Source organism: Micromonospora sp. NPDC050495 (assembly GCF_040655175.1).
GTDB lineage: Bacteria > Actinomycetota > Actinomycetes > Mycobacteriales > Micromonosporaceae > Micromonospora.
Map to the genome: position 1 here is coordinate 34,228 of NZ_JBFAJK010000009.1, position 56,687 is coordinate 90,914.

The 56,687-nt window shown below is 75.1% G+C and carries 49 protein-coding genes and 3 pseudogenes; 21 read left to right on the forward strand and 31 right to left on the reverse strand.

Translation table 11 applies throughout. The features are described from left to right. Window positions 1-166 precede the first annotated feature (166 nt). The gene (locus AB0I11_RS12390; RefSeq protein ID WP_357317888.1) at window positions 167-1,588 is read left to right on the forward strand and encodes an ATP-binding protein; all 1,422 of its coding nucleotides are present in this window, start codon (window positions 167-169) and stop codon (window positions 1,586-1,588) included. A 131-nt stretch (window positions 1,589-1,719) separates the two neighbouring features. Here the strand turns inward: AB0I11_RS12390 and AB0I11_RS12395 are convergent, their stop codons facing one another. The 3 genes from AB0I11_RS12395 to AB0I11_RS12405 all read right to left on the reverse strand — a co-directional run bounded on the left by AB0I11_RS12395 (window position 1,720) and on the right by AB0I11_RS12405 (window position 4,486). Further along, entirely contained in the window at window positions 1,720-2,547 is an 828-nt protein-coding gene (locus AB0I11_RS12395) for a DUF72 domain-containing protein (protein WP_357318240.1), read from the reverse strand. Between the two features lie 113 nt (window positions 2,548-2,660). After that, window positions 2,661-3,653, reverse strand: a complete 993-nt coding sequence (locus AB0I11_RS12400; RefSeq protein WP_357317891.1) for a GGDEF domain-containing protein — start codon at window positions 3,651-3,653, stop codon at window positions 2,661-2,663. A gap of 290 nt (window positions 3,654-3,943) precedes the next feature. Continuing rightward, complete coding sequence (locus AB0I11_RS12405; RefSeq protein ID WP_357317894.1) at window positions 3,944-4,486, reverse strand: hypothetical protein; 543 nt, start codon at window positions 4,484-4,486, stop codon at window positions 3,944-3,946. A gap of 427 nt (window positions 4,487-4,913) precedes the next feature. Here AB0I11_RS12405 and AB0I11_RS12410 point away from each other — a divergent pair, with 427 nt between their 5' ends. From AB0I11_RS12410 to AB0I11_RS12425, 4 genes are all read left to right on the forward strand, one after another. Then, the gene (locus AB0I11_RS12410; RefSeq protein ID WP_357317897.1) at window positions 4,914-6,143 is read left to right on the forward strand and encodes a glycosyltransferase family 39 protein; all 1,230 of its coding nucleotides are present in this window, start codon (window positions 4,914-4,916) and stop codon (window positions 6,141-6,143) included. 46 nt (window positions 6,144-6,189) lie between these two features. Further along, on the forward strand, window positions 6,190-8,175 hold the full coding sequence (locus AB0I11_RS12415; protein ID WP_357317901.1) for a glycosyltransferase family 2 protein: 1,986 nt from the start codon (window positions 6,190-6,192) through the stop codon (window positions 8,173-8,175). Beyond that, on the forward strand, window positions 8,163-9,323 hold the full coding sequence (locus tag AB0I11_RS12420; protein ID WP_357317904.1) for a glycosyl hydrolase: 1,161 nt from the start codon (window positions 8,163-8,165) through the stop codon (window positions 9,321-9,323). The genes AB0I11_RS12415 and AB0I11_RS12420 overlap by 13 nt, the downstream gene beginning before the upstream one ends. Before the next feature lie 165 nt (window positions 9,324-9,488). After that, complete coding sequence (locus tag AB0I11_RS12425) at window positions 9,489-10,244, forward strand: peptidylprolyl isomerase (protein WP_357317908.1); 756 nt, start codon at window positions 9,489-9,491, stop codon at window positions 10,242-10,244. 218 nt (window positions 10,245-10,462) lie between these two features. Here the strand turns inward: AB0I11_RS12425 and AB0I11_RS12430 are convergent, their stop codons facing one another. From AB0I11_RS12430 to AB0I11_RS12445, 4 genes are all read right to left on the reverse strand, one after another. Next, window positions 10,463-12,724: a catalase gene (locus AB0I11_RS12430; RefSeq protein ID WP_357317910.1), complete on the reverse strand. Its 2,262-nt coding sequence runs from the start codon at window positions 12,722-12,724 to the stop codon at window positions 10,463-10,465. A gap of 170 nt (window positions 12,725-12,894) precedes the next feature. Beyond that, window positions 12,895-13,863, reverse strand: coding sequence for a prolyl aminopeptidase (pip, locus tag AB0I11_RS12435; RefSeq protein WP_357317913.1), 969 nt, complete (start codon window positions 13,861-13,863; stop codon window positions 12,895-12,897). Window positions 13,864-13,906: 43 nt separating this feature from the next. Then, the gene (locus AB0I11_RS12440; RefSeq protein WP_357317916.1) at window positions 13,907-14,281 is read right to left on the reverse strand and encodes a hypothetical protein; all 375 of its coding nucleotides are present in this window, start codon (window positions 14,279-14,281) and stop codon (window positions 13,907-13,909) included. Between the two features lie 162 nt (window positions 14,282-14,443). Continuing rightward, the gene (locus tag AB0I11_RS12445; RefSeq protein ID WP_357317919.1) at window positions 14,444-15,898 is read right to left on the reverse strand and encodes a hypothetical protein; all 1,455 of its coding nucleotides are present in this window, start codon (window positions 15,896-15,898) and stop codon (window positions 14,444-14,446) included. Window positions 15,899-16,031: 133 nt separating this feature from the next. Between AB0I11_RS12445 and AB0I11_RS12450 the strand changes: the two genes are divergently transcribed. The 3 genes from AB0I11_RS12450 to AB0I11_RS12460 are packed head-to-tail and all read left to right on the forward strand — an operon-like array spanning window position 16,032 to window position 18,906. Continuing rightward, a complete protein-coding gene (locus tag AB0I11_RS12450; protein ID WP_357317923.1) occupies window positions 16,032-16,832 on the forward strand; it encodes a (Fe-S)-binding protein in 801 nt (266 codons plus the stop codon). Next, window positions 16,829-18,283 (forward strand): lactate utilization protein B, encoded by a 1,455-nt coding sequence (locus tag AB0I11_RS12455; protein ID WP_357317926.1) that lies wholly within the window; start codon window positions 16,829-16,831, stop codon window positions 18,281-18,283. The genes AB0I11_RS12450 and AB0I11_RS12455 overlap by 4 nt, the downstream gene beginning before the upstream one ends. Beyond that, window positions 18,280-18,906 (forward strand): LUD domain-containing protein, encoded by a 627-nt coding sequence (locus tag AB0I11_RS12460; protein WP_357317929.1) that lies wholly within the window; start codon window positions 18,280-18,282, stop codon window positions 18,904-18,906. The genes AB0I11_RS12455 and AB0I11_RS12460 overlap by 4 nt, the downstream gene beginning before the upstream one ends. A gap of 5 nt (window positions 18,907-18,911) precedes the next feature. Here AB0I11_RS12460 and AB0I11_RS12465 read toward each other — a convergent pair whose 3' ends face one another. Both AB0I11_RS12465 and AB0I11_RS12470 read right to left on the reverse strand, forming a co-directional pair. Beyond that, complete coding sequence (locus tag AB0I11_RS12465) at window positions 18,912-19,874, reverse strand: sensor histidine kinase (RefSeq protein WP_357317932.1); 963 nt, start codon at window positions 19,872-19,874, stop codon at window positions 18,912-18,914. Beyond that, on the reverse strand, window positions 19,871-20,149 hold the full coding sequence (locus AB0I11_RS12470) for an STAS domain-containing protein (RefSeq protein ID WP_357317934.1): 279 nt from the start codon (window positions 20,147-20,149) through the stop codon (window positions 19,871-19,873). Before AB0I11_RS12470 ends, AB0I11_RS12465 begins: the two co-directional genes overlap by 4 nt. A 123-nt stretch (window positions 20,150-20,272) precedes the next feature. On the opposite strand from AB0I11_RS12470, the gene AB0I11_RS12475 reads away from it, so the two are divergent. After that, entirely contained in the window at window positions 20,273-20,728 is a 456-nt protein-coding gene (locus AB0I11_RS12475; RefSeq protein WP_357317937.1) for a GNAT family N-acetyltransferase, read from the forward strand. A 2-nt stretch (window positions 20,729-20,730) separates the two neighbouring features. On the opposite strand, the gene AB0I11_RS12480 is transcribed toward AB0I11_RS12475, so the two are convergent. Further along, window positions 20,731-21,246 (reverse strand): 2'-5' RNA ligase family protein, encoded by a 516-nt coding sequence (locus AB0I11_RS12480; RefSeq protein ID WP_357317940.1) that lies wholly within the window; start codon window positions 21,244-21,246, stop codon window positions 20,731-20,733. Window positions 21,247-21,328: 82 nt separating this feature from the next. On the opposite strand from AB0I11_RS12480, the gene AB0I11_RS12485 reads away from it, so the two are divergent. Further along, window positions 21,329-21,838 (forward strand): DinB family protein, encoded by a 510-nt coding sequence (locus AB0I11_RS12485; protein WP_357317942.1) that lies wholly within the window; start codon window positions 21,329-21,331, stop codon window positions 21,836-21,838. On the opposite strand, the gene AB0I11_RS12490 is transcribed toward AB0I11_RS12485, so the two are convergent. Then, window positions 21,822-22,799, reverse strand: coding sequence for a glycoside hydrolase family 88 protein (locus AB0I11_RS12490; RefSeq protein WP_357317945.1), 978 nt, complete (start codon window positions 22,797-22,799; stop codon window positions 21,822-21,824). The two genes, AB0I11_RS12485 and AB0I11_RS12490, sit on opposite strands and share 17 nt — an antisense overlap. Before the next feature lie 109 nt (window positions 22,800-22,908). Between AB0I11_RS12490 and AB0I11_RS12495 the strand changes: the two genes are divergently transcribed. Together AB0I11_RS12495 and AB0I11_RS12500 are read left to right on the forward strand one after the other, a co-directional pair. Then, on the forward strand, window positions 22,909-23,280 hold the full coding sequence (locus AB0I11_RS12495; RefSeq protein WP_357317948.1) for an SCP2 sterol-binding domain-containing protein: 372 nt from the start codon (window positions 22,909-22,911) through the stop codon (window positions 23,278-23,280). Further along, complete coding sequence (locus tag AB0I11_RS12500) at window positions 23,277-25,379, forward strand: glycogen debranching N-terminal domain-containing protein (RefSeq protein WP_357317951.1); 2,103 nt, start codon at window positions 23,277-23,279, stop codon at window positions 25,377-25,379. The genes AB0I11_RS12495 and AB0I11_RS12500 overlap by 4 nt, the downstream gene beginning before the upstream one ends. Here the strand turns inward: AB0I11_RS12500 and AB0I11_RS12505 are convergent. The 3 genes from AB0I11_RS12505 to AB0I11_RS12515 form a co-directional block, all read right to left on the reverse strand. Then, window positions 25,369-26,127 carry a Pr6Pr family membrane protein gene (locus AB0I11_RS12505; RefSeq protein ID WP_357317954.1) on the reverse strand — a complete coding sequence of 253 codons (759 nt, stop codon included), beginning with the start codon at window positions 26,125-26,127 and terminating at the stop codon, window positions 25,369-25,371. The two genes, AB0I11_RS12500 and AB0I11_RS12505, sit on opposite strands and share 11 nt — an antisense overlap. A gap of 139 nt (window positions 26,128-26,266) precedes the next feature. Further along, window positions 26,267-27,022, reverse strand: a complete 756-nt coding sequence (locus tag AB0I11_RS12510; protein WP_357317957.1) for a hypothetical protein — start codon at window positions 27,020-27,022, stop codon at window positions 26,267-26,269. Between the two features lie 95 nt (window positions 27,023-27,117). Beyond that, window positions 27,118-27,624: a DinB family protein gene (locus tag AB0I11_RS12515; protein WP_357317960.1), complete on the reverse strand. Its 507-nt coding sequence runs from the start codon at window positions 27,622-27,624 to the stop codon at window positions 27,118-27,120. A gap of 119 nt (window positions 27,625-27,743) precedes the next feature. Between AB0I11_RS12515 and AB0I11_RS12520 the strand changes: the two genes are divergently transcribed. Both AB0I11_RS12520 and AB0I11_RS12525 read left to right on the forward strand, forming a co-directional pair. After that, on the forward strand, window positions 27,744-28,634 hold the full coding sequence (locus AB0I11_RS12520) for a DUF72 domain-containing protein (protein WP_357317963.1): 891 nt from the start codon (window positions 27,744-27,746) through the stop codon (window positions 28,632-28,634). A 60-nt stretch (window positions 28,635-28,694) separates the two neighbouring features. After that, window positions 28,695-28,904: a GTPase activator gene (locus AB0I11_RS12525; RefSeq protein ID WP_357317966.1), complete on the forward strand. Its 210-nt coding sequence runs from the start codon at window positions 28,695-28,697 to the stop codon at window positions 28,902-28,904. 91 nt (window positions 28,905-28,995) lie between these two features. Here AB0I11_RS12525 and AB0I11_RS12530 read toward each other — a convergent pair whose 3' ends face one another. From AB0I11_RS12530 to AB0I11_RS12585, 12 genes are all read right to left on the reverse strand, one after another. Beyond that, complete coding sequence (locus AB0I11_RS12530; protein ID WP_357317969.1) at window positions 28,996-29,388, reverse strand: hypothetical protein; 393 nt, start codon at window positions 29,386-29,388, stop codon at window positions 28,996-28,998. 183 nt (window positions 29,389-29,571) lie between these two features. Beyond that, a complete protein-coding gene (locus tag AB0I11_RS12535) occupies window positions 29,572-30,201 on the reverse strand; it encodes a hypothetical protein (protein WP_046563585.1) in 630 nt (209 codons plus the stop codon). 85 nt (window positions 30,202-30,286) lie between these two features. Continuing rightward, on the reverse strand, window positions 30,287-31,144 hold the full coding sequence (locus tag AB0I11_RS12540; RefSeq protein ID WP_357317973.1) for an alpha/beta fold hydrolase: 858 nt from the start codon (window positions 31,142-31,144) through the stop codon (window positions 30,287-30,289). Window positions 31,145-31,166: 22 nt separating this feature from the next. Then, window positions 31,167-32,195, reverse strand: a complete 1,029-nt coding sequence (locus tag AB0I11_RS12545; RefSeq protein ID WP_357317976.1) for a glycosyltransferase family 9 protein — start codon at window positions 32,193-32,195, stop codon at window positions 31,167-31,169. Further along, entirely contained in the window at window positions 32,192-32,875 is a 684-nt protein-coding gene (locus tag AB0I11_RS12550) for an SDR family oxidoreductase (RefSeq protein ID WP_357318243.1), read from the reverse strand. The genes AB0I11_RS12545 and AB0I11_RS12550 overlap by 4 nt, the downstream gene beginning before the upstream one ends. A gap of 88 nt (window positions 32,876-32,963) precedes the next feature. Then, on the reverse strand, window positions 32,964-34,370 hold the full coding sequence (locus AB0I11_RS12555) for a PfkB family carbohydrate kinase (protein WP_357317980.1): 1,407 nt from the start codon (window positions 34,368-34,370) through the stop codon (window positions 32,964-32,966). Further along, the gene (locus AB0I11_RS12560) at window positions 34,367-35,125 is read right to left on the reverse strand and encodes an SIS domain-containing protein (protein WP_357317983.1); all 759 of its coding nucleotides are present in this window, start codon (window positions 35,123-35,125) and stop codon (window positions 34,367-34,369) included. The genes AB0I11_RS12555 and AB0I11_RS12560 overlap by 4 nt, the downstream gene beginning before the upstream one ends. After that, window positions 35,125-36,342, reverse strand: coding sequence for a glycosyltransferase (locus AB0I11_RS12565; protein ID WP_357317986.1), 1,218 nt, complete (start codon window positions 36,340-36,342; stop codon window positions 35,125-35,127). Before AB0I11_RS12565 ends, AB0I11_RS12560 begins: the two co-directional genes overlap by 1 nt. Next, window positions 36,327-37,310 (reverse strand): glycosyltransferase, encoded by a 984-nt coding sequence (locus tag AB0I11_RS12570; protein WP_357317989.1) that lies wholly within the window; start codon window positions 37,308-37,310, stop codon window positions 36,327-36,329. The genes AB0I11_RS12565 and AB0I11_RS12570 overlap by 16 nt, the downstream gene beginning before the upstream one ends. Window positions 37,311-37,360: 50 nt before the next feature. Continuing rightward, complete coding sequence (locus AB0I11_RS12575; RefSeq protein WP_357317992.1) at window positions 37,361-38,986, reverse strand: HAD-IIIA family hydrolase; 1,626 nt, start codon at window positions 38,984-38,986, stop codon at window positions 37,361-37,363. Next, window positions 38,986-40,011 (reverse strand): glycosyltransferase, encoded by a 1,026-nt coding sequence (locus AB0I11_RS12580; protein WP_357317995.1) that lies wholly within the window; start codon window positions 40,009-40,011, stop codon window positions 38,986-38,988. The genes AB0I11_RS12575 and AB0I11_RS12580 overlap by 1 nt, the downstream gene beginning before the upstream one ends. Further along, window positions 40,008-41,660 (reverse strand): carbamoyltransferase C-terminal domain-containing protein, encoded by a 1,653-nt coding sequence (locus tag AB0I11_RS12585; protein ID WP_357317998.1) that lies wholly within the window; start codon window positions 41,658-41,660, stop codon window positions 40,008-40,010. The genes AB0I11_RS12580 and AB0I11_RS12585 overlap by 4 nt, the downstream gene beginning before the upstream one ends. Before the next feature lie 196 nt (window positions 41,661-41,856). Here AB0I11_RS12585 and AB0I11_RS12590 point away from each other — a divergent pair, with 196 nt between their 5' ends. Then, window positions 41,857-42,186 (forward strand): cupin domain-containing protein, encoded by a 330-nt coding sequence (locus tag AB0I11_RS12590; RefSeq protein ID WP_046563593.1) that lies wholly within the window; start codon window positions 41,857-41,859, stop codon window positions 42,184-42,186. Between the two features lie 128 nt (window positions 42,187-42,314). Further along, the gene (locus tag AB0I11_RS12595) at window positions 42,315-43,019 is read left to right on the forward strand and encodes a YwiC-like family protein (protein WP_357318246.1); all 705 of its coding nucleotides are present in this window, start codon (window positions 42,315-42,317) and stop codon (window positions 43,017-43,019) included. Window positions 43,020-43,859: 840 nt separating this feature from the next. Here the strand turns inward: AB0I11_RS12595 and AB0I11_RS12600 are convergent. Further along, a complete protein-coding gene (locus tag AB0I11_RS12600) occupies window positions 43,860-45,074 on the reverse strand; it encodes a globin domain-containing protein (protein WP_357318002.1) in 1,215 nt (404 codons plus the stop codon). Between the two features lie 156 nt (window positions 45,075-45,230). On the opposite strand from AB0I11_RS12600, the gene AB0I11_RS12605 reads away from it, so the two are divergent. Continuing rightward, a complete protein-coding gene (locus AB0I11_RS12605) occupies window positions 45,231-45,662 on the forward strand; it encodes an Rrf2 family transcriptional regulator (RefSeq protein ID WP_357318005.1) in 432 nt (143 codons plus the stop codon). 407 nt (window positions 45,663-46,069) lie between these two features. Here AB0I11_RS12605 and AB0I11_RS12610 read toward each other — a convergent pair whose 3' ends face one another. Both AB0I11_RS12610 and AB0I11_RS12615 read right to left on the reverse strand, forming a co-directional pair. Then, the gene (locus AB0I11_RS12610) at window positions 46,070-47,326 is read right to left on the reverse strand and encodes a hypothetical protein (RefSeq protein WP_357318008.1); all 1,257 of its coding nucleotides are present in this window, start codon (window positions 47,324-47,326) and stop codon (window positions 46,070-46,072) included. A gap of 129 nt (window positions 47,327-47,455) precedes the next feature. Then, window positions 47,456-48,115, reverse strand: a complete 660-nt coding sequence (locus tag AB0I11_RS12615; RefSeq protein ID WP_357318011.1) for a class I SAM-dependent methyltransferase — start codon at window positions 48,113-48,115, stop codon at window positions 47,456-47,458. 204 nt (window positions 48,116-48,319) lie between these two features. On the opposite strand from AB0I11_RS12615, the pseudogene AB0I11_RS12620 reads away from it, so the two are divergent. The 4 genes and pseudogenes from AB0I11_RS12620 to AB0I11_RS12635 form a co-directional block, all read left to right on the forward strand. After that, window positions 48,320-49,738, forward strand: a pseudogene (locus AB0I11_RS12620) (ATP-binding protein); the annotation flags it as partial. Next, window positions 49,715-51,184: pseudogene (locus tag AB0I11_RS12625) on the forward strand (DNA topoisomerase); the annotation flags it as partial. The pseudogenes AB0I11_RS12620 and AB0I11_RS12625, both read left to right, overlap by 24 nt. A gap of 6 nt (window positions 51,185-51,190) precedes the next feature. Continuing rightward, a pseudogene (locus tag AB0I11_RS12630) lies at window positions 51,191-51,829 on the forward strand (toprim domain-containing protein); the annotation flags it as partial. A gap of 29 nt (window positions 51,830-51,858) precedes the next feature. Beyond that, a complete protein-coding gene (locus AB0I11_RS12635; protein ID WP_357318014.1) occupies window positions 51,859-54,348 on the forward strand; it encodes a DNA topoisomerase IV subunit A in 2,490 nt (829 codons plus the stop codon). A 154-nt stretch (window positions 54,349-54,502) separates the two neighbouring features. Here the strand turns inward: AB0I11_RS12635 and AB0I11_RS12640 are convergent, their stop codons facing one another. Further along, window positions 54,503-55,840, reverse strand: coding sequence for a solute carrier family 23 protein (locus AB0I11_RS12640; protein ID WP_357318016.1), 1,338 nt, complete (start codon window positions 55,838-55,840; stop codon window positions 54,503-54,505). 94 nt (window positions 55,841-55,934) lie between these two features. Beyond that, entirely contained in the window at window positions 55,935-56,573 is a 639-nt protein-coding gene (locus tag AB0I11_RS12645) for an alpha-ketoglutarate-dependent dioxygenase AlkB (RefSeq protein WP_357318019.1), read from the reverse strand. Between the last annotated feature and the right edge of the window lie 114 nt (window positions 56,574-56,687).

Consider the following 56,687-nt stretch of genomic DNA (forward strand, 5'->3'; position numbering starts at 1 on the left):
GTGAGCCGGGTTTGCGAGCCCCGCAGTCGCGAACGAAGGGGGGCTCAGTGAGCGCGAGGAGTGAGCCGGGTTTGCGAGCCCCGCAGTCGCGAACGAAGGGGGGCTCAGTGAGCGCGAGGAGTGAGCCGGGTTTGCGAGCCCCGCAGTCGCGAACGGAGGAGGTCCAGTGAGCGAATCCGATCGGCTGACGCCCGATGAGCTGCGGCGCCTGTTCCTCTTCGAGTCGCTGACCCCGGAGCAGCTCGCGCACCTGACCGAGCACGGCCGGGTGGAGCGGCGCCGGGCCGGCGAGGCCGTCTACGTCGAGGGTGAGCCGGCGAGCTGCTTCTACGTGCTGCTGCACGGCACGGTCACCCTGCGCCGCCGGGTCCAGGGCGACGACATGGAGATCAGCCGGACCAGCCAGCCCGGCGTCTACGGCGGCGCCATGCAGGCGTACGTGGGCGACCTGGCCGAGCAGCGCTATCTCAACAGCATGTTCGCGGTGACCGACTGCGCGGTCTTCGCGCTCCCCGCCCAGATCATCGCCGAGGCGATGCGCGGCTGGTTCCCGATGGCCACCCATCTGCTGGAGGGGCTGTTCATCGGGATGCGTAACTCGCAGACCATCGTCGGCGAGCGGGAACGGCTGCTGGCCCTGGGCGCCCTCTCGGCCGGGCTCACCCACGAACTCAACAACCCGGCGGCGGCCGCGGTGCGGGCCACCTCGGCGCTGCGCGGCCGGGTCGCCAAGATGCGGCACAAGCTAGCCATGATCGCCGACGGCCGGCTCGACGGCCGGCGCCTGCACGACCTCGTGGCGCTTCAGGAGGAGGCGGTGAAGCGGGCCGCCGCCGCACCGGCGCTGCCGCCGCTGGCGGCCAGCGACGCCGAGGACGAGCTGGCCGACTGGCTCGACGACCATGGCGTACGGGGCGGCTGGGAGCTGGCCCCGACGCTGGTGGCCGGCGGCATCGACAGCGGCTGGTTGCGCCAGGTCGACGCCGCGGTGGGCGCCGACGACCTGGAGTCGGCGATCCACTGGATCACCTACACCATCGACACCGAGCTGCTGATGGGCGAGATCGATGACGCGGTCGGCCGGATCTCCGGGCTGGTCGGGGCCGCGAAGCAGTACTCCCACCTGGACCGGACGCCGTATCAGAGCGTCGACGTCCACGAGTTGCTGGACGCCACCCTGGTCATGCTCCAGGCCAAGATTCCCGCCGGGGTGCGGGTGGTGAAGGAGTACGACCGGGGCGTGCCGCCCGTGCCGGCGTACGCGGCCGAGCTGAACCAGGTCTGGACCAACCTCATCGACAACGCGCTCGGCGCGATGGCCGGGGACGGCACGCTGACCATCCGGACCGGTCGCAAGGAGGACCGGTTGATCGTGGAGATCCGGGACACCGGCGCCGGTATCCCGCCGGAGATCCGGTCGCGCATCTTCGAACCGTTCTTCACCACGAAGCCGGTGGGCGAGGGGACCGGCCTCGGGCTGGACATCTCCTATCGGATCGTGGTGAACAAGCACCACGGCGACATCCGGGTGCGGTCGGAGCCGGGCGACACGCGGTTCCTCGTGCTGCTGCCGCTCGACCCGGCGTAGCGCGGCCGGCGTCGACCAGCGGCGGCGACCGGCGGCGGCGACCCGGCGACGGCGACTGGCGACGGCGACCGGCGGCGGCGACTGGCGACGGCGACCCGGCGGTGGCGGCGACCGGCGGCGGGGCGGAGCGGTCAGAAGAGCGTCAACGGGCCCACCGGCGCCGGTTCGGGCAGCGGCGCGACCTCGGGCAGCCGCGCCCGGACCTCGGCGTGGAACCGGCGGGCCAGCTCCGGCGCGTCGGCGTTGTCCGGGGTGTGCACGAACACCGTCGGGGAGCGGCCCTCGCGCAGCCAGCCGGTCACCACGTCCAGCCACGGCTGCCAGCCCTCGACCGTCCGTGCGGGGTCGTCCCGGCCCAGGTAGCGGACGATCGGCCGGTCGGTCAGCGCGCGGGTACGCAGCGCCGTCCGCGGCTTCCTGGTCCACGCCTCCCGCTCCGCGTCGCTGGTCGGCGGGGTGCGGAAGAACGCGGTGGTGTCGAACGGGATCCACTCCGCGCCGACCGCGCCGAGCGCCTCCTCCACCGTCCGCGCGGCCCGGGGGTCGGTGAAGAAGGCGGGGTGGCGCAGCTCGACCGCGTACCGGTGGGCGGTGGGCAGCCCGCGCAGGAACCGGGTGAGCGCGGGCACGTCGCCGGGGCCGAACGAGCCGGGCAACTGGATCCAGAGGGCGTGCGCCCGGGGCCCGAGCGGCTCGATAACCGCCAGGAACTCCCGCAGGTCCTCGTCGGCACCGGTGAGCCGGCGCTCATGGGTGACGGTCCGGGGCAGCTTGAGCACGAACCGGAAGTCCGGGTCGGTCTGCCCGGCCCAGGAGGCCACCGTCTCCCGGGGCGGGGTGGCGTAGAAGGTGGTGTTCCCCTCGACCGCGGTGCACCAGCCGGCGTAGGCCCGCAGCCGCTCGTGGGCCGGCAGCGGGTGCGGCAGGAACCGGCCCGACCAGGACCGGTGTGTCCACATGGCGCAGCCGACGTGCAGGCGCATCCGACCCCTCCCACCGCTCGACGCACCCGGCGCGGTGCCCGCGCCGCGGCTACCGTATCCGCCCGGCCGGCCGGGCGGTCGCACGGTCGCTACCCGCGTGCGCCGCCGTCGGTGAGCAGCGGTCCGGCGGCCCGGCGGCGCTGCTGCTTGACCAGGTAGAGCCGCTGGTCGGCGGTGTGCAGGAGCTGGTCGAGGCTGTCCCCGTCGTAGGGTGCGGTGGCCGAGCCGACGCTGACCCCGGCGAAGCCGCGTACCGCCGCTTCGATCCGCGCCGACGCGGTGCGGGCGGACGCGGTGTCGGCGTCGGTCAGGACCACCACGAACTCGTCCCCGCCGATCCGGGCGATCGCGTCCTCGGCGCGCAGCACGTCCCGGGTCACCGCCACCACCCGGCGGAGCAGGTCGTCCCCGGCGGCGTGCCCGAGGCGGTCGTTCACCCGCTTGAAGTCGTCGAGGTCGAGGCAGAGCAGGGACGGCCCGGGCCGGCAGCCGTTGCGGAACGCCACGGTCGCGAACTCGGCCAGGCCGCGCCGGTTCAGCGCGCCGGTCAGCGGGTCCAGGGAGGCCAGGGCGCGCAGCTGGGACCGTTGCCGGGCCAGCGCCCGGGTCTGCGCGGCGCTGACGGAGATCAGGACCAGCATGCCGGCGAGGTAGACGAAGACGTGGCCGGGCGGGGCCGGCCGGCCGGTGGCGGCGACCGCCAGGTACGACCCGATGGTGAGCACCTCCAGCGCCAGCATCAGCCGCAGCTGGGGGGTGTGGCTGGCGACGAAGACGGCGGTGGTCACGAAGCCCAGGGCGGCGGGCGAGGCCACGCCGCCGTCCCAGTGCGCGCCGAGCGCGGCGATCACCAGGGTGAGCACGAGCAGCGTGAACGAGACCCGGTAGCCGGAGGCCTTGGTGGTGACCCGGGTCGCCGCCCAGCACCCGACCAGTCCCGCGACCAGACCGGACCCGTACCCGGTGAGCATCAGCGCGCGGTGCGGCTCGGTGAGCGTGAGCAGACAGTATCCGACGGCGACCGCGTACGAGACCACGTGCAGGGCCGCGCTGAGCACGGTGCGCCGGCGGCGCTCGATCACCCCGGCGTCCACCGGGCCCGGGGCCTTCTGTGACGCGCCCCGCCACGGGCACGAGGTCGACCGGCCGCGCCGGCCACCGGTGCGGCCACCGGTCGGATGAGGCACCTCACCACGACGGAATTCAATGGCGCGGGTCGGCCGGCCGTCAATAGCGGAACCGGTAACTCTCCGTTCCTTTCACGGACCGCGATTTTCGGCTCACCCTCCGCGCCGGGCCGCCGCCCGGCGCGGTCGGGCCCGGCACGGCCTCAGGCGCGGTGGTCCGGCGCGGCACGGCCTCGGGCGCGGGGTCACCAGCGGCGACGCCGGGCCGGCCGGGGTGCTCGGGAGCGGGCACGCTGCCGGTCGGGGACGCCTCGACCGCCCGGTTGCCCGGACCGGCCGTCCCGGACCCGACGCGGTGCCCGGCGGGAAAGCCACCGGCCCCGACGACCCAGGCCGGGGTCGCGTGGCCGGTCCAGGTCGGGGAAGCGGGCGGCGATCTGCGCCGGCAGGGCACGCGGGGGCGCGGTCGGGGAGCCGTCGCCGGCACGGACGGGGTACGGCGGGGCCGCCGCCGGGCCGGGCAGTGGGCTCGGCGCCGGGCCGATCAGTGGGGTCCTGGCGGGCCATGGTTCCGGCAGGGCGACGGTGTGCCACCGGCCGTCGAGTGCGGCCGGCAACGGGCGCGGCCCGAGCACGGCCTCGAGCCGGCTGCCGGCCGGGGTGAGACCGGCGAGGACGGCTTCGATCCGGTTGCCGGTCGGGGTGAGACCGGCGAGGACGGCTTCGAACCGGTTGCCAACGGGGGTGGACGTGGGCCGGGACTCCCGCCCGGTGCGGGGTACGGACATGGACGCTCGTTTCTCGGGACGGAGGCAGGGTCGCGCCGCGCCGGTCAGCGGCGCGGCGGCCGGCAGGCAACGGGGTGCGCGGCCGGCGGGCAACGGGGTGCGCGGCCGGCGGGCGACGAGGCGCGGCGGCCGCCCCAGCAACGGGGTGCGGCGGCCGGCGGGCAACGGGGTGCGTCCGTCAGAACGTCATGGCCCCACCTTCGCGGAGCCGGCGGGGCCCGGCAACCGGGTTTTGCGCGCGCCGGCCTCGCCGCGACCGGGGCCCGCGAAGTATGAGGCGGGCTAAGCGTTTTGTCGAATATAGGCGTTATGTCTAGTTCGGCTCACTAAGCTCCACGGTGTCAGCCAGCCGCCGACCGGGGCCTGTGGCGTTGCCCGGGGCGAGCTGGGCGCTGTCGGCCGAGCCCACGAAGATGCGTGAGTCACGATGAAGGACGCGGACACCATGGTCCTGCCCCGGCTCGGCCCGGGGGAGACCGGCGTCGAGGACCCCTGGGACGAGGACATCGCCCCCCGGGGCGGCCCCGCCCCCGGTCTGTCGGGCAGCGGCCGACGCCGCTGGCGGGTCGCCGCCTGGCTGGTGCCGGCGCTGCTGATGGGCGTGCTCGGCGCCCTCCGGCTCGGCGGGACCGGCCGGCGGGCCGACGAGCTGCCGGCCTGGCGGGCCGCCCGCGCGCCCTGGCCGGACGACTGGACGGTGCTGTACCGGGACGTCGACGCGGTCACGCCGTACCACCTGCTGATCCGCGCCTGGGCCGGCCTGGTCGGCACCTCGGAGCCGGCCCTGCGCGTACCGTCGCTGCTGGCCATGATCGCCGCCGCGGCGCTCGTCGGCGCGGTGGCGGCCCGGGTGTTCACGCCGGGCGCCGGCATCCTCGCCGGCACGCTCCTCGCCCTGCTGCCGACCGCCTCGCGCGCCGCGGGCGAGGCGCAGCCGTACCCGCTGGTCCTGCTCGCCGCGGTGCTCGCCACCGGGGCGCTGCTGGCCGCCCTCGACCGGCCGGGCCGGTGGCGTTTCGTCGGGTACGGCGGCGCGGTGCTCGTCCTCGGGCTGAGCCACCCGGTGGCGCTCCTGCTGCTCGCCGCGCACGGCTGGACGGTGCTCGCGTTGCGGCGCCGGGTGGCCGGCCGGTGGCTGGCGGCCGCGGCGCTGGGTGCGCTGCCCGGCGCCGGCCTGCTCTGGCTGGCGGTCCGGGCGGGCGGGCGGATCGGCCCGCTGGCCCGGCCCGGCCTGGACGCGCTCGCGGCCGCCCCGGGGGTGCTGTTCGGGGTCGCCGCGCTCGGCGCGGTGCTGCTCGGGCTCGCGCTGTTCAGCCTCCCGCTGCGCTACCCGGGCGCCGTCTTCACCGCCTGGGCGGTGGTGCCGCCGCTGCTCCTGCTGCTCGTCGCGCAGGCCACCCCGGCCTGGTCCGCGCCGGTCCTGCTCTTCACCCTGCCGGCGTGGGCGACGCTCGCCGCCGCCGCGCTGTCCCGGGTACGCGCCCGCTGGTCGGTGCCGGTGCTGGCGGTGATCGCCCTGATCGGCGCGCCGGCACCGCTCGACGGCCGGACGGGCGACGGGCCCGCGCGGGCCGTGGGCCACCCCGCCGAGGTCACCGCCGGGTGGCCGCCCGAGGCAGGCCGCCCCGCGCCGTATCCGCCGACCACCGCCCGCTGACCACCCGCCCGCTCCACGCCGGAGTTTCGCAACCCTTGGAGAGAACGTGGCCGTCGCCGCCGATCCACGCCTGCCCCGCACGGTCTCGCCGGGCACCAGGGACGCGCGAACCCCGGCGATCCCGGTGCCGCCGTCGCCCGACCCCGGCCTGGACCGCCGCCGCCGCAACATCCGGGCCCGGCTGGCGTACGCGGCGTGCGGGGCGACCGCCGGACCCCTGGTCGCGCCGCGGCGGCCGGACGCGGCCGTCGAGTTCCGTCCCGTCGCCTCGCCCGCGGCGCGCCTGGTCCTGACCCTGCTCGTCCTGGTCAACAGCGCCGCCGGGCTGCTCTTCGTCGGCTGGCTGCTGCTGCCGGCGCACGTGCCCGGGGCGGGCGTCACCGGGCCCGGCGGGTGGCAGATCCTCGCGGCCCGGCTCGGCTTCTGCGTCGTCGTCGGGGTGGAGCTGATCCGCCTCGCGCAGAACGTGGTGGTCTGGATGTTCGCCTTCCACGCCCGGGACCCGGTGCCGGTGGACCCGCCGGTCGGCCTGCGGGTCGCCCTGCTCACCACGATCGTGCCCAGCAAGGAGCCGCTGGACGTGGTCGAGCGGACCCTGCGCCGGCTGCGCCAGATCGTGTACTGCGGGCAGGTCGACGTCTGGATCCTCGACGAGGGGGACGATCCCGCCGTCCGCGAGCTGGCCGCCCGGCTCGGCGTACGCCACTTCAGCCGCAAGGGCCGGCCCGAGTACAACCGGCCCAGCGGGGAGTTCCGGGCCCGCACCAAGTCGGGCAACCACAACGCCTGGCGGGCCGAGCACGAGGAGCACTACGACGTGGTGGCCAACGTGGACCCCGACCACGTGCCGCTGCCCAACTTCCTCGAACGCACGCTCGGCTACTTCCGCGACCCGGACGTCGCCTTCGTGGTGACGCCGCAGGTGTACGGCAACATGCACCAGAACTTCGTCGCGCACGGCGCCTCGGTGCAGCAGTACCTCTACAACGGCCTGATCGCCCGGGGCGGCAACGGGCTGGACGCGCCGCTGCTGACCGGCACCGGTCACCTCTACCGGCCGGCCGCGTGGCGGACCATCGGCGGCTACCAGGACTCGATCATCGAGGACCACCTCACCAGCATCCGCGTCCACGCCGCGACCAACCCGCGCACCGGCAACCAGTGGAAGGGTGTCTACACCCCCGACGTGGTCGCCATCGGTGAGGGCCCGACGTCCTGGGCGGACTACTTCAACCAGCAGAAGCGCTGGGCGGCGGGCATCTGCGAGATCATCGTCCGCCCCGAGCTGCGCGCGCCGCGGGAGCTGCCGTCCCGGCGGCGCTGGCAGTACCGGCTGCTGCAGTTCTACTACCCGAGCGTGGCGGTGAGTTTGCTGCTGGGCAACCTGGCCACGGCGATGTACCTGCTCACCGGGGTCAGCGCCGCCCAGCTCGACGTGACCGTGTGGTCGGTGTTGTGGAGCGCGACGATCGGCACCTGGTTCCTGCTCTGGCTCTGGCTGCGCCGGTTCAACATCGCCCCGCACGAACGGGAGGAGATCGGCATGGTCGGGATGGCGCTGGCGCTGTTCGCGGGGCCGGTGTACGTGGCCGCCGGGTGCACCGCCCTGCTGCGCCGGAAGTTGGGCTTCGTGGTGACGGCCAAGGGGAAGCTGCGCACCAGCGAGTCGATCGGCACGTTCCGGCTGCACCTGGCCTGGGCGGCCGTTGCCGCCGCCCTGCTCGTGGCGAGCTTCCCGCTCGGCCACGCTGCACCGCTGCTGCGGGTGTGGCCGGCGCTGACCCTGCTCACCGGGCTCGGCCCGCCGCTGATCGCGCTCGCCGGCCGCCTCCGCGCCGGCCGCGAAGGCCCCGACGACCGCGCCGAGCCGGCACCGCCCGGCGATCACGCCGAGGCGGTACGGCCCGACGACCGGAGCGAGCCGGTGCCGCCCGGCGATCGCGGCGAGCCGGTGCCGCCCGGCGTGGCGGGGGAGCGGCCGGCGCCGGTGGCGCGGGTGGCGGGCGAGGGGGGTGTGCCGTGCTGCGGCTGACCGTTCCCCGGGTGGTGCTGGCGCTGGTCGGCCTGCTGCTGCTGACGTACGCCTTCGCGGTGGCGCCGGCCACGGTGGCCGGCGGTCGGTCGGACCAGGCCGGCGGCCGGCTCGCCCGGCCGACCCCCGGTGTGGTCGCGCCGGTCGAGTCGAGCCCGTCGCCCGCACCGCCGCCGCCGGTCTTCCCGCCGGCCGGCCGGACCTTCGTCGGGGTGATGACGGACAAGGGCCCGCACGACTTCCGGCCGCTGGACCGGTTCACCACGGCCGCGAAGCACCGGCCGCAGGTCATGCTCTTCAGCGAGGGGTGGGCGACCGCCACCTTCGACCGGGCGCTCTTCGACCGGATCAAGGCGCGCGGCATGATGCCGATGCTCGGCTGGGAGCCGTGGAACTACCGGATCGACCAGACGGCCCGGAAGCAGAAGCTCACCGCCCGGCAGATCGACCGGCTCCGGGCCAACCAGCCGGGCTACCGGCTGGCCCGCATCGCCGACGGGCACTTCGACAGCTACCTGCGCTCCTGGGCGGTCGGCATCCGGTCGCTCGGCTACCCGGTGGCGATCCGCTTCGCCCACGAGATGAACGGCGACTGGTACCCGTGGTGCGAGCTGACCAACGGCAACCGTTCCGGCGACTACGTGAAGGCCTGGCGCCACGTGCACGACGTGTTCCGCCGGGCCGGCGCCACCAACGTCACCTGGGTGTGGAGCGCGAACGTGCGGTGGAGCGACACCACCCCGCGGCTGGCCACGTACTACCCGGGCGACGCCTACGTGGACTGGGTCGGTATCACCGGCTACTACGGCACCGGCGCGTTCTCCCGGTACCTCTCCTTCGACGCGATCTTCAAGCGGACCCACGCCGAGATCCGCACCTTCACCCGCAAGCCCCTGGTCATCACCGAGACCGGCGCCTCGAACGGCGCGGGCCGCAAGGCCGAGTGGATCAAGCAGGCCTTCCGGACGCTGCCCGCGTACCCGGACATCATCGGGCTGATCTGGTTCGAGGTGAACAAGGAACTGGACTGGCGGATCGTCAGCTCGCCCGCGGCGGCGAAGGCCTTCGCCCAGGGCGTCGCCGCCGCCCGCTACGACGTGCGGTGGTCGCCGGAGATGGTGCCGCGCGCCACGACGACCGGGCGCTGACCGGGCCGGCGGCCAGTCCACCACCTTGTCCAGGAAGGCGGCCTGGACGCCCTGCTGCGGAACTGGCCCCGCTGAGCCGCCGGCGGGGTCGACGAGCGTCGACATCGGGCCGCCGGGTCCATAGACTCCGGTCTTTCTGGTACCACGAGTCCAGGGAGGACCCAGGTGTCGAGCACAACCCGGCCGCACGCCGTCCCGCCGCTGCTGTCCCGCCTCGCCGGTGTGGCGGTGGTCTCCGCCGCGCTGGTGGCCACCGGCGGCGCCGCGATCGCCGCGCCACCCGCCGAGCCCGCGCCCACCAAGGGCCCGTGCGCGTACACGCCGACCCCGGACGAGCCGGCCGCGCGGCCGGTGCCGCTGCCGCCGGACCCCCGGCACACCCCCGACCGGGGCACCGTCCGGGTCACCCTGCGCACCAACCAGGGCCCGATCGGGCTGACTCTCGACCGCGAGCAGGCGCCCTGCACCGTGCAGAGCTTCCTGCACCTGGCCCGGCACGCGTTCTACGACCGGACGCCCTGCCACCGGCTCACCGCGTACCCGACGCTGACGGTGTTGCAGTGCGGCGACCCGTCCGGCACCGGCGAGGGCGGGCCGGGCTACCGGTACGCCGACGAACTCCCCACCGACCTGCCGCCGGCCCCGACCGACCCGACCGGGGTGCGCCGGCTCTACGCCCGGGGCACCCTGGCCATGGCCAACGCCGGCCCGGACACCAACGGCAGCCAGTTCTTCCTGGTCCAGGCCGACTCGGCGCTGCGCCCCAACTACACCGTCTTCGGCACCATCGACGCGGCCGGACTGGCCACCCTCGACCGGGTCGCGGCCGGCGGCATCGCCGCCACCCCCGAGGACCCGGCGCCGGTCGACGGCGCGCCGGCCCACCCGGTCGAGATCTACCGCGCCAAGCGGGGCCGCTGACCCGGACGGACCACCGGCCGGGGCGGACCTCGCCCCGGCCGGCCGTGGATCCTGGTTCCCGGTGCCGAGTCCCCCGTCCCCGCTGACCTGACCGTCCGGCGCGCCCGACCGTCGGCGTGCCTGCCCGGCCGGCGCGCCCGAGCGTCCGTCCGGCCGTGGACAGCGGACGGGGCCGTCCCCGCCGTGGCGGGGACGGCCCCGGGCCGGGGACCGCGCGGTCAGCCGACCGAGGCGGGGAAGCGCTGCCAGACCCGGTGCGCCGCCATCAGCGACTGCACGTCGGCGAGGACGTCGCCGCCGGAGTCGCCGGACACCACGCCCGGCGTGCCGGCCACGCCCGCCTGGCGCAGCACCTCGGCCCCAGCGCCCCAGGCGCCGATCGCCTTGGCGTGCCGCCAGGCCTCCTCGACCAGCAGGAGCACCCGCGGATCCACCGTCTCCGAGCCCGCCGCGCCGGCCTTGGCGTCCCGGGCCGGCAGCGCGTCCGGGGCCGGTGCTGGGGCGCCGGCCAGCAGGATCGCGTCGAACTCGACCGACCGGGCGGTGGCGAAGCTGCGCTGCACCGGGGTGCCGCGTACGGCGCCGCCGTGCGGGCCGATCAGCAGCGGGACCATGCCGGCGCTGAAGACCGCCATCCGGACCTGGGCGACGTCGTCCAGGTCGCCGTCCGGGTCCACCACGATGCCGACCATCCGGCCGTCGGCCGGCCACTCCCGCCCCACCTGGGACAGCGCCGGGCTGGGCTGGACGTCGGCGAGCGGCACGGTCGGCTCCGGCGCGGGCAGCCCGAGACCGGCGGCGACCTGGGCGCAGAGCACCGGGTCGATGTTGGCCAGGCAGCGCAGCTGCCGCTCCCGGATCTCCTGGCGGTAGCACTTGCCCAGCTCGAAGGTGTAGGCGCGGATGATGTGCTCCCGCTCCACCGGGGACATGCTCAGCCAGAAGAGCCGGGCCTGGCTGAAGTGGTCGTCGAAGGAGGCCGGCGCGGCGCGTACCTTGGGCGCCTCGGCGACTGTCACCGGCACGTCGACGAACGCGTTCTCCCGGTCGCCGGCGGGGAACGGGTTGCCCCCGTCGAGCGAGTTCGGCCGGTACGGCGCCACCCCGGCGTGCACGGCGTGCTGGTGGAAGCCGTCGCGCAGCATGTCGTTGACCGGGGCGTGCGGGCGGTTGACCGGGATCTGCGAGAAGTTCGGCCCGCCGAGCCGGGTGAGCTGCGTGTCGACGTACGAGAAGAGCCGGCCCTGCAGCAGCGGGTCGTTGGTGACGTCGATGCCCGGCGGCAGGTGGCCGACGTGGAAGGCGACCTGCTCGGTCTCGGCGAAGAAGTTCGTCGGGGTCCGGTTGAGCACGAGCCGGCCGATCGGCTGCACCGGCGCCAGTTCCTCCGGCACGATCTTCGTGGGGTCGAGCAGGTCGATGCCGGCGAAGGTCTCCTCGGGGGTGTCCGGGAAGACCTGGATGCCCAACTCCCACTCCGGGTACGCGCCGGCCTCGATGGCGTCGTAGAGGTCGCGGCGGTGGAAGTCCGGGTCCACCCCGTTGATCAGCTGCGCCTCCTCCCAGACCAGGGAGTGCACCCCCAGCTTGGGCTTCCAGTGGAACTTGACCAGCACGGTCTCCCCGGCGTCGTTGACCAGCCGGAAAGTGTGCACGCCGAACCCCTCCATGGTCCGGTACGAGCGGGGGATGCCCCGGTCGGACATGTTCCACATGGTGTGGTGCTGCGCCTCGGTGTGCAGGGAGACGAAGTCCCAGAAGGTGTCGTGCGCGCTCTGCGCCTGCGGGATCTCCCGGTCCGGGTGCGGCTTGCCGGCGTGGATGATGTCCGGGAACTTGATCGCGTCCTGGATGAAGAAGACCGGCATGTTGTTGGCGACCAGGTCGAAGGTGCCCTCGTCGGTGTAGAACTTGGTCGCGAAGCCACGGGTGTCGCGCACGGTGTCGGCGGAGCCGCGCGAGCCGAGGACCGTGGAGAACCGGACGAAGACCTGGGTCTCCCGGCCCTTCTTGAGGAAACCGGCCCGGGTCAGGGGTTCGGCGGTGCCGTAGCCGGTGAACACCCCGTGCGCCCCGGTGCCGCGCGCGTGCACCACCCGCTCGGGGATGCGCTCGTGGTCGAAGTGGGTGATCTTCTCGCGGAAGTGGTGGTCCTGGAGCAGGATCGGCCCCCGCGGGCCGGCCTTCAGCGAGTGGTCGGTGTCGCGCAGCCGGGCTCCCTGGGAGGTGGTCAGGTAGGCGCCCTGCTGCCCCTTCGCGGTCGGCGGCACGCCCGTCTCCGCGCCGGTCGGGGTCCGGGTCTCCGGCGTGCCCTGCTCCTTCTTCAGCGGCAGCGGGTCGTGCGGCGTGGTCGGCTCGTCGACCGTCGGTGGGGCGCTGCCGGGCGCGCCCGGGACGTCCGGGGTGAGGACGTCGGTCACCTTCTCCGCGGCCGTCTCGACGGCGGCCTTGACGGCCTTGGCGGGGTTGTTGCGGTCCATCAGGGCGGGTCCCTCTCGTTGTGCGGATGGCCAGGCCCTTGGCCCCCTACCCCCAGCCGGATGGGGCAAACCAGGCGTACCACCCGGTCCGGACGCCGGCGGCTCGGCTCGGCTCGGCCCCGGGGCGACCGCCGGGCCGGTGCCCGCGCCGGCCGTCAGCCGCCGCGCCGTCAACCGGCGAGCCGGGTGGCGAACGCGTCGGTGGCCCGCAGCAGCTCCCGGGCGATGCCCGGTTCCGCCGCCGAGTGGCCGGCGTCCGGCACCATCCGCAGCTCCGCCTCCGGCCAGCGCCGTGCCAGGTCGTACGCGGACACCGGCGGGCAGCAGAGGTCGTAGCGGCCCTGGATCAGCACGGCCGGCAGGTGGCGGATCCGGTCCACCCCGTCGAGCAGGTGGTCGTCGCCGGTGAAGAAGCCGCCGTGCCACGCGTAGTGGGACAGGATCCGGGCCACCGGCAGGGCGTGCTCGTCGGCGGTGAAGTGGGCCAGCAGCCCGGGGTCCGGGCGCAGCGCGGAGTTCACCGCCTCCCACCGTCCCCAGGCCGCGGCGCAGGCCCGGGCCTCGGCCCGGTCCGTCCCGTGCAGCCGCCGGTGGTACGCGGCCAGCACGTCGTACCGCTCGTCGGGCGGGATGGGCGCGACGAACCGGGCCCACTCCTCGGGCTGGAGGTGGTGCAGGCCGTGCTGGTAGAACCAGTCCCGCTCGGCCCGGCGCAGCAGCAGCACGCCCCGCAGGATCAGGCCGGTCACCCGGGTGGGATGGGTCTGCGCGTACGCCAGGCCGAGGGTGACCCCCCACGATCCGCCGAACACCAGCCACGCGTCGATGCCGAGCCGCTCCCGGATCACCTCCAGGTCGGCCACCAGGTGCCAGGTGGTGTTGGCGTGCACCGACCCGCGCGGCGTGCTGCGGCCCGCGCCGCGCTGGTCGAGCAGCACCACCCGGTACCGGTGCGGGTCGAAGAACCGCCGGGCCGCCGGCACCAGGCCGCCGCCTGGTCCGCCGTGGAGGAAGACCGCCGGTACGCCGTCCGGCCGGCCCACCTCCTCCACGTACAGCTCGTGGCCGTCGCCGACGGCGATCCGGTGCGTGGCGTACGGCTCGATCGGCGGGTACAGGATGGGGTCGGTGGCGTCCATGCCCGGTCATCCTGCCCGCTGCCGGGCCGTCGTGTGGGGGCGGTCAGCAGGCGATGCCGCTGCCCAGGCCGTCCAGCAGGGCGTCGGCTACCCAGCCGGACACCCCGGTCGTGGTGTCCCGGAGGTAGGTCCAGGTGTAGGTGGTGTGGCCGTTCGCGGCGACCCGGTCGCCGCTGCGGTAGCAGTGGAAGTCCACGTTGTGGCTGAGCTGCCCGTAGCCCGCCGAGGCGCAGGTGGTGTGCGGGCCGGAGCGGATGTTGACGTTGCTGCCGTTGAAGAGCTGGCCGTACGCGGTGTCGATGTTGCTGTGGGCGTGACTGCAGCTCGCGCTCGCCGGCGCCGCCCCGGTGACCACCGCGACGCCGGTGCACCCGGCGGCCAGTGTGACCGCCGCGGCGATCGAGGAAACCTTCCGCATCTTGATCAACCCCCCGAAGTCGGAAGCACACGAAAAGTGATCAGAATATTTGCATACTTCAACGTGTGGGGGCAAGGGGCCGAGGGCCGGGTGGCTCCTGACCGGCCTCCGGACGGCACCCGACCGGCGTCCCTGCGGGAACGCCGGCCGGGAGCCGCCGGCTCAGGCGTTGGCCGGAACCCCGGCGTCGGGGTCGGCGGCCGCCGCCCCGGTGGCGTCCGCCTCGGGGGCGCTGCGCGGCGCCGGGGTACGCACCGCGAACGCGTTGAAGCTCGGACCGTCCAGCGTCGGCCGCTCGGCGCGTTCGTCGGCGCCCGACTGCTCGGTCGCCGGCTGGTCCACCGGGGCCGGACCGGCGGGCTCGGCCACCAGGCGGGCGCTCACCTGCGGGTACTCGGCCGTCTCCCCGCCACCCGCGGCCGCCGCCATGACCGCCGCCGCGGCCAGGTCGGCCACCCGCTTCGCCTCCCGCTGCACCCGGGCCCGGGTCTCCTTGGCGTGCTGCTCGGCCAGGTCCGCCGCCCGCCGGGCCTCGTCCAGCCGGCGGGTCTCGACGGCCAGGTCACGTCGCACCTCGACGAGGCGTTCCTCCAGGTCGGCGCCCTGCTGCTCGACCGCCGTGATCTCCTGCCGGGTCTGCTCCAGCTCCCCGGCGACCGTGTCCAGCTCGGCTCGCAGCTCCGCCAGGGCCTCCTGCCGCTGTTGCAGCTCCTGCTGCACGGCGGCGAGCTGCTCCTGGTGGGCGGCGTTCTCCTCGTCGGCCCGCTCGCGCACCTCGGTGGCGTACTGCTGGGCCTCGGCGACCAGCGCGGCGATGTCCCGCTCGGCGGCGCTGGCCCGGTCGGCCAGCTCCTGCTCCGCGGCGGCCCGCCGCTCGTCCAGCTCGCGGGCCATGGTGGCCTGCCACTGGGCCAGCTCCTGCTGGGCCTTGCTCCGGTTCGCCTGCACCTCCTGCTGGATCTGGGTGCGGGCCGCCTTCACCAGCGCCTCGGACGCCGAGCGAGCCTGCTCCACCTGCTGGGTGGTCTGCTCGGCGATCCGCTTCGCCTCCTGCTGCGCCCGGTCGTGGGTGGCCTGCCCTTCCGACCGCAGCTTCTCCGCCAGCTCCCGGACCGCGGTCAGCTCCGCCTGCGCGACCGCCCGCCGCTCCTCGTCCGCCTTCTCCTGCTCGGCGCGGCGGGTGGTCAGCTCCTCCTCCAGCGCCCGCAGCTCCCGGGCGGCCTCCTCCTCCGCCGCGGCCAGCACCTTCTCCGCCTGGGCCTGGAGGTCGGCGGCCCGCCTCGCGGCGGCCTCGCTGATCTGGCCGGCCTGCTTCTCGGCCAGGTCGAGAATCTGGTCCACCATCGGGCCGAGGTCCCGGAACGACGCCCGGTCCACCGCCGTCGGCCGCTGCCGCAGCTCGGCCGCCTCGGCGTGGGCCCGCTGCACCTGCGTGGCCAGCTCCCGCGCCTGCGCGTACGCCCGGTCCCGGTCGGCCGCCAGCCCGGCCAGCTCGCCGTCGAGCCGCTCGACGTACCGGTCGACCTGGCGCTTGTCGTAGCCGCGCAACGTCGTCTCGAACCTGGGCCGCCCGGACCCGTCGTCGTGGGGTGCGAACGGTTCCTCGCCGTTGGACATTCGCCATCCTCCGTGGGTTCGCCAGCGTCAGGCCGGCGGGGCATGATGAGGCGCAACGGTACCGTCGTCGGCGCGCGGGTCCCGCCCCGCCCCGCCCCCTCGACGCGGCCGGACCGAGCCGGGAGGGCTGGACATGCGAATCGCCCTGTTCGTCACCTGCCTCGCCGACACGCTGTTCCCCGAAGCGGCCAAGGCGACGGTACGGCTGCTGGAGCGCCTCGGCCACCAGGTGGTCTTCCCCACCGACCAGACCTGCTGCGGGCAGATGCACGTCAACACCGGCTACCCGGACGACGCGGTGCGGCTGGTCCGGCGGCACGTGCGGGTCTTCGCCCCGTACGACGTGGTGGTGGCGCCCTCCGGCTCGTGCGTCGGGTCGGTGCGCCACCAGCACGCGATGGTGGCCCGCCGCGCCGGCGACGACGCGCTGGCCAGCCGGGCGGCGGAGGTCGGGCGGCGCACCTACGAGCTGTCCGAACTGCTGGTCGACGTGCTCGGGGTGACCGACGTGGGCGCCTACTACCCGCACCGGGTGACGTACCACCCGACCTGCCACTCGCTGCGCCTGCTGCGGGTGGGGGACCGGCCGCTGCGCCTGCTGCGCGCGGTGCGCGGCCTGGACCTGGTGGAGCTGCCGCAGGCCGAGCAGTGCTGCGGCTTCGGCGGCACCTTCGCGGTGAAGAACGCGGACACCTCCACCGCCATGCTGGCCGACAAGATGCGCCACGTGCTGGCCACCCGGGCCGACGTGTGCACCGCCGGGGACGCCTCCTGCCTGATGCACATCGGCGGCGGACTGTCCCGGCTGCGGGCCGGCGTGCGGACCGTGCACCTGGCGGAGATCCTGGCCGCCACCGAAGCCGACGCCGACCCTCCCGGCGGCCGGGAACGGACCGGACCGGCCGGCCGGGACACCGCGGCGGTGGCCCGATGACCGCCGGCGGGAGAGCCGGCCGGACCACCTTCCTCGGCATGCCGGCCACCGCCCCGCCCGGCGTCGGCAACCTGCGCGGGACGGAGCCCTTCCCGGCCGCCGCCCGACGGGCGCTCGCCGACGCCCAGCTGCGGCGCAACCTGCGCCACGCCACCGGCACGATCCGCGCCAAGTCGGCGGCGGTCATCGACGAGGTGCCGGACTGGCCGCAGCTGCGGGCGGCCGGCCGGGCGATCAAGGCCGACACCATGGCCCGCCTGCCGGAGCTGCTGGAACAACTCGAGGCGGCGGTCACCGCGGCCGGCGGGACCGTGCACTGGGCCACCGACGCGGTCGAGGCGAACCGGATCGTCACCGAGCTGGTCCAGGCCACCGGCGCCGACCGGGTGATGAAGGTCAAGTCGATGGCCACCCAGGAGATCGGCCTCAACGAGGCCCTCGAAGCGGCCGGCATCGAGCCGGTCGAGACCGACCTGGCCGAGCTGATCGTCCAGCTCGGCGACGACCGGCCCAGTCACATCCTGGTGCCGGCGATCCACCGCAACCGGGCCGAGATCCGGGAGATCTTCCTGCGCGCGATGCCGGGGGTCGACCCGGCGCTCACCGACGAGCCGGCGGTCCTGGCCGCTGCCGCGCGCCGGCACCTGCGGCAGACCTTCCTCGCCACCCGGGTCGCCGTGTCCGGAGCGAACTTCGCCGTCGCCGAGACCGGCACCCTGGCGGTGGTCGAGTCCGAGGGGAACGGCCGGATGTGCCTGACCCTGCCGGAGACCCTGATCACCGTGATGGGCATCGAGAAGGTCATCCCCACCTGGGCCGACCTCGGGGTCTTCCTGCAACTGCTGCCCCGGGCGTCCACCGGGGAGCGGATGAACCCCTACACCTCACTCTGGACCGGGGTCACCCCCGGCGACGGGCCGCAGCAGGTGCACCTGGTGCTGCTCGACAACGGCCGCAGCGCGGTGCTCGCCGACGAGGTCGGGCGGCAGGCGCTGCACTGCATCCGCTGCTCGGCCTGCCTCAACGTCTGCCCCGTGTACGAGCGCACCGGCGGGCACGCCTACGGGTCGGTCTACCCGGGACCGATTGGCGCGGTGCTCTCCCCGCAGCTGACCGGGGTGGCCGACAACGCCTCGCTGCCGTACGCGTCCTCGCTCTGCGGGGCCTGCTACGACGCCTGCCCCGTGATGATCGACATCCCGTCCATCCTGGTGCACCTGCGGGCGCGGGCGCCGCACCCACGCACCGAGGCGGCGGCGATGGCCGCGGCCGCGTACACGATGGACCACCCGGCGCTGTACGCGGCCGCGCAGCGCGCCGCGGGGCTGGGCCGGCTCGCCGGCCGCGCGCTGCCCCCACCGCTGAACGGCTGGACCGCGAGCCGGGACGTGCCGGCGGCACCCCCGCAGACCTTCCGGCAATGGTGGGCCGAACACCGGAGCGGGTCGTGAACGGGCGCGAGGTGGTCCTCGCCCGGCTCCGCGCGGCGCTGGCCGGGGCACCGCCGACCGTGCCCGAGCCGGGTCCCGCGCCCCACGGCCGGGACGACCGGCCGCCGGGGCACCCCGAGCTGCTCGACCTGCTCGCCGGCCGGCTCACCGACTACCGGGCCGAGGTGCACCGGGTGGCCGCGGCGGGCGTCGCGGAGGCGGTCACCGGCATCCTCGCCGCCGCCGGGGCGCGGACCGTGGTGGTGCCGGCGGGGCTGCCCGCGCAGTGGCGGCCCGGGGCGGTCGAGGTCCTGGTCGACGAGGGCCTGCCCGCCAGCCGGCTGGCCGGGCTGGACGCGGTGGTCACCGCCGCGGCGGTCGCCGTCGCCGAAACCGGCACGATCATCCTGGACGCCGGCGCCGACCAGGGCCGGCGGGCCATCAGCCTGCTGCCCGACCTGCACGTCTGCGTGGTCCGCCCCGAGCAGGTCGTCGCCGGCGTGCCCGAGGCGCTGGCCCGGCTCACCCCGGACCGGCCGCTCACCTGGATCAGCGGACCCTCGGCCACCAGCGACATCGAGCTGAACCGGGTGGAGGGCGTGCACGGGCCGCGCCGGCTGCACGTCGTGCTCACCGACGGCTGACCCGGTCAGACCGCGACGTGCGGGTTCCCGGCGGTCAACCGGACCGTGAAGCCGTCGGTGTCGCGGTGCAGCGTCACGTGGTCGCAGGCCTGGTGGCTGATCCACAACCCGAGACCACCGGCGCTGCCGTCGCCGGCCGGCAGCAGGCCCGCGTACGGGTCCTTGGGGCCCTCGCCCCGGTCGTGCACGGTCACCACGATCCGGTCCGGTGCGCTCCACAACCGCAGCCGCACCGGGGCGGCGCCGTGCCGCAGCGCGTTGGTCACCATCTCGCTGACCGCCACCATCAGGTCCTCGACGACCTCCGGCCGCAGCTGGCCCCGGTCGGCGGCCTGCACGGCGGCGCGGGCCTGCGCCGGGCTCGGGTCGGTCAGCTCGACCAGCGGAGCCGTCCGCTGCACCGGGTCGACCGGCATCTGCCGCGGCTCGGTCAGGTAGCTCTCCGGCGGTGTGTAGGTGGGTGACGGCGGGTGGCTGCCGTCCGGCCGGGCCACCCGGGGATGGGTGCGGGCCACGTCCGAGAGCACCGGCGGCGGCGTGCGGCGGGTGTCGTACGCGCACATGCTCCAGAGCGGGAAGTCGTCGTAGGCGTGGTTGATGGCCGACTCGTAGCGGGCCCACCAGTCCCAGGTGGCGCCGAACACGACCGGCGGCAGCTCGCCGACGATGCGGATCTGTCCCACGCCCTGCGCCACGTACCCGGCCAGCAGCTTGCGGTAGGAGCGGATCGCGCTGGTCGGGCGGGCGTAGACGTCCCCGCCCGGCAGGAAGGTGACCTCGGTGCCGGCGGGCAGCGCCCGGCGGACCAGGTCGGCGTTGCGCTCGCCGAAACCCACGATGGCCGGCTCGCCGGCCGCGACACCGCCCAGCAGGAACGGCACCACCACGGCGAGCAGATGCTCGTCGGAGTCGTAGAGCACGGCCTCGTGGAAGTAGCCGAGGTGGCCCGCGGCGGCACCGGTCCTCATCGCGCCACCTCGACCGTGACCTCCGCGAGCCCCAACAGCTCGGCCAGCCGGGCGGTGCCCGCCCGGGAGGCGCGCAGCACGGCCGTCGCGCCGTGCCGGCGAGCATGGTCACGCAGGTGCAGCAGGCTCCGGTGGTCGACGAACCGCAACCCGGTCGCGTCCACCAGCAGCCGGCCGTCGACCGGTCGCGGGTCGGCCCGGTCCAGCACGGCCGGGTCGTGGAAGGCCAGGCAGAGATGACCGTAGGCCGTGGTGGGCGCACCCGCGCCGGTCACCTGAGCTGCCCCATGCGGCCAGTGTATGCACATCCGGCGGACCGGCCAGTCGGGGCGGTACGCCGCGCGCTCCCGGGCGGAAATCGGTGGTCCGCGGGCGGCCGGCGCGGGATCGTGGCCGGCGTGACGAGCGTACGGGTGCTGACCGCCGCGGACTGGCCGGCCCTCTGGCCGATGCTGCGCGACATGGGGGTGGGCGACGAGCCCGCCGAGGTCCACCGGGAGCGCCTCGGCCACCTGCTGGCAGATTCGCGTTGGGCGCTGCTCGGCGCGGTGACCGCCGGCCGGCTCGCCGGGTACGCCGCCGCGCAGGACCTCGGCCCGCACCTGCGCTCCGGCGACACCCACCGCACCGCCCGGCTGCACGACCTCTACGTCGACCCGCGACGGCGCCGGCACGGGGTGGGCCGCGCGCTGTTCGAGGCCGTGTCGCGCTGGGCGGCCGCCCGCTGCCGGCACCTGGAGTGGCAGGCCCACCGGGAGCGGGCCGCGCCCTTCTACGAGCGCCTCGGCCACCGCGGCGACCCCTGCCCGCAACCGGACTACCCGACCTTCCTGCTCGACCTCGGGCCGCGCTGAGCTCAGGGCAGCGGGCGGGCGATGCGCCGGGCGTGGTCCACGATCGCCGCGCCGACCACCGTGGCGGTCAGCGGAAGCATCTCCAGGCAGCGCCGCACCGCGGCGGCCATCAGCGCGTTCGGCACCCGCATCGACAGCGTGCAGTGCGGCACCCAGCGCCCCGGCTGGTAGTGCTCGGCCAGCTCGATGCCGGCCCGGGCCAGCCGGTGGTGCACCCGGGCGTGGTGCGCGAGCAGGTCGGTGGTGACCGCCGGACCGAGCCAGAGCACCCGGCCGACGAACTGGCCGGCGTGCTGGAACTCCAGCCGCAGCGGCGTCGCCACCACCGTCCCGGCGAGCGCCTCGGCGACCCGGTCCGGGTCGAAGCGGGGCGCCACCGCCAGCGACACGTGCGGGCGGTGCCGCTGCTCCAGCAGCGACCGCATGCTCTGCACGCCCTCGGCCTCCAACGCGTCCCAGAGCACCCGGATCCGCCGGGTGGCGTCGGTGTCCAGATACAGCTCCAGCGCGGCGACCACATGATCAGCCTAGGGTGAGGTTTGGCCAGCTCGGTTGGCGGTACAGCGCCGGGTGACCCCGAGGGTGGAGGAGCGTGGATCTGTGGACGCGAGCGACCTGCTGACCGAGGCGTACGGCCGGCTGCCCGACCTGGTGGCGGCGGCGGTGGAGGGGCTGAGCCCGGAGCAGCTGCGCCAGGCGCCGGGAGCCGGGTCCAACCCGGTGGGCTGGCTGGTCTGGCACCTGACCCGGATCCAGGACAACCACCTGTCCGACCTGCACGGCGCCGAGCAGGTCTGGCTCGGCGGCGACCGGGCGAGCCGGTTCGGCCTGAGCGCCGACCCGGACGACACCGGGTTCGGGCACGGCCCCGCGCAAATCGCCGCGGTCCGGCCGGAGAACGGGCAGGTGCTGATCGACTACCACCGGGCGGTGGTGGACCGCACCCTGGCGTACCTGCGCGGGCTGTCGGCGGCCGACCTCGACCGGGTGGTGGACGAGAACTGGGACCCCCCGGTCACCCTCGGCGTGCGGCTGGTCAGCGTGCTCGACGACGACCTGCAACACGTCGGCCAGGCCGCGTACGTGCGCGGGCTCATCCTGCGGGGCTGACCGCCGCCGCCCGGGCCAGCGCGGCGTGGGCGAGCAGATGGCACGCCTGCGCCTCCGGGGAGGTGCCCGGCCGGGCGAAATCGGGCGCGCCGCTCACCCCGGTCACCCGCCCGTACCGGTCGACCCGCCGGTCCGCCGCCGCCAGCAGCTGCGCGCCGGTCTCCCGCCACGACGCCGGCAGCCAGCCGTCGGCCACCCCGGTCAGCGCCGCGTACGCCAGCAACTGCGCGGTGTTCGCCTCGCGGAACGTGCCCGGGTCGTCCAGCACGTCGGAGAAGAGCCCGTCCGCGCCCCGGTACGCCAGGCAGGCCGTGAGCACCGCCGCCGCGTGCCCGGCCAGCTGGTCGCGGAGCCCCGCCGGCCACACCGGCGCCAGGCGCAGCGCCCGGGCGATCCCGGCGACCACCCAGCCGTTGCCGGTGCCCCAGTGCTCCGGCCGGTCCAGCGCGCCCCGGTCCTCGTCCCAGCGGGCCGCGTACAGGCCGCTGCGCGCGTCGTACAGCCGGCGGCGGTGCCCGGCGACCTGCGCGGCGGCCAGGTCGGTCCGGCCGCACAGGGCCAGCAGCGGTACCACCATGTACACCGTGTCGGCCCAGACCTGACGGCTGTCGAGCAGGTGGAACAGGGTCCCGTCGGCGGCCCGGGGAGCCCGGGCCAGCAGCCAGTCGAGCTGCGCGTCGAGGGCGGCGGCGAAGCGCGGATCCCCGTCGGCCCCGGCCGCGTACCGGACCACCTCGCCGCAGGCGGCGCCGTTGACCGCGCCCGCCTCGCCGGAGACGTCGCCGAGCCGCCCGTCCGGGTGCTGCCGGGTCACCGCGGCGTCGGCGACCAGCACGGCCAGCTCACCCCGGCCCAGGTCCAGCAGGGCCTGCCCGGTCACCCCCTGCTCCCAGGACTGGCGCTGCATGGCGAGCAGGGCGCCGAGCACCCGCTCGGTGGTGGCGTCGGTCGGGATCCGCATGGGTCCGGCATACCCCACCCGGGCACGCTCCGCTCACCCGGAGCGGGTGAGTTGGACTCACCCCGCGCCCGGGGACCCTGCGGGGGGCGACCGGACGGGGGAGGCACCGATGGGCGATGCGGCGGCGGACTACCTGAACCACCGGGTGGCCGGCCGGCACCCGGACCTGGCGGACTACATCTGCGGCACGCTCCGCCTCGACCTGCGCGACGGCGGCAGCACCGAGCACTGGCACCTCACCATCGACCGGCAGGAGGTGCGGGTGAGCCGCAGCTTCGACGTGGCCGACCTGGTCATCCGGGCCGACCGGGAGGTCTTCGACCGGATCGCGCGGGGCCGCGAGCACGTGGCGGCGGCGCTGCTGCGCAACGACCTCACCGTGGAGGGCAACATGGAGCTGCTGATGACCCTGCGCCGGATCTTTCCCGGGCCGCCCGAGGCCCGGCACCCCCGCGACGTCGCCCGGGGCGGGTCGCGATGAGGCAGCGACTGGTCCACGTCCTGTCCGGCAACTCGTTCGCGCTCAGCGACGCGCAGGGCGACATGGAGGTCGACCCGTACGCCCCGATCGGCCTCTTCTCCTTCGACACCCGGTTCCTGTCCCACTGGGTGCTCAGCGTCGACGGGGAGCGGCTGCACGCCCTGTCCCGCGACGAGCTGGCCTACTTCGAGACCCGGTTCGTGCTGGTCCCCGGCACCGCCAGCCACTACGTCGACTCGGACGTCTCGGTGATCCGGCACCGGTCCCTCGACGAGAGCTTCCACGAGCGGCTCACCGTGCTCAACCACTCCGTCCAACCGGCCGAGTACACCGTCCGGTTGGAGATCGGCAGCGACTTCGCCGACACCTCCGAGATCCTGCGCCCGGCCCCGCGCCGGCCGGTGGTCGTCGCCGACTCGAACCGCCGGCAGCTGCGCCTGCGCCACCAGCGGGACGAGTTCATCCGGGAAACCCTGGTCACCAGCACCGAGCCGGTGGACGTCGACGAGCAGGGGATGACCTTCCAGATCCGGCTCGCGCCGAACGGGGAGTGGCACACCGATCTGGTCGTCGCCACGATCATCCACGGCGCCGGCGGGCGGGACCTGCGGGCCAGCCTCCAGTCCCACCGGGAGCACGTCCACCACACCATGAACAGCGAGCTGAAGCGCTGGCTGGACGCCGCGCCGCGACTGGTCGCCGACCGCCAGTCCCTGGAGTTGGCGTACCGGCAGGCGCTGACCGACCTGGCCGCGCTGCGGTACGTGCCGCTGACCTACCGCGAGCCGGTGCCGGTGGGTGGCATGCCCTGGGCGATGGCCCTCTACGGCCGCGACGCCATGCTCACCTGCCTGCAGACCCTGCCGTTCACCCCCGAGCTGACCCCGGCCACCCTGCAGCTGCTCGCCTCGGTGCAGGGCGGGCAGCTCGACGACTACCACGACGAGGAACCCGGCAAGATCCTCGCCGAGCTGCGCTACGGCGAGGCGGCCGCGTTCGGTGAGCAGCCCACCGCGATCTCCTACGCCGCGGCCGACACCACCCCGCTCTTCGTGGTGCTGCTCGACGAGTACGAGCGGTGGACCGGCGACGGCGACCTGGTCCGGCAGCTGCGCCACCCGGCCCGGATGGCGCTGGACTGGCTGGACGAGTACGGCGACCTGTGCGGCGACGGCTACCTGCGCTACCAGACGCGCAACGACCGCAACGGGGTGGTCAACCAGACCTGGCGGAACTCACCCGACGCCGTCAGTGACCGGCACGGCCGCCAGCCGCCCTTTCCCCGGGCCACCTGCGAGCTGCAGGGGTACGCGTACGACGCGAAGATGCGGGGTGCCCGGATGGCCCGCGAGTTCTGGGACGACCCGGCGTACGCCGACCGCCTGGAGGCGGACGCGGCGCGGCTGCGGGACCGGTTCAACCGCGACTTCTGGCTGCCCGGGCGGGAGTACTACGCGCTGGCGCTGACCCCGGACGGCGAGCCGGTCGACGCGCTCACCTCGAACCTGGGCCACCTGCTCTACAGCGGGATCGTCGACCCGGGGCGCTCGGCCGCCCTCGCCGCGCACCTGTCCGGCCCGGAACTCTTCACCGGCTGGGGGGTCCGCACGTACGCCACCGGGCAGCGGCCGTACAACCCGGTCGGCCCGCACCTGGGCGCGGTCTGGCCGTCGGACAACGCGCTGATCGCGGCCGGCCTGCGCCGCTACGGTCACGACGCGGAGGCGGCCCGGATCGCCGCCGGCATGTTCGCCGTGGTGGAGACCATGGGCGGCTCGGTGCCGGAGGTGATCGCCGGCTACCCCCGCGAGGTCACCAAGTACCCGGTCCAGCTCCCGGCCGCCGGTCGGCCGCAGTCGTGGGCCTCGGGGGCGCTGCTGATGCTGCTCGCCACCATGCTCGGGCTGCGCCCCTGCGGGGACAACCTGCTGGTGAAGCCGGAGATCCCGGTCGGGTACGGGCGGATCGAACTGACCGACGTGCCGGGGCGCTGGGGTCGCGCGGACGCGTTCGGCCGGGAGCGGCCCCCCGGCCGAATGAGTCCGCGCCTGCGGGGCGGGCGGTCCGGGCCGGGACAGCCGCATCGGGTCATCTGGTAGGCGCTCGGTCCCTGCCGTCCCGCACCGGGTCGGCGCCGGCCGGGTCGCTGCCGCCCGGATCGGGCCCGGCCTGGTCGCGGCCGGCCCGACCGGGCTCGGCCGTTCCGGCCGGGGCAGTCCGGGAGCGGCGCGCCAGGGCGTGGTCCGCCCCGACGAAGAGGAGCCCGAGCAGCCAGAACGCGAACGCGAAGCAGAGCGCGCTGAACCCCACGCCGGCGTAGCCGAGCTGCCCGGCGTCGAGGAACGGGTACGGGTAGCGGTGCACGAGCAGGCCGCGCACCAGGGCGAACCCGAGGTACGCCACCGGGAACGCCAGCCACCAGGCCGCGTACCGGGGGCGGAGCCGGCCCCGGCGGTCGACCAGGGCCCAGTCGGCGACCGCCAGCAGCGGCACGATCGTGTGCAGGAACTGGTTGCCCCACCACTCGCCCGGGGTCCGGTCCGGCTGGACCATCGCGAACGGGCTGGCCGGATTGGCCAGCACCAGGTGGTACACCGTGCCGGTGATGGTGATGTAGAGAGTGACCGCGCCCTTGAGCGCGGGCGGCGGCTCCGGGCGGTCCCGCCCGGCCCGAACGGCGGCGTAGCCGGCGAAGACGCCGACGGCCAGGTTGCTCTGGATGGTGAAGTAGGGCAGCAGGCCGGTCAGCGTGGCCGGGCCGAGCGCGGTCAGCACGATGCCGGCCAGCACGCCGAGCAGGACGGCCAGGCGGAGGAGGATCGCCATCCGGCGACGCCGCACAGTCATCGGGGCAAGCTATCAACCGCCGCCCGGCCGGCCGCCGGCCGAGCGGCGGAGCACGGCCGGGTCAGCGTTGGGGCGGACCGACCGTGGCGGGGCGGTTCGCCGTCGGGTCGGACGGCGGATCGCGGCCGGGACGGCCGGGTCAGCGTTGGGGCGGACCGACCGTGGCGGGGCGGTTCGCCGTCGGCTCGTCCGGCCGGACGGGCGGTGTGGCGGGAACGGCCGGCACGGTCCGGGTGTGCTGCGGGCGGGCGGTCGGCGTCGGCCGCTTCGACGGGTCGCCGGTCGGCGTCGGCGGCCGGTCGACCAGCCGGTCGCAGTAGTCGTCGACCCGGTCCGGCCCACCGGCGGCGGCGACCAGGTCGGCGAAGGGCGGGGTGCCCAGCGCCTGCCGCCGGTCCGCGGCCGGCGCGGCAAGGTACGCCGTGCAGAGACCGGTCAGCGCGGCGGTCGGGCGGTCGGGGCTGCCGGTCGGGCGGCCGGCCGGGGCGGGGGAGGGGTCCCGGCTCGGCGCCGGCGAGTCGGGGCCGCCGGCTCCGCTGACGCGGGGCGCCACGCTGGGCTCGACGCGGCCGGGCAGGCCCGGCAGGGTGCCCGTGACGGCAGCCAGCGCCACCCCGCCGCTGCCGGCGGCGAGCAGGCCGGCCAGGGCGAGCCGCGCCCCGAGCAGGCGGGGGCGGCGGCGCCCCGGGCGGGCGGCCGGCAGCGGCGCGGTGCCGGCCCGGGCCGCCCGGAACGCCTGGAGGGCGGCCGCCTCGCCGCCGAACTCGTGCGGGTGCGGAGCGGCGCGGACGGCGGCCAGGAGCCGGACCAGCACCTCGGTGCCATCCTGCGGATCACTGACCGGACCGACGAGCAGTCGCTCGACGGTCTCCTGGTCCATGCGGTGGGCGTTCATCTCGTGTCCCTCAGCGCCGCCGCCCCTGCTGGCGTCACACCGGACCCGCCCCGCGCCCACCGTTCAGCCGGTGTGATCGATCACCGGCGACCGGCTCAGCCCATCGTCTTCGCCCCGTCGATCGACTCCCGGATGATGTCGGCGTGCCCGGCGTGCTGCGCCGTCTCGGCGATGAGGTGCAGCAACACCCGGCGCACCGTCCAGCTCGCCCCCGGCTCGAACCAGGGCGCCTGCGGCAGCGGGTGGGCGGCGTCGAGGTCGAGGGTGGCGATCAGCGCGTCGGTCGCCTCGGCCACCCGGTCGAACTCGGCGAGCAGCCCGGCGAGCGTCTCGCCGTCGACCATCCGGAACTGGGCCGCCCAATCGATCGGCTCGCGCTGCATCGCCTCGGCGCCACCCTCGGCGAAGCGCATCCACCGGTGCTCGGTGCTCGCCACGTGCTTGATCAGACCGCCGAGGCACAGCTCGCTGGCCGTGCTCCGGGCCGCCGCCTGGTCGTCGGTCAGCCCGCGCACGGTGTGCCGCAGGAAGCCGCGGTGCCGCCGCAGGGTGGCCAGCAGATCCGCCCGCTCGCCGGTGAGGACCTGGTCGGAGACGCTCATGCCGCCCGCCTTTCGCTCGAGAACCACGGCCACCGTACGGCCGCCCCCCGACAATCCCCGCGCCCCACACCGGCCGGCTCCGGTTGCCGATCCCGCCGGATGGCGGTGCACTGAATTACATGGGTGTCATCAAGGTGGGCACGTCCTCCTGGGCCGACCAGATGCTGGTCCGCTCCGGCTGGTATCCGCGCGGCGTCAACAGCCCGGCCGGTCGCCTCGGCTTCTACGCCGAGCGGTTCGGGCTGGTGGAGGTGGACACCAGCTACTACGCGATCCCGACGCCGGAGACCGCCGAGGGCTGGGCCGCGGCCACCCCGGACGGCTTCACCTTCGACGTCAAGGCGTTCCGCCTCTTCACCGGCCACCACACCCCGGTCGCGGCGCTGCCCCGCGAGCTGCGACCGGCCGGCGGCCCGAGCCGGATCCGCTGGCGGGACCTGCCGGCCGGGGCGTACGACGAGTTGTGGGACCGGTTCCACGCGGCGCTGGCGCCGCTCGCGGCGGCCGACCGGCTCGGCGCCGTGCTGCTCCAGTTCCCGCCCTGGCTGACCCGCGGGGAGGCCGCCAAGCAGCGGATCCTGGCGGCGGCCCGACGGTGCCGGCCCTGGCGGGTCGGCGTCGAGCTGCGCCACTCCTCCTGGTTCAGCGACGAGGCGGTGGTCGACACGGTGACCTTCCTGCGCGAGCACGGCCTCGGCTACGTCTGCGTGGACATGCCGCAGGGGCACCCGTCGTCGGTGCCGCCGATCCTCACCGCCACCGCCGCCCTCGCGGTGGTCCGGTTCCACGGCCACAGTGCCGCCTGGGAGAGCGGCGACAAGCAGGAGAAGTTCCGCTACGCCTACGGGGCGCGGGAACTGGCCCGCTGGGCGGAGCTGCTGCGCGAACTGGCCGGGCAGTGCGCCGAGCTGCACGTGCTGATGAACAACTGCTGCGACGGCCAGGCCCAGCGCGACGCCGCCCGGCTGGCCGGCCTGCTCGGGGTCGGCACGGCCGCCGCGCCGGCCTGAGGTTTCCGGAGACCGGCGCCGGGTACCGGCGGTGCCGAGGACCGACAGCGAGGGGGACACGTGGACGAGCGGCGGGACGACGGCAGCGCCACGGCGCGGGACGACCGGGACCCCCGGGCGACCCGGGAGGCCGAGGAGGCGCACGGCGGCAGCATGGCCCCGGGCCTGGTGGACGACACCGGACATCCGGTGGCCGAGCCGCCCGTGCCCGAGCCGGAGAACGAGCCGTCGGTGTTGGGCCGGCCGGGGGAGGACGGCACCGGCTCCTGACCGCCGCGGCGGCGCCGGCCGGGCGGGCGGCCGATCGCCGGGCGGCTGGGCCGGGCTGATCGGCGCGGCGGCGCCCGCCGGCGGCGGGCGCTCAGCCGCGTCGGGTGATCCCCTCCGGGTGCATCCCGGTGGTCTCCTCCAGCGAGTTGTCGGCCAGGTCCCCGTCGGCGCTGTCGTCCGGGAAGGACCGCGCCGACGGCGCCGGATCCGGCGGCGCGCCCGGTCCGGCCTCGGTCGTCCGGGTCGGCTCGACCGGGCCGAACCCGTGCCGGCCGGCCTTCGGACCGCCGGGCCCAGCGCCGGCCGCCCGCCGTTCACCCCGGCGGCCCTCCGGGACCGCGCTCTCCTCGCTGCCCTCGTCCATCGGGGCGTCCTCGTCGGCGCCCCACGGCGGGTCGGCGTCGAACCCGTTCGTGGTGCCCCACGGCGCGGCCGCCTCGGGCCCGCGCCCCTCACCCCTACCCGATCGGTTCGTGCTGCTCATGGCCACCTCACCTGGCTGGGTTCCGTGCCGCGCTGATTGCCCGCCCCGGCTCCGGTCATGCGCGTCGAGCGCCCGGCCGGGGGACGTGCCGCGACCGGCACCCACGCACGCAGGGTGCCCGGCCGCGGGCACGCGGGCGCGGCCGGCACCCACCCGTGAGGTGGCTGCCGGCCGCATGACGGGTCACTTGCCGGCCATGGCCATCGGTCGCTTGGTCGCGGCCATCCCGGCCATCTTGCCCAGCGCCGCCGGCGCGGTCGCCAGGTTGCCGGCCCGGCCGAGCAGGCCGCGGAACACCTGTCCCGGCTTCTGCTGCTCGCCCATGTACGACGACACCACCACCAGCGCGCCGGTCAGCGCCGGGACCGCCCACTGGAGCAGCTTCATCTGCCGCTGGCAGGAGGCGACGTTGGACGGTGTCTGGTAGTTGGGCTCGGTGGTCCCCTCGACCGACGGGCTGCCCGCCTTCTCCAGCCGCATGCCGAGCAGCCGGCTGTAGCCGGTCACCGCCAGCGCGCCCAGGGTCAGCGCCGTCTTGATCGTGCTCATCTTCGCCACCCCGGCCTGGCTGGCCACCCGTGGGCTCTCGGTCACCAGCTCGCCGACCGCGCCGGCCAGGTGCGCGCCGATCGCCGCCGCGTTGACCGGAGTCCAGCGCGCCCAGCCGGCCGAGGCGACCGGCAGCCGCTGGGTGGAGTCGTTGATTCGTGCCGCTGCGCCGTTGACGCCGAGCGCGCCCATCAGTGAGCCGCCGAACCAGGCCGCCAGACCCAGATCGTGCATCGAGCGCAACGCGGTGTGCCGTTCGGACATCTGATCCCCCTCTGCCGTGTTCGGGCGGTGCCGCATACCCACCTTCCGGCGGAGTACGCGTCCCGCCGGCCCGGCGAGGTGGGCCTCAGCGCGGCGGTAGGGCGGCGGCGAACGCGGCGACCCGGGCGGCCAGCGGGGTGCCGGCGCGGACCCAGGTGAAGTGGTCCAGCGGCGCGCCGGCCTCGGCCACCGTGTAGCGGTGCCGGGTCACCGGGGCGGCGGCGAGCTTGCCGCAGAGGTGGTCCAGCGTCTCGTGCGGGGTGTACTGGTCGTCGTCCACGCTGACCGCGAGCACCGGGGTACGGATCGCGCCCACCGCCGCCTCGGCGTCCACGCCGTCCAGCACCGGGAACCGCCCGGTACGCGCCGTGTGCGCCCAGTCCCGGATCACGCCCCGCGCCTGCCGGCCACCGAACCCCCAGCCGGGCCAGACCCCGAGCAGCCGGGCCACCGCCGCGATCCCCTGGGTGTACGGCAGCACCCCCCAGCCGCGCGGCCCCGGGTACCCGCGCCACCAGGGGATGCCGACCGCCACCAGGGCCAGCCCGTCCACCCGGTCGGCGTCGTGCAGCGCCTGGTGCAGCACCGCGACCTGGCCGCCGAGGGAGTGCCCGAGCAGCAGCCGGGTCCGCCCGTCCAGCCGCGGCTTGAGCGCGTCGAGCACCGCGCCCACGTCGGCGGCCAGCTCGGCGTAGCCGTACCGGCAGCTGCGGGCCGGCGCCGGGGTGCTCTCGCCGGTGCCGCGCAGGTCCACCACGACCACGGCGAGGCCGGCGTCGCGCAGCGCCGCGGCGAACGGCCGGTAGTAGCGGGCCCGTACCCCCATGGCCGGCCAGATCACCACCACCGGCGCCCCGGGCGGCCCGGCCGGCTCCGGGTAGACCTGGACGCCGAGCCGCGCCCCGTCGACGTCGACGAACTCCTGCGTGTAGTCCCCGCTCACCGGCTCAGCCTACGACGGCAAGCTACCGGCGGGTAGCAACGGGTCGGTCAGCGGGGGCGGTCGCGGCCGGTTGCCGGGTCGGGTCGCCGGCCGCCGGCCGGGAGCGGGGGAGCCGGGCCGGTGCGGGGGCGGCGGCCTCGACCCGGTCCACCGCGGCCAGCACGGCCGGCACACCCAGCTCGGCCAGCGCCGGGTGCACCGCCGTCGCCCCGGCCGCGGCCGGCCGGGGCCCCACCCAGAGCGCCTGGTGCCACGGGCGGTCCGGCGGCGGCCCCCAGTGCGCCGGCGGCACCGGTCCGAAGAGCAGCACCGACGGTGTCGCGTACGCGGTGGCCAGGTGCCCGATCCCGGTGTCGCCGCTGAGCACCAGGCGGGCGTGGGCCACCAGGGCGGCCAGCTCGCCGAGGTCGGTCTCCCCGGCCAGCACCGCCTCGGCCGGCAGCCCGGCGCGGCGGGCCACCTCCTCGGCGAGCGGCCGCTCGCCCGGGTTGCCGGTCACCACCACCCGGTGGCCCCGCCCGGTCAGCTCCCGGGCCACCGCGGCGAACCGCTCCGGAGGCCAGCGCCGCTGGGCCGCCTTCGCCCCCGGGTGCACGATGCTCACCCCGGCCGGCAGCCCGCCCGGGTCGGGGCGGCGCAGCGCCAGGTCGGTGCGGTCCGCCGGAATGCCGTACCAGGCCAGCAGCCGGCACCAGCGGTCCACCTCGTGCTCGTCGGCCCGCCACGGCGGACCGTCGCGGTGCCCGGCCTCGGCGTTGGCGAACCCGAGCAGCCGGCGCGGCCGGACCCCGGCCAGCATCCGGTGCGACTGCGGGCCCCGGCCGTGCAGGTTGACCGCCAGCGCGGGCGGCGGGCCGGGCCAGGCCAGCGGGCCCAGCCCGGCCGCCTCGACCAGCCGGTCCACCCCGCCGACCAGGGCCACCAGCGGGGCCAGCCAGCGCGGCGCGGCCAGCGCCAGCTCCCCACCGGGGTACGCGGCACGCAGCGCCCGCAGCGCCGGCACCCCGGTGGCGAGGTCGCCGACGCCGAGCGCCCGGAGCACGAGGATCACGGGTACGACGACTCCTGCTCGGCGCAGACCACCAGCTCCCGCACGGCGCAGCCGGGCGGCTGGGTGAGGGCGAACAGGACCGCCTCGGCGGTGTCGGCCGGGTCGTTCAGGACCGCGTCCGGGCCCGGCTTGTACCGGTCGTCCCGGTCGTCGAAGAACGCGGTACGCATCCCGCCGGGGATCAGCAGCGTCACGCCGACCGCGCCGGCCAGCTCGGCGGCGAGCGCCCGGGTGAAGCCGACCACCCCGAACTTCGCCGCGCAGTAGGCGGTGGCGTCGCTGACCGCCTTGACGCCGAGGGTGGAGGCCACGGTCACCACGGTGCCGTGCGAGCGTTCCAGGTGCGGCACGGCCGTCCGGACCACCGCGGCGGTGCCGAGCAGGTTGATCGCCACGATCCGGTCCCAGGTCGCGCCGTCGACGTCGGCGAGCCGGCCCGGCACGTCCATCCCGGCGGCGGTCACCACGCCGTCCAGCCCGCCGGCCTGCTCGGCGAGCTGCCGGGTGGCCGCCTCGGCGGCCCGGGTGTCGGCCAGGTCGCACTCGACCCAGGGCACCCCGTCGGCCGGCGCCCGGCGGTCCAGCACGTACGGCCGGCCACCGGCCTTGGCCACCGCGGTCACCACCGCCGCGCCGAGGCCGCTCGCCCCGCCGGTCACCAGCACCGTGCGTCCGTTCAGATCCCTGCTCATGCCAGCACTCCGCTTCGCTTCGTGCCGTCCTGCGGCACCATCGCACCGCGTTGACGATTCGTTCGCTGACGCTTGCTCATACCGCTCCCTTGACGAGGTGGAGGCCGCGCGTGCGCGCGGCGGAGATGGTGCCGGTGGTGGACCGGCCGGCCAGGTAGGGCACGGTCACGACCCGCCCGCCCCAGCGGCGCACCAGGTCGGCCTCGGGCAGGTCGGCGCCGTCGCCGTAGTCGCCGCCCTTGACCCAGAGGTCGGGTCGCAGCCGGGCCAGCACCTGGTGCGGGGTGGCCTCGTCGAAGACCACCACCGCGTCGACGCAGTCCAGCGCGGCCAGCAGGCCGGCCCGGTCCTCCTCCGGGTTCACCGGGCGCTCCGGCCCCTTGAGCCCGCGTACGCTGTGGTCGGAGTTGAGGCAGACCACCAGGCAGTCGCCGAGGCGCCGGGCCGCCTGGAGGGTGGCGAGGTGCCCGGCGTGCAGGATGTCGAAGCAGCCACCGGTGGCGACCACCGTGCCGCCGTCGGCGCGCACCCGGGCCACGAGTTCCTCGGCGGTGCGCGCGGCGGCCAGCGTGGGCGGCTGCTCCGCCTCGCGGCGCAGCCCGGCCGCCCCGCCCGCGGCCACGTACGCCGACGCGGCGGCCACCGCCTCCTGGGTCGCCTCGGCGACCGACGCGCCGGCGCCCAGCGCGAGCGCGGCCGTGGCGGCGAACCGGTCCCCGGCGCCGCAGGTGTCCTCGACGTGGCCCGGGCCGGCCGGCGGCGGCACCACCAGCGGGGTGGCGCCCGCGTGGCACAGCACCGCGCCGTCGGCGCCCACGGTCACCGCCACCGCGCCGGCCCGCCAGCGGCGGCGTAGCTCGTGCCCGGCCCGGGTGGCGGTGGAGAGCGCGCTGCCCGCCCCCGCGTCGCCGGTGAGCTGGCGCAGCTCGCCGAGGTTGGGGGTGGCCAGCCGGACCCCGGGCACCGCGGCCGGGCCCCGCGGGTGCGGATCCCAGACCACCGGCGCGGCCGCCCGGGCGAGCGCCGCCCGCAGCGCCGGCTGGCGGACCAGCCCACGGCCGTAGTCGCTGACCAGGATGGCTCCGGCCCGGGACAGCAGCTCCAGCACGGCCTCCGGTGGCTCGCCCGGCTGCCGCGGTTCGCCGCCCCGGTCCAGCCGCAGCAGCGTCTGCCCGCCGGCCCGCAGCCGGATCTTCTCGGCCGTCGCGCCGGGCAGGCGCAGCGGGTAAACCTCCACCCCGGCCTCGGCGAGCAGCTCGGCCAGCCGGGCCCCGCCGGCATCGTCGGCGAGCCCGGTCACCAGCGCGACCTCGCTGTCCGGGGCGGCGGCGAGCAGCGCGGCCAGCCCGGCGCCGCCGGGCCGGTCGGTGCTCGAGCGCTCGTCCAGCACGGGTACGGGCGCGTCCGGCGCGACCCGGCCGACCACGCCGGTGACGTCCCGGTCGAGCAGGGCGTCGCCGACCACCACGAGCGGCCCGTTCACGACTGCACCCGCCCCGCGCCGGCGATCCCGTGCCCGTTGGCTCCGGGTCCGTTGGCTCCGGCTCCGTTGTGGTCCGGGGACCGGTGGCCGGCGACGCCCAGGCCGTCGGCGCTTGGGGCGGGGGCCCAGCGGGCGAGCGCCGCCGACCGGGGCGCCGGCAGCGACGCGGTCGGCAGCTGCCGGATCAGCGGCAGCGCCTGGTCGACGTACTCGCAGAGCACGTGGGTGGAGACCAGGTGCAGCTCCTGCACCACCTGGCTGTCCGGCGACGGCACCGCGAGCACGTCGTGGCAGGCCTCGGCGAGGGGGTTGGGGGCCGGCCCGGTGAAGGCCCAGCAGCGCAGGCCGGTTTCGCGGCCGGCGTGGGCGGCGGTGAGCAGGTTGGCGCTGGTGCCGCTGGTGGACATCAGCAGCAGGATGTCGGCGGGTCGGCCGTGGGCGCGTACCTGGCGGGCGAAGACCTCGTGGTAGCCGTAGTCGTTGCCGATCGCGGTGAGGGCGGAGGTTTCGGCGTGCAGGGCGATGGCGGACAGTGGTTCGCGGTCGTCGCGGAGTTTGCCGACGAGTTCGGCGGTGAGGTGTTGGGCCTCGGCGGCGCTGCCGCCGTTGCCGGCCACCAGCAGCCGCCCGCCCCGCGCCAGCGTCCAGGCCAGCTCGGTGCCCCAGTCGGCCAGCCGGGCCGCCTCCCGCCGGTACGGCAGCAGCGCCGCGGCCAGCCCGGACAGGTGGGCGTCGAGGGTGTCGTGCGGGGTCATCAGGCCACCGCCGGGGTGGGGCGGGCCACCGTGGCCAGCGAGGCGTAGACCGCGCCGAGCTGCTCGGCGCAGCGCTTCCAGGAGTACCGGCTGCGGATCCGGTCCAGCGCCGCCGTGGCGTACGCGAAGCGGCGGACCTGATCGGTGAGGAGCCGGCGGATCGCGGTGCCCAGCGCGCGCGGGTCGCGCGGCGGAACCAGGTCGCCGGTGAGGCCGTCGACCACCGTGTCGGCGATCCCGCCGACGTTCGTGCCGACCACCGGCACCCCGCAGGCCATGCCCTCCAGCGGGGTGAGGCCGAACGGCTCGTACCAGGGGGCGGCGACCAGCACGTCGGCCGAGCGGTACCAGGCGCCCATCTCCTCGCGGGCCACCCCGCCGACCAGTCGCACCCGGTCGGCGACCCCGCACGACTCGGCCAGCGCGCTGAGCCGCCGGGCGAACGAGTCGGCGGGCAGCAGGCCGGCCGGCGGCCCGCCGACCACCACGCACTCGGCGTCCGGCACCGCCGGCAGCGCCCGGACCACGTCCAGGAAGCCCTTGCGCTCCACCATCCGGCCCACGGTGAGGATCCGCGGCCGGGCCGGGTCGCGCGGCGCCACCGGCCCGTCGGGGCGGAACACGGCCTGGTTCACGCCGGACGGGACCAGCGCCATCCGGGACCGGGGCACGCCCATCCGGACCAGCTCGCGGACCTCGTCCTCGCACTGCACGATGACCCGGTCCACGGCCCGGCCGAGCGCCCGCTCGTAGCCGGCCCGCCCCGGCGGGCTGGTGTCCCGGCTGCCCTGGTGGCGCCGCTTCACCGTGCCGAGGGCGTGGTACGTCAGCACCGTCGGCACCCCGGTCCGGCGGCCGGCGTGCACGGTGGCCAGCCCGCTCATCCAGAAGTGCGCGTGCGCCACGTCCGGGGTCCAGTCGCCGCGCCGCCAGGTGTCGGCCAGCCAGCTGCCGAACTCGCCCATGTACGGCAGCAGCTCGTCCTTGGGCACCCGCTGCGCCGGCCCGGCGGGGACGTGACAGACCTGGTACCCGTCCGGGGTGGACACCGACCCGGGCAGGGCGGTGGAGTCGCGGCGGGTGTAGACCCGCACGTCGTGCCCCGCGCCGACCAGCGCCGCCGCGAGCTCCGCCACGTGGGTGTTCTGGCCGCCGGCGTCCTCCTCGCCGAGGACGGCGAGTGGACTGGCGTGCTCCGAGATCATCGCGATGCGCATGTTTCCCCCTCCATCAGTCGGTCCCAGTCGGCGAGGAACCGGTCGAGCCCGTACCGTTCCTTCGCCACCTCGCGCGCCCGCGCCCCCAGGCGGTACGCGGCGTCCCGGTCCGCGGCGAGCCAGTGGGCCGCCTCGACCAGCGTGTCCATTCGGGTGGAGAGCACCCCCGCGCCGGGCGGCACGGCCTCCACGGCCTCGGTGGTGGCCAGCGCGATCACCGGCATGCCCATGGTCATCACCTCGATCAGGCTCAGCCCGAGCGACGTCCACCGGCACAGATGCAGGTAGGCGCGGCGCCGGGCCACCTCGGCGTGCATCCGGTCCTGCGGCAGGTCCTCGTGCCCGGTCACCGGTACGCCGGGCGCGCCGGCCGCGGCGAGCGCCTCGGGCAGCCCGGCCACCCCCATGCCGAAGACGTCCAGCGGCGCCACCGCGGCGAAGCGCGGCATCAGGTCGGTGCCGGTGACCCGCCAGCGGCGGACCGGCTCGTTGGTGACCACGGCGAGCCGGTCCAGCTCACCGGTCCACTCGACGGCCGGGGTGAGCACGCCGTGCTCGACGACGGCGGTGCGGGTGCCGCCGTTGTCCCAGAACAGTTCGTTGAACGCGGTGACGTGGGTGAGCAGCAGGTCGTCCCGGTCGGCCATCGGGTGCCGGGTGTTCGGCACGTCGCCCTTGGGGGTGTTGTGCTCGACGTAGATCGCCGGCAGGTCCCGGCCGACCCGGCGGCCCAGCCACCGCTGCGCCAGCTCCAGCTCCTCCGGCCGTTGCAGGATCACCAGGTCCACCTGCGCCGTCCGCAGCTCCTCGGGCGTCACCTCGACGGCGCTGTCCGGCCAGGCGTACGTCCGCGCCCGGCCCAGCCCGTACGGGCCGCGGTCGGGCGTGACCGGCACCAGGTAGCGGTGTCTCCCGTGCACGAACGACGTCGTCCAGGAGCCGTGCACGTGCCACAGCAGAACGTTCATCTCTCTCCTCGTCGGCGGCTGGTGCGGGGGGTGGGCGGGGTGCGGCGGTGTCAGCCGGGGACGAGGAGCCGGACCGCCGCGACCACCGCGGGCGGGTCCACTCCGGTCAGGCAGGGGTGCCCGGCGACCGGGCAGACGGCCGCCCGGGTGTCCCGGCAGGCGGCCCCGGCGTCGCCGAGCCGGGCGACCGGCACCCGGTACGGCCCCCACTGTCCGAACGGGACGGTCGGCGCGAAGAGGCTCACCACCGGAGTGCCGACGGCGGCGGCGAGATGGGCGGGACCGGTGTTGCCGACCACCAGGCACCGGGCCCCGGCGACGATCCGGGCCAGCCCGGCCAGGTCGGTCGTCCCGCCCAGGTCGATGCCGCCGGCGGCGGCCACCCGGGCGGTCAGCTCCCGCTCGTCGGGACCGCCGGTGACCAGGACCCGGTGCCCGTCGGCGGCGAGCGCCGCGACGATCTCCGCGCAGCGGTGCGCGGGACAGGCCCGGGCCGGCACCGAGGAGCCGGGGTGCACCACCACGTACCCGCCCTCGGGCACCGCCGTGGCCGCGGGCGGACGGCTGTCGCCGGACCGCCCGAGGTCGGCGCGCAGCCGCAGGCCCGGCTCGTCGCCGGCGGCCAGCGCGAAGCCGGCCGCGGCGGCGAGGGAGAGCGCGCGTTCCGGCTCCGGCACCCCGTTCGGCACGCGGTGCCGGACGTCCAGCAGCGAGCCGGGGTAGTCGTCGCTGATCGCGCTGATCCGGGGCACGCCGGCCATCCGCAGCAGCAGGGCCAGGGGTAGTGGGGACTGGTGGAAGGAGGTGAAGATGACGGCTTCGTCGGCGGCGACGGCGGTGAGCCGGTCGATGAGGGCGTGCACGTCGGTGGGGTCGACGGGTGGGGCGGGGGCGTCGATCCACGGCAGCGGCCACTCGATGATCTCGTCGACGCCGGGGAGCAGGTCGGCGGCGGCCCGGCCGCGTGGCCCACAGAGCAGTACGACCCGCCGGGCGCCGGCCGCGACGGCCCGGATGCCGGGGCCGGTGACCAGCACGTCCCCGGCGGAGTCGCTGCGTACCACGAGGACCGTGCCGGCCCGGCCGGCGCGCGGCGCGACCGGCCGCACCGCCCGCATCCGGCGCAGGATCTCGTCCACCGCGGCCGGCAGGTCCCGGGCGGCGGTCGGCGCCGCGGCGACCTCCTCGGGCCGGGTCACCGGGGTGGGCACCAGCACGCCGGTGGCCCCGGCGGCGAGCGCGGCCGTCATGTCCCGCCCGATGTCGCCGACCAGCACGCAGCGCCGGGGCGCGGTGCCGAGCGCCCGGGCGGCCTCGTGCACCAGGCCCGGCGCCGGCTTGCGGCAGGAGCAGCCGTCGGTGTCGTCGTGCGGGCAGATCGCCCAGTGGTCGAAGGGCCCGAGCAGCTCCTCGATCCGGGCGTGCACGGCCCGCATCTGCGCCTCGGTGAAGTAGCCCCGGGCCAGCCCGGACTGGTTGGTCACCACGGCCAGCCGCAGCCCGGCCGCACGGAGCCGGTCCAACGCCTCCCGCGCGCCGGGCACCGGCCGGACCTTCTCCGGGTCACCGTTGTAGGGCACGTCCTCGACCAGCGTGCCGTCCCGATCCAGCAGCACCGCGTCGTACAGGCCGGGAGTCGGTTCGGGGCGGGCGCCCCCGGCGGCGGAGGGCGCCATCACCGTCCCGCCCCCGGCCGGTCCGCGCCGACCAGCGCCCCGGCGGGCACCGTCCGGGCCCGCCACCAGCCGCGTACCCAGTGGCCGACCGCCAGCGGCGGGATGAGCGCGCTGGTCACCAGCATGGTGGTGACCTCGTCGGCGGTGCGCGGGCCGGGCGCGATGCGGTCCCGGGCGAACTCGGCGGTGCCGGCCGCCCAGCCCAGCGCCGCCAGGCCGGACAGCACGCCGAAGACCCGTCGCCGGTCGCCGGCCGGGCCGCGCAGCGCCAGCGCGGCCAGCGCCATCGCACCCGTGGCGGTGACGGCGACGTGCCGGGGGCGGCGGCCGGGCGGCAGCCCGAGGTCGGTACGCCAGGAGCGGCCGTACAGCCGGCGCAGCAGCGCGTCGTCGGCGTTGCCGCGCTGGGTGCGCAGGCTGACCCAGCGGCTCTCCGGGCGTACCGGATGGGTCACCCGCCGCCGGCCGCGGAGCAGGACCCAACCGGCCCTTCGGACCCGGTGGGCCAGCTCGGCGTCCTCCCGGTAGGCGCGCGGGAAGAGTTCGTCGAACCCGCCGACGGCGGCCAGGACCGACCGCCGGTACGCCATGTCGGCGGTGATCCACCTTCCCTCGGCCAGCCCGGCGGTGCCGCGTTCCCAGTCGGTGGGGCGGCGGCCGGCGGGCAGCGGCACCTCGACCACGCCCTGCACGCCGCCGACCCGGCCGGTGGTCGCCAGGTCGGCGCGGAGCCGCCGGGCCCAGTCGGGTGCCGGCACCACGTCGTCGTCGAGGAAGACCACCCACTCGCCGTGCGCGGCCCGCCAGCCGAGGTTGCGGGCCGCCGCCGGGCCCGCGCCGCGCCCGGTCAGCACCTTCGTGTACGCGGCCAGCACCCCCGGCACCGCCAGCTCCCCGGTGTCGTCGCGCCGGTCGTCGACCAGCAGCACCTCCACCTCGGGCAGCTCGCCGAGCTGGTCGGCGAGCGCGTCCAGCAGCACCGCCAGGCTGGACCGGCCGAGCGTCGGCACGACCAGGCTGATCACCGGCCACCGCCCAACGCGCGGCGGTGCACCGCGAACGGACCGAGCGCCAGCAGGTCCACCGGGGCCGAGCCGAACAGCTCCATCGCCTCCCGGGGCGTGTCCACCATGGGCCGTCCGGCGGTGTTCAGCGAGGTGTTCACCACCACCGGCAGCCCGGTACGCCGCTCGAACTCGGCCAGCAGCTCGGCCAGCACCGGCTCGGTCTCCGGGTGCACGGTCTGCACCCGGGCGGTGCCGTCGACGTGGGTGACGGCCGGGACGCGGTCCCGCCACGCCGGCTTCACCCGGTGCACGAAGAGCATGTACGGGCTGGGGTAGACGCCCTCGAAGATCTCCGCGAAGCGTTCCGCGCGGACCATCGGGGCGATCGGCCGGAACTGCTCGCGGCCCTTGACGTCGTTCATCCGCCGGGTGGTGTCCGGGTCGCCCGGGTGGGCCAGGAGCGACCGGTGACCCAGCGCCCGCGGGCCGTACTCGCTGCGCCCCTGGTACCACGCGACGATGCCGTTGTCGGCGAGCACCCGGGCCGCCTCGGCGGCGATCGACGCCGGCCGGGTGTACGGCAGCGCCGCCCGGCGCAGCTCCGCCTCCAACTCCTCGTCGGACCAGGCCCGACCGAGGTCCACCCCGGTCATCGGCGCGGACCCGTCGCCCAGCTCGCCGGCCACGTGCAGGGCGGCGCCCAGCGCGGTACCCGCGTCGCCGGCCGCCGGCTGCACCCAGACGTCCCGGTAGGGCCCTTCGGCCGCGATCCGGGCGTTGGCCACGCAGTTCAACGCCACCCCGCCGGCCATGGCGAGGGTGGTGGCGCCGCCGGAGGCGTCGTACAGCCAGCGGGCCAGGTCGAGGATGACCTCCTCCAGCCGGGTCTGCACGCTGGCGGCCAGGTCGGCGTGGTCGTCGGTCATCTCGCCGTCGGCGGTGCGCGCCTTGGCCATGCTGGCCCAGTCGATCCGCTCGACCTGGAAGCCGCCGTCGTCGGTGACCCGGACCAGCTCGCGGAGCATGCCGAGGTGCCGCGGCCTGCCGTAGGAGGCCAGCGCCATCACCTTGTACTCGTCGCTGGAGTGCAGGAAGCCGAGGTGCCGGGTCAGGTCCTCGTAGAGCAGGCCGAGGGAGTGCGGCAGCTGCTGGGACCGTAGCATCGACAACCGCCCGTCCCGGTATACGCCGGCCAGGTGGCTGGCCACCTCGCCGCGCCCGTCCAGCACCAGCACCGCGGTGTCGTCGCCGGCCGGCGGCGCGGCCAACCCGGCGGAGGCGGCGTGCGCCACGTGGTGCGGCACGAAGCGCACCTTGTCCGGGTCGAGGCCGGGCAGCGCGGCGGCGAGGAACTGCGGGGCCCGCCGGGCATAGTCGACGCGCAGCCAGTCCCACGGATCGCTGAGTCCCAGCTCAGCCGTGTCCCGGCACAGGCCGGGGTCGAAGGAGTAGGCGACGGCGTCGAGACTGTCGACGTCGATGCCCGCGCTGGCCAGGCACCAGGCGGCGGACAACTCGGGCAGCTCCCAGGCGGAGAAGGGCACCGGGCGCTTGCCGTGCTTACGGCGGCTGAACCGCTCCTCTTCGGCGGCGGCCACCACCCGACCGTCGACCACCAGGGCGGCGGCCGGATCGTGGAAGATCGCGTTGATGCCAAGGACGTGCATGAGCAGTCCCTACCCTCGCGTCCGCTTCCTAACCTGTAGATCATCGACTTCCGCGAGAAGGCAAACGTCTCGTGTGGAGATTCGAATGAGGGACCAAAGTCCCTGGTTGTCGGGGCGGAAGCTGACCAAGCTAGGCAAAGAGGCAACATAAACTCCTGTTTATGGTCGCCGGCCCGCGAAGACCTGGAGGTGTTCCGTGTCCCCGTCGTCGCTCTCCGTGCTCGCCGACGAGCAACTCGCCCTGGCCCGCGCCACCGACAGCGGGCGCAGCGCGCGGACCGTCTACGGCGGTCCCGCCACGGCGCTGCGACAGACGCTGATCGCTCTCGTCGCCGGGCGCGCGTTGCAGGAGCACGCCAGCCCGGGCGAGGCGACGCTGCAGGTGCTGCGTGGCCGGGTCCGGCTGGTCGCCCAGGACGAGTCGTGGCCCGGAGCGGCGGGGGACCTGCTGGTGATCCCGGACGCCCGGCACGCGCTGCACGCCGACGAGGACGCGGTGGCGCTGCTCACGGTCGTCCGCCGATGACCGCCCCCACCCCGGCCCGCCCGGCCGCCCCCGCCCGCCAGCCCGCCCCGGTTGCGGCATCGCGGGCCGGCCGCCCCGCCCGCCCTGCCCGGGCCGCGCGCCCCGCACGCGGGCGGCGCCACCGCTGGCTGCCGCCACAGCACGGCGCCTGGGCCATGCTGCTGCTCCCGTACGCGGCGGCGGTCGGCGTGACCGGCCCGCGCTGGCCGCACCTGCCGCTGCTCGGCGCCTGGCTGACCGGTTACCTCTTCTCCTACTACGCCCTGCTGGCCGTGAAGACGGCGCGCCCCGCCCGCGTCCGCCCCCAGCTGCTCCTCTACGGCGCGGTCACCGCGCTGCTGGGCCTGCCGGTGCTGCTCGCCCGGCCGACGGTGCTCGGTTACGCCCCGCTCTTCGCCGCGCTGGTCGCCGTGAACGCCGCGTACGCCCGGCGCCGCCGCGAACGGGTGTTGCTCAACAACCTCGCCTCGGTGGCGCAGAGCGTGCTGGTGGTCTTCGTGGTGGCGACGGTCGCCGGGGTTTCCGTGGCCGCGGTCGCCGGGGTGGCGGCGGCGGTCGGCGCGTACCTGGTCGGCACGGTGCTCTACGTGAAGACGATGATCCGGGAGCGGGAGAGCGTCGAATACCGGTGGGCCTCAGGGGCGTACCACCTGGCGGCGCTGGTGGTGGCGGTGGCCGCCGGCTGGGGGCCGGCGGTGGCGGCGGTCTTCGCGGCGCTGTTCCTCCGCGCGGCGTTGCTGCCCGGCCGGCGGCTGGCCCCGGTCCAGGTCGGGATGATCGAGCTGGTCGGCGCGGTGCTGGTGCTGGCCGCCGTGATCGCCCGCTGGGCCTGATCTGATCGCCTGCCGCCGCTGACCGGCCCCGCCTTCCGGCAGCCCGCCTTTCGACAGGGTCGGCCGTCCCCTGCGCTGCGGGCCAACTGGATCGGGGCGGCCCCGCGCGGTGGTCGGCGCGGGCCGGGCTGCGCCGCGATGGTCGACGCGGGGCGCAGTGGCCGGCGTGCGACATCAAGTGTCCAGCGTCAGGCGAGCGGACGGCATCGCGGTAACTGAGGGTGATCCGGACCTCAAGACGAGCCTTATCACCGCAAGTGATGGTCGTCGCGCTCGCGCCCGGGTGGCATTTGTGCAGGGCAACGCGCTGACCAGTACAAACGAACGAGGCTCTGTCAGCCGCTGCCACCCCTCACGGAGCCTTTGCTCTGCAGCCACATACGCATCAGCAACGCTCTGTCAACTGATGCGGATATGGCTGCAGAGCAAAGGCAGTTCGGGGGGAGGGCGGTGGGGGCGCGAATCACTACGCTGTGTCAGCGCGATCGATGGGGCGGGCCACGTTCCCTGGAACAGGCGGGGCGGGAGCAGCGGGTGGTGGGTGGCCGGACGATGGTGGCAGAAGCGGCCGATGGATGGATGGGGCGACAGCGGTGGTCGGGCCGACGTGCCGGCGGCGCCCGGTCCAGCGACGGGCGCGACGGGCGCGGCGGGAGGGCGGGAGGGCGGGATCGCGGTAGGTAGGTGGGGCGAGGACTGCGGCCGGGGTAACGGGCGGGCGTGGCGGGGCTCCGCGTGATCGGCGAGAGGTGACGGGGGTCGGGATTCTCGAGGAAGGTGACCGGGCCGGTGCCGGGGTCTGCGTCCGGCGCCGGCCCGGTTGCCGGGGTGGTGGCGCGCTCAGCGCAGCATGCCCGGGCCGAACACCTCGTAGGCGATCCGCTCGGCCGGCACGCCGCGGCGCAGCAGCCCGCTGCGGACCAGGGACATGAACGGCACCGGGCCGCACAGGTGCACGTACGCCTCCGGGGTGAGTGGGATCAGCGCCGGGTCCACCAGGCCGTCGGCGACCTCCGCCTTCAGGCCGGCCACCTCGGCGTCGGCGGCGTCCTCGTACCAGAGGCGGACCGACAGGTTGGGCAGCCGCTCCTGGAGCCCGACCAGTTCGCGTCGCCGGGCGTGTGCGGCGCCGGCCCGGTCGGCGTGCACCAGCGCCACCGGGCGTTGGGGCTCGGCGTCGGCCAGGTGCGCCAGCGCCGCCATGGCCGGGGTGAGGCCGATGCCGGCGCTGATCAGCAACAGCGGTTCGCCGTCGCCGATGGCGCTGACCTCGCCGAACGGCGGGCTGAGCCGCAGGGTGTCCCCGGCGGCCACCCGCTCGTGCAGGAAGGTGGAGACCATGCCGTCGGGCTCGCCGGCCAGGCCGCGTACCCGCTTGACGGTGATCTGCCAGTGGTCGGCGCCGGGGCGGCCGGAGAGGCTGTACTGCCGGATCTGCTGGCCCCGGCCGCCGTCCAGGTCGACCGCGACCGAGACGTACTGGCCCGGGGTGAAGCCGGGCAACGGGCCGCCGTCGGCCGGAACGAGGGTGAACGACGCCACGTCGGTCGTCTCCCCGATCTTTTCCCGTACCCGCCACTCCCGCCACACCGTGCCGTCCTCCGGCACCCCGGCGCCGGCGTACAGGCGCGCCTCCCGCGCGATCAGCTCGCACGCCAGCAGCCAGTAGACCTCGTCCCAGGCGGCCGCCACGGCGGGCGTGACGGCGTCGCCGAGCACCTCGCCGACCGCGGCGAGCAGGTGCCGGCCCACGATCGGGTACTGGGCGGCGGTGATGCCGAGCGAGGCGTGCTTGTGCGCGATCCGGTCCAGGATCGGCCCCCAGGACACGGTGCTGCCGCCGGTCAGGTGCTCGGCGTACGCGACCACGGCCGCGGCGAGCGCCGCCTTCTGCTGCCCGGTCGCCTGGTTGCCTCGGTTGAAGATGTTCAGCAGGTCGGGATGCGCGTCGAACATCCGCTGGTAGAAACGGCCGGTGATCGCCTCGCCGTGCGCCTGCACGGCGGGCAGCGTCGCCACCACCACTGCTGCTGAGGATTGCGAGAGCACGACCACTCCTTCGGGCGTCGATCAGTTCGATCACCACGAAACTGGAATCTCAGACTCCTCTTTAGGGTCGAAAGTCCCGGGGCGCGGGTCGCGAGAATCACAGCCCGGATCGGGCCGGCCGGCCCGTTTCGCGTGTTGGCGCCGCTCGTTAGGGTCGATGGTGTGAAGCTCAACCGCTCGACGGACATGGCATTGCGGATCGCCATGTTCACCGCGGCGTCCCCGAGCCGGGCCACCGTGGACGAGCTTGCCGCGCAGCTCTCCCTGCCGCGCAGCCACGTGGCCAAGGTGGTCCAGCGGTTGCAGCGGCTCGGGGTACTGGTCACCATCCGCGGCCGCTCCGGCGGAGTGGCCTTCGCCGAGCACGCCGCCGAACTGACCGTCGGGCACGTGGTCCGGGCCTTCGAGGGCGACGGCGAGGTGGTCTCCTGCGAGGAGCCGGCCTGCCCGCTGGTCGGCGGCTGCCGGCTCCGTGGTCAGCTACGCCGGGCCCAGGCCGCGTTCCTGGCCGTGCTCGACGAGGTACGCCTCGGCGACCTGGTCGCCGGGCCGGCCGGACCGCTGCTGCTCACCCTCGGCGTGGCGCGGTCCTGATGGGCGTCTCGCACCCGCTCTTCACCCGCGCCAGCGTGGCGATGGACCAGGCCGGCGTGGCGGAGCACCGCCGTCGCCTGGTCACCGGGCTGCGCGGGCGGGTGGTCGAGGTCGGCGCCGGACACGGTGGCCGCCATCCAGGCGGCCGGCTTCACCGTCGCGGAGCTGGCCCGGTTGCGCTTCCCGCCCACCGGGATCGGCGGGCCGGCCGCGCCGCACGTCCTCGGCACCGCCGTGCGGCCCTGACCCCGTGCGGCCCCGATGCCTGCGACCCCGATCTCGTGCGGCCCTGATCCCGCGCAACGGACTGCCGGCGATGGTGCCGTGCGCCGGACCGGTCCGCCGCCAGGATTCGCCGCGAGCCCTCGTGGGGTCCGCCCCGGGCGGACCCCACGAGGGGGCGGCGGTCAGCTCACCGTGATGGTGCCGTTCGAGGATCGGACACAGGAGACCGTCCGCGCCGCGGTGGTGGCCGCACCGCTGAGGCAGGTGCCGAGCACCCGGTGGCCGGCCGCGCTCGGGTGCCAGGACTCCTGGCAGGTCTGGAAGTACGTGCCGCAGGCGTTGGCGATCCGCTGGATGTCGAGCTTGTCGTAGCCGGAGAGGCTGGTGACGAAGGTGCCGGTCGGGCCGTCCATCAGCCGGATCGGGGTGGCCAGCGCGTTGCCGGGACTGCCCGACGACTCGCAGAGCCGGGCCCCGTCGAACGCGCGCTGCACGTTCAGGTAGACCAGGTCCGCCTGCGGAAACTCGCCGGCCAGGTTGGTCCGTACCGAGCTGACCATGGTGCCGAGACCCTGCGAGAAGCGCTGCCCGGGGGCCAGGCTGGCCCGGTGGATCGGGCAGCCGGCCGCGTACCGCTCGGCGCCCAGGGCCCGGAACTTGTCCCGGGTGTCGTCCCGGCTGTCCTCCTCCCAGTAGACCGAGGCCAGGTCGGTGGGGAGCGGGTTGGTGTAGTCCTGGAACACCACCCGGTGCTGGCCGTCGGCGTCGATCTGGTCGAGGGTGGTGAGGATCTGCCGTACCGCCGCGGTGGTCTCCGCGGTCGCGGCGCTGAACTGCGCCGCGGTGGCCAGGTCGGCGTCGCTGCACGGCTCCTGCTCGACCGGGCCGCCCAGGTACGCCCAGAACTCCCACCAGCCGGTCCAGGCGTCGGCGATGAACCGGTTGGCGCACTTCTCCGCCACGCTGCCGAAGGTGAAGGAGCTGTTGTTCGAGCCGAGGCCGATCAGCACCAGGTCGATGTCGTGCGTCCGCCCCACCGCCCGGAGCTGGTCGAGCTGGGCCGCGACCTGCCGGCCCTTGGCCCGGGTGGACGACGCGCTGGCGATGTCGTACGGCTGCCCGCCGGAGCAGGCCAGGTTGAACCGGGCGGTGATGCCGGGCAGGGTGGCCTGGAACAGCGAGGCGTTCGGCGAGCGGTGGCAGAAGTAGGCGTTGCTGTTCGACGCCGACCAGCCGGGGAAGGCCTGGCTCACCCCGTTGACGTCGACCACCGGCGCGTACGCCCCGGCACCCTCACCGCTGATGAAGCTGTCGCCCAGCGCCACCGCGGCGGTGGGCAGGGCGGCCGCGGCCGGGCCGGCGGGCGCCACGGTGGCCGGCAGGGCCACCGAGGCGACGGCCAGCGTCGCGGCGAGCACGGTACGACGGAGCATGGACATCCGCGACCCCTCATCTATCCATAGAAATATGAAAGATTCTCCGAGGAGGCGATCAGATCACGGGTGTGTGACATGCGTCAATGGCCGGACATCCGGTGCGGATGTCCGGCCCGTTGGCTCCCGGATGGGTCAGCCGGCGCGGCGGAACTCGGCGCGCCAGCGGAGACCGCCGTCCGGCACGACGATCTCCTCCACCCGGGCCGGAGTGAGCGCGCCGGCGGCGGCGAAGGCGTCGACCTCCGCCCGGGTCAGCGGCCACGGCGGCCCGTCCACCGGCTCGCCGTCGCGCCGGCCGGCCGCGATCACCAGCAACATCCCGCCCGGGGCGACCAGCCGGCCGACCGCCGGGATCGCCCGCGCCCGCAGCGCCGCCGGCAGCGCCTGCACGTTCATGCTCTCCAGCACCAGGTCGAAGCCGTCCAGCCAGTCGGCCGGCGGGTCGAGCAGGTCCGCCGTCTCGTACCGGACCGGGGAACCGGGGTGGCGGCGGCGCGCGCCCCGTACCGCCGTGGGTGAGATGTCGAAGGCGACCGTGGCGAAGCCCAGCGTGGCCAGGTGCTCGGCGTCCCGGCCGAAGCCGCAGCCGACCACCAGCGCCGTGCGGCCGGACCCGTCCGGCCGGGCCCGTGCGGTCCACTCGGCGAGCAGGGAATGCGGGGCGTCCCGGTCCCAGGGCACCTCGGCCTCGCCCCGTTCGGCCTCGACGTAGAGCCGCTCGAACCGGCCGATCGGGTCGTCCCCGGCGGGCGGCCGGGAAGACAACCGGCCGGTCGCATCGTTGTCCTGCACGGACGCCTCCTCACTCCGGCCCACCCGTACGGGGGCAGCGGGCCCGGACCCCGCCGGAGCGTAACCGGACAACGCACCGCACGGGTGCCACGGCTCTGTCAGAGCGCCGGGCTAGGCTCGCCTCGGCGCGCCGCGCCTGGCGATCGACGTGGGGGATCGCACGGTGACCGGCACCACACCGCCGAGACCTGGGAGTACGACCAGTTGACCGCACAGCCTGAGACCCTCTACGGGGCCGACGACCTGACGCACCTGGAGGGCCTGGACGCCGTCCGGAAGCGCCCCGGCATGTACATCGGCTCGACCGACAGCCGTGGCGTGGGCCACCTCGTCAACGAGATCCTCGACAACTCCACCGACGAGGGTGTCGCGGGTCACGCCAAGAAGGTCGACGTGATCCTGCACCCCGACGGCTCGGTGCAGGTCGACGACGACGGTCGCGGCATCCCCACCGATGTGCACGCCAAGTCCGGCATCTCCGGCGTCGAGCTGGTGCTCACCCGGTTGCACGCGGGCGGCAAGTTCGGCGGTTCCGGCTACAAGACCTCCGGCGGCCTGCACGGGGTGGGCGCCTCGGCGGTCAACGCCCTGTCCCGGCGCTTCGACGTGACCGTCCGCCGCGACGGCAAGGTCCACGCGATGTCCTTCCGGCACGGCGTACCGGGAATCTTCGACGGCGCCGGCCCGGACGCCCGCTTCACCCCCGGCCCCGGCCTGCAGATCGTCGGCGCCATGAAGCGCGGCCAGCGCACCGGCACCTCGATCCGCTGGTGGCACGACCCGCGCTACTTCGAGACCGGCGCGGGGCTGGACACCGAGGCGGTCCGGCTCAAGCTGCGCAACACCGCCTTCCTGGTCCCCGGCGTGGCCTACCGGCTGCGCGACGAGACCGGCGAGCAGGCCGTGGAGGAGAGCTTCCACTTCCCCAACGGTCTCACCGACATGGTGGAATACCTGGCCCCCGCCGGCGACCGGCCGGTCTCCGGCACGCTGCTGGTCCGCGGCGAGGGCACCTACCGGGAGAACGCCGCCGACGCCAACGGCGTCATGCAGTCCAACGTGCAGCGCCGGGCCGAGGTGGAGATCGCCTTCCGCTGGGGCACCGGCTACGACCGCACCGTCGAGTGCTTCACCAACACCATCCGCAACGCCCACGGCGGCACCCACCGCAAGGGCTTCGAGCGGGCCCTGGTGCGTACCCTCGCCGAGGCCGCCCGCAACACCCGCGGCCTGCTCAAGCCGAAGGAGGACGCGCCCACCCTGGACGACGTCCTGGAGGGCATGACCGCGGTGGTGCACGTGCGGATCCCGGAGCCGCAGTTCACCTCGCAGACCAAGGACGAGCTCTCCACCGCCGGCATCACCAAGGTGCTGCAGGGCCTGGTCGAGGCGCACCTGAAGGCCTGGCTGGAGGACCGCAGGACCAAGGCCGAGGCGCGCACGGTGCTGCAGAAGATCGTCGACGCGGCCCGGGTCCGGCTCACCCAGAAGCAGCAGAAGGACGCCGCCCGGCGCAAGACCGCCCTGGAGGGCGCGTCGATGCCGGCGAAGCTGGTCGACTGCCGCGCCACCGGCGTGGAGCGCAGCGAGCTGTTCATCGTGGAGGGCGACAGCGCCCTCGGGTGCTTTACCGGCGACACGATGGTGGCGCTCGCCTCGGGCGAAGCCCGGTCCTTCGCCGACCTCGCCGCGGACTGGGCGCAGGGCGTGACGCACTTCGGCTACACGACCAACAAGGCCGGCCGCGTCGTGATCGCCCCGCTGGAGGAGCCGCGCCTCACCAAGCGGAACGCCGCGCTGGTCCGGGTCACCCTCGACAACGGCGAGTCCGTGAGATGCACGCCGGACCACCTCTTCCGACTGCGGAGCGGCTCCTATCGGCGGGCCGACGCCTTGCGTCCCGGTGATTCACTGATGCCGCTGTACCGCAGCCTCTCCAGCAAGGCCGAGGGGCACAAGCTGCACGGTTACGAACGGGTCTGGATGAACGACCGCGCGGAGTGGGTCTACACCCACTACCTCGCGGACGGCTGGAACCTCCGCCACGGCAGAGACAGCGCCGCCAACGGCAACGTCCGGCATCACATCGACATCAACAAGCGCAACAACGACCCACGCAACCTTCGGCGGATGACCCCCGCCGATCACTTCGCCCTGCACGCCGCGATGATGGGTGACCACGTTCACGCGGCCTGGCGGGAGTGGTTCGAAAACGGTGGACGAGAGTTCCGCTCGGCGATGTTGACCGCGCAGTGGCGGGATCCAGCTTTCCGCGAGGCGTGCCTGGCTCGGCTGTTCGCGCTCAACGAGTCGCCCGCGTTCCGGGCGAAGATCGAGCAGAGATTCCAGGAGTGGTATCACGCGCTCAGCGATGACGAGAAGCACGCCTACGCCGAACGCATGCGCGAGCGCCAGCACAAGTACTGGTCCCATCCCGAGCACCGGGCGGCGGCTAGCGAGCGGGTCCGGCTGTTCTTCACCGATCCGGCTCGTCGAGAGCAGTGGCGGCGGCGGTCGGTGCGCCAGTGGCAGGACCCGGACCTGCGTGCTTGGCGGAGCCGGAAGACCATTGAACAGTTCGTCGATCCGGCCGAACGGGAGCGGCAGCGCAACGCCGTCGTGGCCTGGCACGAGGACAACCCCGCGTTCGGGCGGGCCCACTCGCGCCGGATGGCCCGCCGGATGACCGACCCGGCCACCGGCCACCTCGCCAAAGTGCAGGCCGGGCGTGCCCGCTACGTGGCCAGTGTCCCGCGTGCCGAGCGGGTCGCCCAGCAGAACGAGGGTCGGCGTGTGGCAGCCTTGCGACGGCTCGCGCCGCTGGTATCCATGGCCGACGCCGAGATGGCCGCCGCATACGAGGCCGAGCGGTTGCGGACTGCGCGCACCGGCCTGCGGTTCGATCGCCTCCTGGCGCTGCACGGCGGTGACTACGCCCGCATGCGGGAGGCGGCCGCGCTCGTCAACCACACCGTGGCTTCCGTGGAGCAGCTGAGCGAGACGGCCGACGTCTACGACCTGACCGTCGAGGGGTACCACAACTTCGCCCTGGAATCCGGTGTGTTCGTGCACAACAGCGCGCGGGTGGCGCGGACGTCGGAATACCAGGCGCTGCTGCCGATCCGCGGCAAGATCCTCAACGTGCAGAAGGCGAACCTCCAGCAGGTGCTGGACAACGCCGAGTGCGCGGCGATCGTGCAGGTGCTCGGCGCCGGCTCCGGACGCACCTTCGACCTGTCCGCCCTGCGTTACGGCCGGGTGCTCATCATGGCCGACGCGGACGTCGACGGCGCGCACATCCGTACCCTGCTGATCACGCTCTTCGCCCGCTACATGCGGCCGCTGATCGAGGCCGGCCGGCTCTATGCGGCGATGCCGCCCCTGCACAAGATCACCACGAAGGGGCGCAACCCGCAGACCGTCTACACCTACACCCAGGCCGAGATGGAGGCGACGGTCCGCAAGCTGGAGAAGGCCGGCAAGCAGATCGTCACCCCGATCCCGCGCTTCAAGGGTCTCGGTGAGATGGACGCCGACGAGCTCTGGGAGACCACCATGAACCCGGCCACCCGCGCGGTCCGCCGGATCACCCTCGACGACGTCGAGGCCGCCGAGCGGATCCTCGAACTGCTCATGGGGGAGAAGGTCGAGCCCCGCCGCAACTGGCTCATCGAGTCGGCCGACCGGGTCGACCGCGACGCGATCGATGCCTGATGACCGGGTCACGGAAGGAAAGCTGAACCATGGCACGCCGTAGGGACGACCGCGCCCGCGCCGACCTGTCCGCGTTCGACCAGGCCGGCGCCCGGGTCTTCGACAATCCGCTGGTCACCGAGGTCTCCGACTCCTACCTGGAGTACGCGTTCTCGGTCATCCACTCGCGGGCCCTGCCCGACGCCCGCGACGGGCTCAAGCCGGTGCACCGGCGGATCCTCTGGTCGATGCACGAGTCCGGGTTCCGCCCAGACCGTGCCCACGTCAAGTCGGCGCGTGTCGTCGGCGACGTAATGGGGCGCTACCATCCGCACGGCGACGGGGCGATCTACGACGCCTTGGTGCGGCTCGCGCAGGACTTCTCGCTGAACACGCCACTCATCGACGGGCATGGAAATTTTGGGAGCCAGGACGACGGCCCGGCTGCGGCGCGTTATACCGAGTGCCGCCTGTCGCGCCCGGCGATGCTGCTCGTGGGCGAGATGGGCGAGGACACCGTCGACGTCGAGCCCAACTACGACGGCTCGCTGACCCAGCCCACCGTGCTGCCGGCGGCCTTCCCCAACCTGCTGGTCAACGGCGCGTCCGGGATCGCGGTCGGGATGGCCACCAACATGATCCCGCACAACCTGGGCGAGGTCGTCCAGGCGGCCCGCTGGCTGATCAACCACCCGGACGCCACGCTCGACAAGCTCATGGAGTTCGTCCCCGGCCCCGACCTGCCCACCGGCGGGCTCCTGCTCGGCCTGGACGAGGTGCGCCGGGCGTACGAGACCGGGCGCGGCGTGGTGCGGATGCGTGCCCGGGTGGAGACCGGCCCGCTCGAGGGCAGCCGGGGCCGCCAGGCCATCACGGTCACCGAGCTGCCGTACGGCGTCGGCGCGGAGAAGGTCATCGCGGCCATCACCAACGAGGTCAACAAGACCAAGCGCCTGGCCGGCATCGCCGACGTCAAGGACCTCACCGACCGGGAGAACGGCACCCGGCTGGTCATCGAGTGCAAGGTCGGGGTCAACCCGCAGGCGCTGCTGGCCGACCTCTACCGGCTCACCCCGCTGGAGCAGTCCTTCGGCGTGAACAACCTGGTCCTAATGGACGGCCAGCCGCAGACCCTGGGGCTCAAGGAGCTGCTGGAGGTCTTCCTGGCCCACCGGTACGAGGTGGTGACCCGGCGCAGCTCGTACCGCCGCCGCAAGCGCGAGGAGCGGCTGCACCTGGTCGACGGCCTGCTGATCGCCCTGCTCGACATCGACAAGGTGGTCCGGCTGATCCGGGCCAGCGAGGACGCCCAGGCCGCCAAGGACGGCCTGATGCAGAAGTTCAAGCTCTCCGAGATCCAGGCCACCTACATCCTGGACACCCCGCTGCGCCGGCTCACCAAGTACGACCGGCTGGAGCTGGAGGCCGAGCAGGAGAAGCTGCGCGGCGAGATCGCCGAGCTGTCGAAGATCCTCGACGACCCCAAGGTGCTGCGGAAGCTGGTCTCCGACGAGCTGGCCGCGGTCATCAAGCAGTTCGGCGCCGAGCGCCGCACCACCCTGGTCGACGGCGACCTCAAGGAGGTCCTCGCGGCGTCCGTGCCGGCCGGGCCGCTGGAGGTCGCCGACGATCCGTGCCAGGTCATCCTCTCGGCCACCGGGCTGGTCGCCCGGACCGCGGCGGAGTCGGAGGAGGCCGCCGAGGGGCGCCGGCGCAGCGGCCGGGTGAAGCACGACGCGGTACGCGCCGTCGCGCACTCCACCGCCCGGGGGCGGGTGCTGCTGATCACCAGCGCCGGGCGCGCCTTCAAGATCGACGTACTGCCGCTGCCGGTGCTGCCCGAGCAGTCCGGCACGGTGTCGCTGCGCGGTGGCATGTCCGCCGCCGAGCTGGTGCCGCTGGCCGCCGGGGAGCGGGTGGTCGGGCTGGCCCCGCTCGGCCCGTCCGCCGAGGGCTCACCCGGCCTGGCGTTGGGCACCCGGCACGGCGTGGTGAAGGTCTGCGCGCCCGACTGGCCGGTCCGTTCCGACGAGTTCGAGGTGATCTCGCTGCGGGACGGCGACGAGGTGGTCGGGGCGAGCTGGCTCAAGGACGGGGCGGAGACCCTGGCCTTCGTCTCCTCGGAGGCGTCGCTGCTGCGCTTCGCGGCGTCCGTGGTGCGGCCACAGGGCATCAAGGGCGGCGGCATGTCCGGCATCAACCTGCCGGCCGGGGCGCGGGTGGTCTACTTCGGCGCGATCCGCACCGACGACCCGGGGCACGGCGAGCCGATGGTGGTCACCTCGACGGGCGCCACGGTCAAGGTGACGCCCTTCAAGGCGTACCCGGCGAAGGGGCGGGCGACCGGCGGGGTGCGCGCGCAGCGTTTCCTCAAGGGCGAGGTGGACCTGGCGGTGGCCTGGATCGGCGCGCGCCCGGTCGGCGCGACCGCCAACGGCGAGCCGGTCGAGCTGCCTCCGGCGGACCCCCGCCGGGACGGCTCCGGCTTCGCCGTCATGCTCGGCCCCACCGTCGTCGGCCACCAGATCCAACGCGACTGACCCGGCAGGGCCGGGCCGGCGGCTGCCCGCCGCCGGCCCGGCCCTGCACCCGGCCTTCCGTCCGCCCTGCCCGCGCCCCTGGGCCGGTCCGGATCTCCCGGCACCAACTCCATGCTCAACGCAACCAGGTGGGCGCACGGGCGCGGGGGAGGGGTCAGAGTTCGGGTTCGGGGCCCCGGCGGGACTCGGGGGTGGTGCCGCGGAGGTGGGCGATCAGGCGCATGCCGTGGTAGATGACCAGGGCGGCGCCGGTGCCCAGGGCGATGCCGCTGAAGGAGAGGTCGCCGGCGGTGACCGTGTAGTTCGCCGCGCCGACGATCACCGCCACCGCGGCGGTCATCAGGTTCACGGGGTCGTGGAAGTCGACCCGGTTCTCGATCCAGATCCGGGCGCCGAGGATGGCGATCAGGCCGTACAGGGCGGTGGTCGCGCCGCCCAGCACGCCGGCCGGCACGGTGAGGATCAGCGCGCCGAACTTCGGGCTCAGCCCGAGCAGCACCGCCGCCACGCCGGCCACCCAGTACGCGGCGGTCGAGTAGACCCGGGTCGCCGCCATCACGCCGATGTTCTCCGCGTACGTGGTGGTGCCGGAGCCGCCGCCGGAGCCGGCGAGCACGGTGGCGATGCCGTCGCCGAGGAACGCTCGGCCCATCTCCCGGTCCAGGTTGCGGCCGGTCATCGCGGCGACCGCCTTGACATGCCCGGCGTTCTCCGCGATGAGCACCAGGATCACCGGGATGACCAGCACGACGGCGCGCAGGCTGAAGGTGGGGGTGTGGAAGTCGGGCAGCCCGAGCCAGTCCTCCGACCGGAGCCGGCTCACCGCCGCGTCGTCGAGTTGGCCGAGGACGGCGGCGAGCACCCAGCCGATGACGACCCCGAGCAGGATCGACAGCCGGGCCAGGAAGCCTCGGAAGATCACCGTGGCGGTCAGGATCGCCACCAGGGTGACCACCGCGATCAGCGGCTGCGCCTTCACCCCGGTGCCGCTGCCGCCGCCGTCCCAGGCGACCGGGGCCAGGTTCAGCCCGATCAGCGCGACGATCGCGCCGGTCACCACGGGCGGCATCAGCGCGTCGATCCAGCGCGCGCCGGCCAGTTGCACCAGCACGCCGACCAGCGCGAGCGCGGCGCCGGCCACCACGATGCCGCCGAGTGCCGCGCCGATGCCGCCGCCGGTCTTGGCGGCCAGCACCGGGGCGATGAAGGCGAACGACGAGCCCAGGTAAGAGGGGAGCCGGTTGCCGGTGATGAGCAGGAACAGCAGCGTGCCCAGCCCGGAGAAGAAGAGCGTGGTGGCGGGCGGGAAGCCGGTGATCAGCGGCACGGTGAAGGTGGCGCCGAACATCGCCACGACGTGCTGCACGCCGACGCCGATGGTGCGCGGCCAGGTGAGCCGCTCGTCGGGGTGGACCACGTCGCCGGGGGCGACGGAACGGCCGTCGCCGTGCCGGGTCCAGGGGGACCAGCGGGAGGTGGGGGTCTGGGTCATGGCCGCCCTTCGCGTCCTCAGGTGACGGGGGCGTGATCGACCCTGAGAGTTGTTTCTAGCACGGCGCCGGCCGGCGGCCTGCCCCGGCTCGGGATCAGGCCACCCCGGCCGGGCGGAACTGCACGCTGACCCGGGGGCCGACCGGGCGGGCGGTCTTGGGCACGGCGTGCTCCCAGGTGCGCTGGCAGGAGCCGCCCATCACCACCAGGTCGCCGTGGCCGAGCGGGAAGCGCAGGCTGGTCCCGCCGCCGCCGCGGGGGCGCAGCAGCAGCGCCCGGGGCGAGCCGAACGACACGATCGCGACCATGGTGTCGACGTGCGCGGACCGGCCGAGGGTGTCACCGTGCCAGGCCACGCTGTCCCGGCCGTCCCGGTAGAGGCACATGCCCGCGGTGACGAACGCCTCACCCAGCTCGGGCGCGTAATGCCGGGTCAGCGCGTCCCGGGCGGCGGTGAGCAGCGGGTGGGGCAGCGGCCGGTCGGCGCCGTACCAGCAGAGCAGGCGGGGCACGTCGACCTCGCTGTCGTACATGGTGCGGCGCTCGGCCCGCCACGGCACGTCGTGCAGCAGCGTGTCGAGCACGGCGTCGGAGCCGCTCACCCAGCCGGGCAGGTGGTCGACCCAGGCGCCCCGGCTCAGCTCGTGCCGGCGCAGCCCGCCGGCGAGCGGCCCCAGAGCGGGGCCCTGCTCGGCGACATCGAGCATCGAGGGCTGGTACGCGGTGTCGGACACGCCGCCGATCGTACCCGCCAGTCGAACAGGCGTACGACGGATGGTGGGGTGGCGCCGGGCCGGGCGCCAGCCGGCCGGCGATACGCGGCCCGGTGGCCGGCCGGCGGAACCGGG

Excerpts from the sequence above, each read along its gene's own strand:
- AB0I11_RS12395 (WP_357318240.1), bottom strand. The coding sequence starts at position 2,547 with ATGTGGACACACCGGTCCTGGTCGGGCCGGTTCCTGCCGCACCCGCTG.
- AB0I11_RS12405 (WP_357317894.1), bottom strand. The coding sequence starts at position 4,486 with ATGTCCGTACCCCGCACCGGGCGGGAGTCCCGGCCCACGTCCACCCCC.
- AB0I11_RS12410 (WP_357317897.1), top strand. The coding sequence starts at position 4,914 with ATGAAGGACGCGGACACCATGGTCCTGCCCCGGCTCGGCCCGGGGGAG.
- AB0I11_RS12430 (WP_357317910.1), bottom strand. The coding sequence starts at position 12,724 with ATGGACCGCAACAACCCCGCCAAGGCCGTCAAGGCCGCCGTCGAGACG.
- pip (WP_357317913.1), bottom strand. The coding sequence starts at position 13,863 with ATGGACGCCACCGACCCCATCCTGTACCCGCCGATCGAGCCGTACGCC.
- AB0I11_RS12440 (WP_357317916.1), bottom strand. The coding sequence starts at position 14,281 with ATGCGGAAGGTTTCCTCGATCGCCGCGGCGGTCACACTGGCCGCCGGG.
- AB0I11_RS12445 (WP_357317919.1), bottom strand. The coding sequence starts at position 15,898 with ATGTCCAACGGCGAGGAACCGTTCGCACCCCACGACGACGGGTCCGGG.
- AB0I11_RS12450 (WP_357317923.1), top strand. The coding sequence starts at position 16,032 with ATGCGAATCGCCCTGTTCGTCACCTGCCTCGCCGACACGCTGTTCCCC.
- AB0I11_RS12455 (WP_357317926.1), top strand. The coding sequence starts at position 16,829 with ATGACCGCCGGCGGGAGAGCCGGCCGGACCACCTTCCTCGGCATGCCG.
- AB0I11_RS12465 (WP_357317932.1), bottom strand. The coding sequence starts at position 19,874 with ATGAGGACCGGTGCCGCCGCGGGCCACCTCGGCTACTTCCACGAGGCC.
- AB0I11_RS12490 (WP_357317945.1), bottom strand. The coding sequence starts at position 22,799 with ATGCGGATCCCGACCGACGCCACCACCGAGCGGGTGCTCGGCGCCCTG.
- AB0I11_RS12495 (WP_357317948.1), top strand. The coding sequence starts at position 22,909 with ATGGGCGATGCGGCGGCGGACTACCTGAACCACCGGGTGGCCGGCCGG.
- AB0I11_RS12500 (WP_357317951.1), top strand. The coding sequence starts at position 23,277 with ATGAGGCAGCGACTGGTCCACGTCCTGTCCGGCAACTCGTTCGCGCTC.
- AB0I11_RS12505 (WP_357317954.1), bottom strand. The coding sequence starts at position 26,127 with ATGACTGTGCGGCGTCGCCGGATGGCGATCCTCCTCCGCCTGGCCGTC.
- AB0I11_RS12510 (WP_357317957.1), bottom strand. The coding sequence starts at position 27,022 with ATGAACGCCCACCGCATGGACCAGGAGACCGTCGAGCGACTGCTCGTC.
- AB0I11_RS12515 (WP_357317960.1), bottom strand. The coding sequence starts at position 27,624 with ATGAGCGTCTCCGACCAGGTCCTCACCGGCGAGCGGGCGGATCTGCTG.
- AB0I11_RS12520 (WP_357317963.1), top strand. The coding sequence starts at position 27,744 with ATGGGTGTCATCAAGGTGGGCACGTCCTCCTGGGCCGACCAGATGCTG.
- AB0I11_RS12530 (WP_357317969.1), bottom strand. The coding sequence starts at position 29,388 with ATGAGCAGCACGAACCGATCGGGTAGGGGTGAGGGGCGCGGGCCCGAG.
- AB0I11_RS12535 (WP_046563585.1), bottom strand. The coding sequence starts at position 30,201 with ATGTCCGAACGGCACACCGCGTTGCGCTCGATGCACGATCTGGGTCTG.
- AB0I11_RS12560 (WP_357317983.1), bottom strand. The coding sequence starts at position 35,125 with ATGACCCCGCACGACACCCTCGACGCCCACCTGTCCGGGCTGGCCGCG.
- AB0I11_RS12565 (WP_357317986.1), bottom strand. The coding sequence starts at position 36,342 with ATGCGCATCGCGATGATCTCGGAGCACGCCAGTCCACTCGCCGTCCTC.
- AB0I11_RS12570 (WP_357317989.1), bottom strand. The coding sequence starts at position 37,310 with ATGAACGTTCTGCTGTGGCACGTGCACGGCTCCTGGACGACGTCGTTC.
- AB0I11_RS12575 (WP_357317992.1), bottom strand. The coding sequence starts at position 38,986 with ATGGCGCCCTCCGCCGCCGGGGGCGCCCGCCCCGAACCGACTCCCGGC.
- AB0I11_RS12585 (WP_357317998.1), bottom strand. The coding sequence starts at position 41,660 with ATGCACGTCCTTGGCATCAACGCGATCTTCCACGATCCGGCCGCCGCC.
- AB0I11_RS12610 (WP_357318008.1), bottom strand. The coding sequence starts at position 47,326 with ATGTCCATGCTCCGTCGTACCGTGCTCGCCGCGACGCTGGCCGTCGCC.
- AB0I11_RS12635 (WP_357318014.1), top strand. The coding sequence starts at position 51,859 with ATGGCACGCCGTAGGGACGACCGCGCCCGCGCCGACCTGTCCGCGTTC.
- AB0I11_RS12640 (WP_357318016.1), bottom strand. The coding sequence starts at position 55,840 with ATGACCCAGACCCCCACCTCCCGCTGGTCCCCCTGGACCCGGCACGGC.